We start from the raw sequence: 55768 nt of genomic DNA on the forward strand, positions 1-55768 counted from the left end.
CCGGACAGCGAGGCCGCCCACGCCTACCTGCAGCTGGCGCAGATGCTGCCGCAGTGGCACGCCCCCGACGACGACACTCCGCGCGGCAGTTATCTCGAACAACTTTTAATGACAAGCAAAGCGCTTGCAGATTTGACAGGTCATTAAATATGGCAGTAGCAAACAAGTGGCAGGCCTATCAGCTGCACAGCCAGCGCGACACCATCGACATCAACCAGCACGCGCCGCTGGTCAAGAAGCTGGCCAGCTTGATGATGGCGCGCCTGCCGGCCAGCGTGGACATCAACGACCTGATCCAGGTCGGCACCATCGGCCTGATCGAGGCCGCGCGCCAGTTCGACAGCGCACAGGGCGTGCAGTTTGAAACCTTCGCCAGCCAGCGCATCCGCGGCGCGATGCTGGACGAGCTGCGCCGCGAGGACTGGCTGCCGCGCCAGGCGCGACGCAATGTGCGCCAGATCGAAAGCGCCATCCACCAGCTGGAACAGCAACTGGGTCGCAGCCCGGCGGAAGGCGAGATCGCCGACAGCCTGTCCATGCCGCTGGCGGAATACCAGGCGATGCTGGCGGAGTGCAAGGGGCTGACCCTGGTGCACTTCGAAGACTTCCACGACGACGAAGGCAACGGCAGCAGGCAGATCGACAATATCGTCGACGGCGACGCCGCCACCCCGCTGGACAACCTCGCCGACGAGCACTTCCGCGGCGCGCTGATCGACGCCATCAAGCAGCTGCCGGAGCGCGACCAGCTGGTGATGAGCCTGTACTACGAGCAGGACCTCAACCTGAAAGAAATCGGCGCCGTGCTGGGCGTCTCCGAATCCCGCGTCTCGCAGCTGCACAGCCAGGCCATCGCCCGCCTGCGCACGCGCCTGCGCGACTGGACCTGAATACGGAAACCATAGCCTGTGGATAAAATCAGCCTCATTGCCATCATCGGCGGCCTGACCGCCATCCTGGCCGGACAAGCACTGGAAGGCGGCCACATCAGCTCGCTGCTGCAGGTCACCGCCTTCATGATCGTCATCGGCGGCACCTTCAGCGCGGTGATGCTGCAGTCGACGCCCAAGCAGTTCCTCACCGGCCTGCGCATGGCCGGCTGGGTGCTGCGCCCGCCGGTGCACGACCAGGAAAAACTGATCCGCGATATCGTCAGCTGGAGCCAGGCGGCACGACGCGGCGGCCTGCTGTCGCTGGAAGGCTATATCAACAACCAGAAGGACCCGTTCGTGCGCAAGGGGCTGCAGATGCTGGTTGACGGCGCCGAGCCGCAGATCATCCGCGACGTGCTGGAAACCGAGATCGGCATCTTCGAGCACGCGCGCAAGCAGGCGGCCAAGATCTGGGAATCCGCCGGCGGCTACGCGCCGACGATGGGCATTCTCGGCGCGGTGCTGGGCCTGATCCACGTGATGGAGAATCTGTCCGATCCGTCCAAGCTCGGCGGCGGCATCGCGGTCGCCTTTGTCGCCACCGTGTACGGCGTCGGCATCGCCAACCTGTTCCTGCTGCCGATCGCCAACAAGCTGAAAAACCTGATCAACCTGGAGGTCAACCTCAAGGAGCTGACGCTGGAAGGCCTGATCGCCATCGCCAACGGCGAGAATCCGCGCATCATCGAGGCGCGCCTGCGCAGCTTCCTCGGCCTCAACGACTGAGGCAGCCCGATCCACGACACTGCGGCCAACCTTGTCCCGCATGGCCGACAAAAACCCCCGCCAGCTTCCGCCGGCGGGGGTTTTGCCTTGCAAGGTTGGCCGAAATAGCGGCCAGTCCGGGGATGGCGCTCAGTAGCCCAGGCCCATCGCCTCGCGCACTTCCTTCATCGTCTCGCGCGCCACCAGTTCCGCCTTGTGGCAGCCCTCGAACACGATCTCCTTGACCAGGTTCGGGTTGGCCAGGTACTTCTCGGCGCGCTCGAACATCGGCTGCTGCTCGCGCACCACCGCCTCGATCACCGGCTGCTTGCACTCCAGACAGCCGATGCCGGCGCTGGTACAGCCAGCCTTCACCCACTGCTTGGTATCGTCGCCGCTGTACACCTCGTGCAGCTGCCACACCGGGCACTTGTCCGGATTACCGGCGTCGGTGCGGCGCACGCGGGCCGGGTCGGTCGGCATCGCGCGGATCTTCTTGCTGACCTCTTCCGGCGTCTCGCGCATGGTGATGGTGTTCTTGTACGACTTCGACATCTTGTTGCCGTCCAGCCCCGGCATCTTCGACGCCGCGGTCAGCAGGGCCTCGCTCTCCGGCAGGATGATCTTGCCCTTGTTTTCCAGATAGCCCTGCAGCCGCTCGCGGTCGCTGTTGCCCAGGTTCTGGCTGGCAGCCAGCAGCTCGCGCGCCGCCAGCAGCGCCTCGCCGTCGCCGTCCTGCAGGTAGCGGGTACGCAGCTGCTCGAACTGCTTGCCGGCCTTGCCGATCTTCTTCACCGCCGCTTTTGCCAGCTCCTCGAAGTTCGGCTCACGGCCGTACAGGTTGTTGAAGCGGCGCGCCACTTCGCGCGTCAGCTCGATGTGCGGCACCTGGTCTTCGCCGACCGGCACCAGCCCGGCCTTGTACACCAGGATGTCGGCGGCCTGCAGCAGCGGATAGCCGAGGAAGCCGTAGGTGGCCAGATCCTTGTGGTTCAGCTTGTCCATCTGGTCCTTGTAGGTCGGCACCCGCTCCAGCCAGCCCAGCGGCGTCACCATCGACAGCGCCAGGTGCAGCTCGGCGTGCTGCGGCACCTTGGACTGGATGAAGATGGTCGACTGCTCCGGATCGACGCCGGAGGCCAGCCAGTCGATCACCATTTCCCAGATCGACTTCTCGATGATGGCGACTTCGTCGTAGTTGGTGGTCAGCGCGTGCCAGTCGGCGACCATGAAGTAGCAGTCGTGGCGGGTTTGCAGCTCGACCCAGTTCTTGATCACGCCGTGGTAGTGGCCCAGGTGCAGGCTGCCCGTCGGGCGCATGCCGGAAAGAATGCGGTTGGCAAACATGGTGTGTCGGGTTCCGTGAGTGACAGGTTAAGGCTCAGAGCAAAAAGCCGAGCAGCTCGTAAACCATGGTGGTAAAGGGACGCAGGATCGGGGACAGCAGGCCGGTGAACACCAGCGCCAGCAGGATCCACATGCCGTACGGCTCCAGCCGCGAGAAGCGGTAGGCCAGCGGGCGCGGCAGCAGGCTCTCCACGATGCGGCCGCCGTCCAGCGGCAGGATGGGCATCAGGTTGAGCACCATCAGCACCACGTTGATGCCGATACCGGCCTGGCTCATCAGCGCCAGCGGCCGGCTGTAGTCGTTGTCCATCACCACGGCGAGCTTGAGCAGCAGCACCCACATGATGGCCATCACAAGGTTGGCCGCAGGGCCGGCGGCGGCCACCCAGCGCATGCCGACACGCGGATTGCGCAGCGCGCCGAAATTGACCGGCACTGGCTTGGCCCAGCCGAACAGGAAGCCGCCGATCACGACCGACAGCAGCGGCAACAGCACGGTGCCGACCGGGTCGATGTGTTTCAGCGGGTTGAGCGTCATGCGCCCCATCATGTAGGCGGTGGCGTCGCCGAAGCGCTTGGCGGCGTAGGCGTGGGCGGCTTCGTGCAGGGTGATCGCCAGCAGCACCGGCAGTGCGTAGATGGCGATCTTCTGGATCAGGTTCATTTCTTCCAAGAGGGTTTCCTTGTCGGGTTACAGGCCCAGCAGCGCCGGATCGCCCTTGCCGCGGCGGATCAGCTCGATGCCGTCGGTCATGTCGATCACGGTGGTCGGTTCGCTACCGCACCAGCCACCATCGATCACCAGATCGACCAGATGTTCCAGCCGCTCGCGGATTTCGTAGGGGTCGGTCAGCGCCTCTTCGTCGCCGGGCAGCAGCAGGGTGCAGGACAGGATGGGTTCGCCCAGCTCTTCCAGCAGCGCCAGCGTCACCGGATGATCCGGCACGCGCAGGCCAATGGTCGCGCGCTTGGGGTGCAGCGTGCGCTTGGGCACCTCGCGGCTGGCCTGCAGGATGAAGGTGAAACTGCCCGGCGTCGCCGCCTTCAGCAGACGGTACTGCGCGTTGTCCACCCGCGCGTAGTTGGCCAGCGCCGACAGGTCGGCGCAGACCAGGGTCAGGTGGTGCTTGAGGTCGAGCTGGCGGATCGCCAGCAGCCGCTCCATCGCCTTCTTGTCGCCCAGGTGACAGCCCAGCGCGTAACAGGAGTCGGTGGGATACACCACCACCCCGCCCTCGCGGATGATCTTGGCCGCCTCGCGGATCAGCCGCGCCTGTGGCGTTTCCGGGTGGATCATGAAAAATTGCGACATCGGCTACTCCTCAACGTTGGCCGCAGCACGGTGGATGCGTGGCGCCAGCGCCTGCCAGATCGGCTGGCAGATCGGCGGCAGGTCGGTGGTGCTGCCGACATCGCGGCCGCCCTCGCCCGGGGCGTGGAAATCGCTGCCGGCACTGGCGTACAGGCCGTGTTTCTGCGCCACCAGCGCGAAGCGCAGCATGTCGTCCAGGCTGTGGCTGCCGCTGACCACTTCCAGCGCCTCGCCACCGGCTGCCTTGAAATCGGTCACCAGCCGCTCGATCAGGGTGCGGCCCATATCGTAGCGGCCGGGATGGGCGATCACCGCCATGCCGCCGGCCGCGCGGATCCAGCCGACCGCGTCTTCCAGCGTCGCCCACTCGTGCGCGACGTAGCCGGGCTTGCCGGTGGTCAGGTACTTGCGGAACACGCTCTTGACGTCCTTCACCTCGCCGCTTTGCACCAGGTAGCGGGCAAAGTGGGTGCGGCCAACCATCTCCGGATTGGCCGCCAGCCGCATCGCGCCGTCGAACACGCCGGGAATGCCGATTTTGGCCAGCGATTCGCCCATCTGCCGTGCGCGCTCGACGCGGCCGTCGCGGATGGACTGCAGGCCGGTGCGCAGCACCGCGTTGTCCGGGTCGATGCCGAGGCCGACGATGTGCACGGTGTGGCGCGTGTTCCAGGTCACCGAGACTTCCACCCCGTCGACGAAATCGACGCCGGCGGCCAGCGCCGTGGCGCGCGCCTCGGCAAGGCCGGCGGTGCAGTCGTGGTCGGTCAGCGCCAGCAGGCTGGCCTCGCGCGCCGCGGCACGCAGGATCACCTCGGCCGGCGGCAGGCCGCCGTCGGAGGCGGTGGAATGAAAGTGCAGGTCGATGCTGGCCATGTCAGTTACCGGTGTTGGCCGCCTGGCGTGCCGCTTCGCGCGCCTGCCAGTCGGCGAGTTGCTGACGATAGACCTGCACCGCCGCATTGTAGGTGTCCCACACGCAGGGATCGCAACCGCTGCCGCAGCACATGTCGTCCGTCGGCGCTTCCGGCGCCTCCGGCATCGGGTCGAACACGTCGTCCGTCACGCTCACGCCGCGACCACCTTGATCTCGAAGCCGTCGCCGGACACCACCTGCCCGGCGCGGATCTTGTTGGTCTTGCGCAGCTCGACCTGGCCGTCGACCAATACATTGCCGTCGGCGATGAACTGCTTGGCGATGCCACCGGTCTCCATGATGCCGGTAGTCTTGAGCAGATCACACAACGCGATGTATTCACCGCGCAATTCGAAGATTTCGTTCATGTTTTTCACACTGTCTTTTGACAGCCTTGTGAGTGGCCTGTGCATAAGCGGCACAAGCCATTGATCAAATTAGTCATTTTCACGCTGCCCATTTTTTGTGCAGCGGCGCCGGACTTTCCACACCGCAACGGGACAGGGCTGTTGAGTGGCTGTGGACAAGCACCACAAGCCCCTGATCAGACAGGGAAAAGTCGCGACTGTTCAAAAATTGGGCAACTGCGGCAGCCACGACTGCAACGCACGCCACGCTGCGGCCAACCTTGCCTGCCGCGTCCCGGCCAGCAGCAGCGGCGTGACGCCGGCGTCGGCCAGCGCCTGCCGGTACAGGCCGAACAGCCAGTCGCGCTGCTGCGGATGGCTGCGCAGCGGGTCCGCCTGCCACGGGATGTCGGGACAGGCCAGCAGCGTCAGCGCGTAGTCCTGCGGCCGGTCCAGCGCCCGCAGCGCTGGCTCGGCCTTGCCGAACGCCACCTCGGCCCAGATGCGGCAGGTCAGCACCGTGCTATCGCACAGCAGCACTTGCGCGCCCGCCTCCGCAGCGGCGGCTTCGGCCGCCAGCTGGCCACGGGCAATCGCCAGGATGTCGGCGGGGCTGACGTGGTAGGCGCGCGCGGCGTAATACTCGCGCGCGTACTCCGGCACCCACGCGGCGGCGATGCCTTGCGCCCGCAAGGCATCGTGCAGCTCGGCGGCCAGGGTGCTCTTGCCGCAGCACTCCGGCCCGACAATGGCAAGCCGTAACGGCACGGGATAAGTCGGCAACATAAGCCGCCATTATACGCCGTGCACCGCCCGCACGGAAAACGCCCACACGCTGCGGGGACAGCAGTGTGGGCGGCATGTGTACGCGCTGTGGAAAACTGCGCTAACTGGCTGACGGCAAAGGGTAAACCGCGGACTGTTCAAAAAACAGGCAGCGGCGGCAATTTACCCACGGGTTGGCTGCATAGCGCTGTGGGCGGCCTGTGGACAAACAGCGCAAGCCATTGATATAAAATCCAGAAAAAGCCGTCGCTCGTTTTTTAGGCAGCCGGCGTCAGCTCGCCACGGCAATCCTCGGCCAGGCGTGCACGGACCTCGGCCGGGCTCAGTTGCTGCGACAACAGCCACAGCAGCTTGGCCTGCGCCGCTTCCGGCGTCATGTCGCCACCGGCCACCGCACCGGCCTGCGCCAGCGGCTGGCTGGCGGCGTAGGCGCCGACCGCCACCGCGCCGCGCACGCACTGCGTCAGGTTCAGTACCACGCAGCCACGGGTGCTGGCGGCCTGTACCCCGGCCAGCAGCTCAGCGTCGGCCGGCGTGTTGCCGTTGCCGTAGCTGAGCAGGATCGCCGCGTCGGGCGTGTCCTGCGCCAGCCAGCGGCCGAACGCCGCTGCCATCGCACCCGGCAGCAGCATGCCGCAGCGGATGTCGGGGCTGGCCGGCAGCTGCGGCCGGAACGGGCCGCTGGCCTGACGCCAGCCGGCGCGGTGCCACTGCGGCTGGATGCCGAACTGCGCCAGCGGCGGTGCGTTGGGGCTGTCGAAGCCGGCAAAGCTCGCGGCGTCCAGCTTGCGCGCGCGCACGCCACGCAACAGCAGACGGTTGAAGCTGATCGCCACCTCGTGCAGATCGCTCTGGCAGGCGGCCTCGATCGCGTCGGCGAGATTGCCCCAGCCGTCGCTGCGCGGGTGTACCAGCGGCAGCTGCGAGCCGGTGACCACCACCGGCTTGGCCAGCCCCTGCAGGCAGAACGCCAGCACGCTGGCGGTATAGGCCATGGTGTCGGTGCCGTGGATCACCACGAAGCCGTCGAAGGCGTCATGGTTGGCTGCAATGTCGGCCACCAGCCGCTGCCAGTCGGCCAGCGTGATCGCCGACGAGTCCAGCAATGGCGCGTACTCGCGCACCTCCCAGCTCACCCCGTCGCGCGCCAGCCGCGCCAGCTGTTGCGGCAGGAAACCGGGCACCGGTGCCAGCCCCTCGGGGGTGTGGTCCATGCCGATGGTTCCGCCGGTATAGAGAATGAGCAATCGCTTCATCACAGAGACTCCTGACAACAATGACTACATGATAGGCGTCGCCCGCAGCAGCGGGCCGACGGAAAAACGGCGTGGCTCCGTGCCGGAGACCACGCCGCGGGGGCTGTTTACAGATTGTGCACCAGGATGCCGGCAATCAGCGCCGGCGCCACGTAGCGGCAGAAGCCGCGCATCGCCTGCAGCCAGGCCGGCGCCCGTGCGCCGCCGGACAACTCGGCCTCGATCACCGGCCACACCTTCCAGCCGACGAAGATCGCCAGCAGCACCTCGCCCACCGGCATCAGTAGCTTGGAGGTGAGGAAGTCGAGCAGATCGAAGAAGCCGAGACCGAACACGGTGTACTCGCTCCAGATGCCCAGCGACAGCGACGCCGGGATGCCCAGCAGGAACACCAGCAACGACACGCCCAGCGCCGCCGCCTTGCGGCCAACCTTGAACTCGTCGATCACGAAGCTGACCACCACCTCCAGCAGCGACACCGACGAGGTCAGCGCCGCCACCAGCAACAGGAAGAAGAACAGCACCGCGAACAGCTGGCCGCCCACCATCTGCGCGAACACCGCCGGCATGGTGACGAAGGTCAGCCCCGGGCCGGTCGACGGATCGAAACCGAAGGCGAACACCGCCGGCAGCACCATCAGGCCGGCGAGGAAGCAGGTCAGCACCGTCAGCGCGATCACCCACAGCGAGGAGCTGAGCAGGTTGGCCTCTTTGTCGACGTAGGAGCCGTAGGTGATCATGATGCCCATGCCCAGAGACAGCGAGAAGAACGCCAGCCCCATGGCATCGATCAGCATCGCACCGCTGACCTTGGAGAAGTCCGGCGTCAGGAAATACAGCAGCCCGTCCGCCGCGCCCGGCAGGGTCAGCGCGCGCGCGATCAGCACCAGCATCAGCACGAACAGCGCCGGCATCAGGAATTTCGACAGGTTCTCGATGCCCTTCTGCACGCCGCCGATCACCACCGCCAGCGTCAGGCCGGCAAACAGCCCGTGATACACCAGCGGCATCACCGGATCGGTGATGAAGCTGTTGAAGATATTGCCCAGCTCCTTGGCGTCGGAAGTCAGGATCTCGCCGCCGAAGGACTTGCCGATATAGGCGATGGTCCAGCCGCCGACCACGCTATAGAAGGAGTAAATCAAAAAGCACACCAGCACGCCGACGAAGCCCACCAGTGGCCAGCGACCGCCGCGCAGGTCGCGGAAGGTGCCGACCGCACTGTTGCCGGCGGCTCGGCCGAGTGCCATCTCGCCCATCATCAGCGCCAGGCCGACGCTGAGACAAATCAGGAAATAAATCAGCAGGAACGCCCCGCCGCCGTTGGTCGCGGCCACGTAGGGGAATTTCCAGATTGCGCCCAGGCCGATGGCCGAGCCGGTTGCTGCCAGGATGAAACCGAGGCGCGAGCCCCATTGAGATCTAGCCATATACCACTTCTTTTCAAAAACGGAACGAAAACCGCCGGCGGGTAGCCGGCTGCGCAAGAAACCGCCGAGTCGGTGAACCGGGCGGCTCGTCTGGCGCTCGTTGCAGCCGCCGGCCGGCATGATTGCTGCCGGTTGGCGGATGACTGCAGCCGGGTAGGCTGTCCGTTGCGGGCCAGGCAGGCGCAGTACCGGTTGACTGCGCGCCGCCGCCCGCTCAGGAAAGAACGCATGGCCTTGAAAGCCACGACCGCCCGCGGCCATGTCGGCAGGGGCGGTCCTGTATACGGAATACAATCGGCGAAAATACCATGTCTGGCGGCGCAGGGGAACCGCCCGCATTGCAAGGCGCAGCGGCTATGCGTATACTCTGCGCTCGCCTTGTGCGGGTGTAGCTCAATGGTAGAGCAGAAGCTTCCCAAGCTTACGACGAGGGTTCGATTCCCTTCACCCGCTCCATGACCGCCCTCCCCTTTTTGACCGTCCCAGAACCGCACGCCCATGAACTGGAACTCCGGCCGGCTATGGCTCAAAACCGCCGTCTATACGCTGCTGACACTGGGCATCCTGTTCGTTGCCATCCTGACGCTGTTCTTTACCCGTTTTGACGCCGACAGCGCACGCCGCAATCTGGAACGTTCGCTGGCCGACAGCGGCCGCACGCTGAGCATCGCCGGCACCATTTCGCCGATGCTGCTGCCGTCTCCGGGCTTGGAGATCAGCGAGGTACGCGTCAGCGAGCAGGACGGCAAGACACCGTTCGCCCACGTCGCGCAGATCGAGGCGCGGCTGGCGTGGCTGCCGCTACTGTTCGGCCGCCTGGAAATCACCCATATCGCGCTGCACGACGCGCAGCTGACCGTAGTGCGCCAGACCGACGGCAGCCTCAACTTTGCCGACCTGCTGCGCAGCCGCCCGTCGAGCAAGTTCATGTTCAACCTCGATTCGCTGGCCATCAACGGCACCCGGCTGGAATACCAGGACCGCGTCAACGGCCAGCTGCTGAAGCTGGAGGACGCCAGCCTGCTGGCCGAAGAGCTGCGCGCCAATGCGCAGATGACCTTCGGCGGCCGCCTGCAAAGCGGGGGCCGGCTGGTGAACCTGTCGCTGACCGCGCCGTTCACCCGCAACGACGACCAGATCGACATCCCGCAGTTCAGCGCCAGCGCAATCAGCAGCAGCGAGGAGCTGGGCGAGATCCGCGTCAACGCCAGCGGCAAGCTGCAGCTGAACCTGGCCACGCTGCTGGCACAGGGCGAGGCGCTGAAGGTCGCCATCGACACCACCAAGCCGGGCAGCCACAGCGAGATCCTGATCCCCACCGTCAGCGCCAGCCTCGGCGAGCTGAGCACGCCGGCGGCCAGCATCAGCGGCAATATCCGCTACCAGCGCACGCAGTACCGTTTCAGCAGCCGGCTGGCGCAGCTACAGCTGAACCAGAACGGCCTGTTTGCCGCCAGCAGCAATAACGACTTCTCGTGGAGCGTCGGCCCGCACTCGCTGAACATGGTGGTGCAGGCACCGCTGAAGCTGGGCCAGTTCAGCCAGCTCAGCATGAGCCCGCTGACACTGTCGGCCCACCTGAAGACGCCGGAACTGCCGCGCGGCCAACTGCGCGCCACGCTACAAGGCGCACTGGAAGGCGACCTCGCCGACAGCCGCCTCAACCTGCGCGTCAGCGGCGATCTGGACGGCGCCAAGCTTGCCTCCACCATCACCCAGTACGGCTTTGTCGCGCCGCGCCACGAGGCGACGCTGTCGATCGGCAAGCTCGACCTCAACCGCTACCTGCCGGAACAGAAGGCGGAGCAGGCGGTGGCGCTGTTCCAGAACGACAAGCCGTTCCGCCTCGACTGGATGGACTTCATCAATGTGCAGGGCAAGCTGGCCATCGGCGAGCTGGCATTCGGCAATTTCCGCATCAACGGCATTAACGCCGACGTCGCCGGCACTCCGCAGCAGCTGCAGCTGGACAACCTCACCGCCGACATCTACGAAGGCCACCTCACCGGCCGCGCCACGCTGTTCCGCGAGCGCGTACCGCGCCTGACGCTGCAGCAGGAGCTGACCGGGATGCAGATCCGGCCGCTGATGCTGGACCTGTTCGCCTTCAGCCGCATCGAAGGCAGCGGCAACGGCTGGGTGCAGCTGGAGGCGAAGGGGCAGTCGCTGCAGGCGCTGCGCAACACCCTCAACGGCAAGGTCGCCGCACGACTGGAGCGCGGCGCGCTGACCGGTATCGACCTCGTTGCCGCGCTGCGCGACCTGCCCGGCGAGAGCGAACGCTGGAGTGGCCCGGTCAGCACCGCACCGGACCAGAAGACCACCTTCTCCGCCCTGTCGGCACAGTTTGAGCTGCAGGACGGCGTGGCACGCAACCAGGACATGAAGCTGGCGTCGTCGCTGGTCAATGTCCGCGGCAGCGGCAAGTTCGACCTGACGCAGAGCATCATCGACTACACGCTGGACGTGCAGGCCAACCCCAGCGCCTTCGCCAAGCTGGGCGGCATCAGCATCCCGCTAAAGATCACCGGCCCGCTGCAGCAGCCGGTGTACTCGCTGGACTTCAACGCCATGGTCAAGGGCAAGAAAACCGAAGGCGAGAAACAGCAGGTGCTGAAGCAGGAACTGGGCAAGCAGATCACCAGCATCCTGCCGGGCAAGCCGTAGCCTCCCCCGGTGCGAACAGCCAATTGCGGCCAACCCTGGTATCCAACCCCGGTATCAAGGTTGGCCGCAGTGCTTTATGCCGCCGGAAAACGAGGAAACCCGGCTCTCTGTGCTAACAGCATGCACTGCAGGCTGAATACCAGAGACAGTACGCTGCCGGTGGCAACACGCTGGAATGCTCTTGCGTCCCGCTCACACAGCCGTGCCACATCACACCCCGCGCCGCGCACTCCCCAAAAACATTGCGGCCAACCTTGACGCCAAGGTTGGCCGCAATCCGGCAACAAGTCCGCACACCACACTAGCCCTGCAGCAGCAGCGCCTCCGCCTGCGCCAGTGCCGCGGGCCGGCCGAGCAGCACCAGCACGTCGCCTTCCTGCAATTCCGAATCCGCCGCCACGTGGGCGAGACGGACGTTGCGACGGCGGATGCCGCGCACCCCGACGCCGAGACTGTCCAGCTTCACCCCGCCCAGCGGCATGCCGATGGCGTGAGCACCGGCCACCAGCTGCACGCTGAGCAGGCGCGGCTGGTCGCTGTCGTCGATGCCGTCCAGCTCGTCGCTGGCGCCGCGGAAGAAGCCGGTGAACAGGCTGTAGCGCTGTTCGCGCACGGTACGGATGCGGCGCAGCACACGGCTCATCGGCACCTCCATCACCATCAGCGCGTGCGAGGCCAGCATCAGGCTGCCCTCCATCACCTCGGCCACCACCTCGTCGGCGCCGGCCTCGCGCAGGCGGTTGATGTCGGTGTCGTCGATGGTGCGCACGATCACCGGCAGGTCGCGGCGCACCTCGTGCACCATGTGAATGATGCGCTCCGAGGCGTGGGTGTCGGCAAAGGTGATCACCACCGTCTTGGCGCGCATCGCGCCGGCCGCCATCAGCACCTCGCGCTTGGCAGCGTCGCCGAACACCACCGGGTCACCCGCCTCACCGGCCTCACGCACCCGCTCCGGGTCCATGTCCAGCGCGAAAAAGGAGATGCCCTCCGCCTCCAGCAGCCGCGCCAGCGACTGGCCGCTGCGGCCGTAACCGCAGATGATCACGTGTTCATCCTTGGTCATGCTCTGTACCAGTATCTGGTGCAGGTCGACCGCCTGCAGCGCCCAGTCCTGCCGGATCAGGCGGCTGCAGATGCGCTCGGCGTGCTGGATCAGGAACGGCGCCGCCAGCATCGACAGCACGATAGCCGCCAGTGCCGACTGCTCCACCGGCGACGAGATCAGGCCCAGGTTGCCGGACAGCGCCAGCAGCACGAAGCCGAACTCGCCGCCCTGCGCCAGCGCCAGCGCGCCCTTCAGGCTGTCCCGCGCGCGCTGGCCGAACAGCCGCGCCAGCAGGAACACCACCGCCAGCTTGACCGGCAGCAACAGCAGCAGCATCACGCCGATGTCGCCGGCACGGTCGAGCAGCACGCCGATGTCCAGCTTCATGCCGACGGTGACGAAGAAGAAGCCGAGCAGGATGTCGCGGAACGGCTTGATGTCCTCCTCCACCTGGAAGCGGTACTCCGTTTCCGAGATCAGCATGCCGGCAACGAAGGCGCCCAGCGCCAAGGACAAGCCGGCCAGCTGGGTGAGGAAGGCGATGCCCAGCGTCACCAGCAGTACGTTGATGGTGAACAGCTCGCCGGAGCGCTGGCGCGCCACCAAGTGGAACCACGGCCGCATCAGGCGCTGGCCGAACACCAGCAGCAGGCTCATCACCGCCACCACCTTGAGCAGCGCGAGGCCCAGATCCATCCACAAGCGGTCAGAGTTGGCCGCAAACGCCGGCAGCAGGATCAGCAGCGGCACCACCGCCAGGTCCTGGAACAGCAGCACGCCGATCGCCAGCTGGCCGTGCGGCTGCGCCATTTCCAGGCGCTCCGACAGCAGCTTGCTGACGATGGCCGTCGACGACAGCGCCAGCGCACCGCCGACGGCAAAGCCGGCCAGCGGGCTGCCGGTCAGCCACCACACGATGGCACCGATCAGGAACAGGGTCAGCACCACCTGCGCGAGGCCGATGCCGAACACCAGCTGCCTCATCGCCTTCAGCTTGGCCAGCGAGAACTCCAGCCCGATGGAGAACATCATGAACACGATGCCGATCTCGCCCAGGAACTCGGTCTCCTCACCCAGCGGGATCAGGTTCATCACGCCGGGGCCGGCCATGAAACCGACCACCAGGTAACCCAGCATGGGTGGTACGCGCAGACTGCGGCACGCGGTCACCGCCAGCACGGCGACCAGCAATACCAACACGATGGGAGACAGGGAGTGCATCGAAAAAACGGCTCCAGAGAAGAGAGTTGAATGGCGCTCAAGCAAAACTTGCACCCGCCAGGCGGTGCCCGGCGATTATAAGCTGATATAATTGCGCATTATGAAAAATGACCAAAAACAATCCTGCCTCGCGCTGGCGCGCGAAGTGCTCGCCATCGAAGCCGCCGCCATTACCCGGCTGGCGTCGCGGCTGGACGACAGCTTCAGCGCGGCGGTCGAACTGATCCTGGCCTGCGAAGGCCGGGTGGTGGTCAGCGGCATGGGCAAGTCCGGCCACATCGGCAACAAGATCGCCGCCACGCTAGCCAGCACCGGCACGCCGGCGTTTTTCATGCACCCGGCGGAAGCCGCCCACGGCGACCTCGGCATGCTGACCGAACGCGACATCCTGCTGGCGCTGTCCAACTCCGGCGAGAGCGACGAGCTGCTGGCGCTGTTGCCGGCGCTGAAGCGCAAGGGCGTGCCGATCATCGCGCTGACCGGGCGCCCGCAATCGACGCTGGCGACCGAGGCCAGCATCCACCTTGACGCCGGCGTGGAGAAGGAAGCCTGCCCGCTGGGGCTGGCGCCGACCGCCAGCACCACTGCGGCGCTGGCGCTCGGCGACGCGCTAGCAGTGGCACTGCTCGACGCACGCGACTTCAAGCCGGAAGACTTTGCGCTGTCGCACCCTGGTGGCAGCCTCGGCCGCAAGCTGCTGGTTCACATCAGCGACCTGATGCACGGAGGCGACGCGCTGCCGCGGGTCATCAGCGGCAGCAGCCTGAAGGACGCACTCTTGGAGATGACACGCAAGGGCCTCGGCATGACTGCAGTCTGCGCCAATGACGGCCAGCTGCTCGGCATCTTTACCGACGGCGACCTGCGCCGCACGCTGGACAAGACACTGGACCTGGCCGGCCTCTGCATCGACGACGTGATGGCGCGCCAGCCGCGTACCATCGAATCGCACCGTCTGGCCACCGAAGCGGCCAACGAAATGGAACACCACAAGATCAACGGCCTCTTGGTCACCGACCGCGCCGGCAATCTGGTGGGCGCCCTGAACATGCACGACCTGCTCAAGGCAGGCGTGGTCTGAGAGACACCATGCAAACCATCACCGAACTGGCCAAACGCACGCGACTGCTGATCATGGATGTAGACGGCGTGCTGACCGACGGCCGCATCTTCATCACCGCCAGCGGCGAAGAGCTGAAAGCGTTCAACACCCTGGACGGCCACGGCCTGCGCATGCTGCAGTCCACCGGCGTGCAGCTGGCGATCATCACCGGCCGCGACGCGCCCGGCGTCGCCCACCGCGCCCGCGGCCTCGGCATCGACCACTACTACGCCGGCGTGCACGACAAGCGCACCGCCTTTGCCGAGCTGCTGCAGAAGACCGGTATTGACGCCGCCGACTGCGCCTATATCGGTGACGACGTCATCGACCTGCCGGTGATGAGCCGCGTCGGCCTGGCGGTAGCGGTGCCCGACGCGCCCAGCTTCGTGCGCCAGCACGCCCACTTCGTCACCGGCTGCGGCGGCGGCCAGGGCGCGGTGCGCGAGCTGTGCGAGCTGATCCTGCAGGCACAGGGCAACTACGACCGCCTGATGGCCGGCTACCTGGCATGAACCGCGCCGCACGCCTGTTTCCGCTGGGGCTGATGCTGGGCATGGCCCTGCTCTCCTTCTGGCTCAACGTGCTGACCATGCAGCGCGGCGATGCGCCGGCCAAGCTCGACCTGAGCCGCCCGGAGTACACCATCAAGCAGCTGACGGCGAAGCGCTTCGACGCCCAGGGCCGGCCGCAGCAGTACATGCAGGCGGCCCAGATGTGGCAACTGCCGCGCAATCCGAATGTCTATCTCAGTCAGCCGCGCATCGAAGTGTTCCAGCTGGGCATCCCCGACTACACGGTGACGGCCGCGGCCGGGCGCTACCACAAGCAGCAGAAAACGGCGGACTTCAGCGATAATGTGCGCTGGGAGCGCAAGGCCACCGCTGCCGCCCCGGGCATCCTGCTGCAGACCTCGGTGCTGCATGTCGACACCGTGGCGCGCAGCGCCAGCAACCACGCTCCGCTGGTGGCCGACTACGGCACCTCGCGACTGAAAGCGACCGGCTTCATCTACAAGCAGGACAGCGGCCAGCTGAACCTGCTGTCCAACGTAAGGATTACCTATGCGCCATAGTGTGCTGATCGCGCTGACCGGCCTCGTGCTGAGCGCCCCTGTCATGGCCGAAAAGGCAGACAGCGAAAAACCGATCGAACTGTCCGCCGACCGCGGCTCGATGGATCAGAAAAAAGGCGTGACGGTCTGGGAGGGCAATGTAGTGTTGGTGCAGGGCACGCTGAACCTGAAGGCGCAGCGCGTGACCGTGACCCGCGACGCGCAGGGCAACCAGCAACTGCAGGCGCAGGGCAGCCCGGTCACCTTCCGCCAGAAGGTCGACGGCAGCAGTGAATACGTCGAAGGCAGCGCCAGCAATGTCAACTACAACACTGCGGCCAACCTTGCCACCCTAACCGGCAACGCCCGCGTCAAGCGCGGCCAGGACTCGGTCAGCGGCGCCGTCATCGTCTACAACACCGCCACCGAGACCTACCAGGCCAGCGGCGGCACCGCCGCCAGCGGCAACGGCGGCCGCGTGACGGTGATCCTGCAGCCCAAGACACAGGGCACGCCATGACGCCAAGCCAGCTCTCCATCCAGCACCTGAAGAAGACCTTCAAGAAGCGCACCGTGGTGCGCGACGTGTCGCTGGATATCGCCAGCGGCGAAGTGGTCGGCCTGCTCGGCCCCAACGGCGCCGGCAAGACCACCAGCTTCTACATGGTGGTCGGCCTGATTGCCGCCGATGCCGGTGAAATCCGCCTCGACGGCCAGACCATCACCCACCTGCCCATCCACCAGCGCGCACGGCTCGGTCTCGGCTATCTGCCGCAGGAAGCGTCGATCTTCCGCAAGATGACGGTGGACGAGAACATCCGCGCGGTGCTGGAAATCGCCGGCCTGAAGGACGAGGAGCTGGAAAACGAGCTGACCCTGCTGCTGGACGACCTCAACATCGGCCACCTGCGCGACACCAATGCGCTGGCGCTGTCCGGCGGCGAGCGCCGTCGCGTGGAAATCGCCCGCGTGCTGGCCACCCGCCCGCGCTTCATCCTGCTGGACGAGCCGTTTGCCGGCGTCGATCCGATCGCGGTGATCGACATCCAGAAAATCATCGCCTTCCTCAAGGAACGCGGCATCGGCGTGCTGATCACCGACCACAACGTGCGCGAAACGCTGCGCATCTGTGACCGTGCCTACATCATCTCCGAAGGCAGCGTGCTCGCCTCCGGCCTGCCGGAAGCGCTGGTACTGAACGAACAGGTTCGCCAGGTGTATCTGGGCGAACACTTCCATCTGTAAGCCATGAAACAGACCCTCCAGCTCAAGACCAGCCAGCAACTCACGCTCACCCCCCAGCTGCAGCAGTCGATCAAGCTCTTGCAGATGTCGACACTGGATCTCAGTGCCGAGCTGGAACGCTATCTGCTGGAAAACCCGCTGCTGGAGCGTGCAGACAGCAGCGACGGCCCCGAAGAGTCCGACAGCCCGTTGCCGGTGCTGGCACCCGCTAGCGACTCGCCGGTGACGGACAGCGGCAGCGAGCCGGAGCGGCCGGAAACGGACAGCAGCCGCGACGACGGCGAGCTACTCGGCGACTGGGGCAGCAGCGGGAGCGGCAGTAGCCGCAACGATGACGACGACGAGTTCGACCCCATCCTCAACACCCCGTGCCGGCCGTCGCTGCGCGAACACCTGACCGCACAGATGGGCGAGACCCAGCTCAGCCAGCGCGACAAGGCGCTGATGTCGCTGCTGATCGACGAGCTGGACGACGACGGCTACCTGCCGACCTCGCTGGACGACATCGCCGCCGAACTGCCGCTGGAGCTGGAAGTCGAAGCCGACGAGCTGGAATGCCTGCGCAAGCTGCTGACCCAGTTCGAGCCAACCGGCATCGGCAGCCGCAACCTCACCGAATTCCTCAGCCTGCAGCTGCAGCAACACCCGGCACCGGCTGCGGTGCGCCAGCTGGCGCTGGACATGGTGCAGCAGCACCTGCCGCTGTTGGGCAGCCGCGACTTCACCAAGCTCAAGAAGCTGCTGGCCATCGACGAGCAGCAGCTGAAAACCGCGCACGCGCTGCTCGCCAGCCTGCGGCCACGCCCCAGCAGCGGCTTCGACCAGGGCGAGACCCACTACGTCGCACCCGACATCCTGGTGGTGAAACGCCAGCAGCGCTGGGTGGCGCGTCTCAACCAGGGCACGCTGCCCAAGCTGCGCGTCAACCAGATGTATGCCGGCATGCTGCAGCAGAAGGGCAGCAGCCACAATCTCGGCGGCCAGCTGCAGGAGGCGCGCTGGCTGGTGAAAAACATTCAACAACGGTTTGACACCATCCTGAAAGTGGCAGAATCTATCGTTGACAGACAGCAAGCGTTCTTTGAACAAGGTGAAGTGGCCATGCGCCCGCTCATCCTGCGAGACATCGCGGAAGAACTCGGCCTGCATGAGTCAACCATCTCCCGTGTCACCACGCAGAAATACCTGTTGTGCAGCCGTGGCTTGTTCGAACTCAAGTATTTCTTTGGCAGTTCGGTCGATACTGACAGTGGTGGCGAATGTTCCGCCACCGCCATCAAGGCACTGATCCGGCAGATCATCGATGCGGAAGACCACAACAAACCGCTGTCTGACAGCGCCATTGCCGACAGGCTGGTCGCACAAGGCATACAGGTTGCAAGAAGAACCGTAGCCAAGTATCGTGAAGCCATGCAGATACCGCCGGTCAGCCAGCGCAAGACTTTTTAGGTTGTTCATAACAAGATCGCCATGCCCAGTCCGGATATGGCACCAACAGAAGGAGTTAGGGTATGAACCTCAAGATTACCGGCCTCCACCTCGAAGTTACCCCAGCGCTTCGTGACTACATCGAAAGCAAACTGGAACGCATCACCCGCCATGTCGATAACGTGATCGGTGTCAACGTGACACTGTCTGTCGACAAACTGGTACAGAAAGCCGAAGTCAATGTCCACCTGGCAGGCAAGGACATCCATGCCGAAGCCACCGAAGCGGACATGTACGCAGCCATCGACCTGCTGACTGACAAACTGGATCGTCAGGTACTGAAATTCAAGGAAAAACAGGTCGAACATCGCGCGCCGGTACCGCAAGAGCAAGAGCAAGCATCGCTCTGATCAGGGTTTTCTGAACAAAAAACGGATAATGCAAGCACTGCTTGCTTATCCGTTCTTTTTTTGGCCGCCGCTTTTTCTCCTGACGATCATCCTGCGCTTTCCGCTATGGTATTCCGTGGACTCAGCGTAGAATGGCCCTCGATTTTTTCGGGCAAATGGCATTATGGGCTTGATCAGTAAAATACTCTCCGTGGACAACGTCATTGCTGACATGGACGTTTCCAGCAAAAAGCGACTCTTCGAACAAGTCGGCCTGATGGTCGAAAACAGTCACGCCATCGCGCGCAGCGATGTCTTCGACAGCTTGTTTGCCCGTGAAAAACTCGGCTCCACCGGCCTCGGGCAAGGCGTCGCCATCCCGCACGGCCGCATCAAGAGCCTGAAGGAAGCCACCGGCATCTTCATCCGCCTGAAGTCGCCGATTCCGTTCGACGCCCCCGACGGCAAGCCGGTTTCGCTGCTGTTCGTGCTGCTGGTGCCGGAGCAGGCCACCGACATCCACCTGCAGGTACTGTCCGAGCTGGCACAACGCTTCTCCAGCAAGGCGCTGCGCGAGCAGATGAACAACCCGGCCTGCGACGCGCAGAAGCTGTTCGACCTGATTTCCGATACCCCAGACCATGCCTAATATCAGTGTTCGCCGCCTGTACCAGGACAATCAGCACAAGCTCAACCTGAGCTGGGTCGCCGGCCGCTCCGGCTCCGACAACCTGATTTCCAATGACGAACAGCGGCCAACCCAGGCACTGGTCGGTCACCTCAACTTCATCCACCCCAACCGGGTCCAGGTACTCGGCCTTGCGGAAGTGGAATACCTGGACAAGCTGGAACAGGCCGCGGCACGCACCGCACTGGACCAGCTGTTCCACCGCACCATGGCGGTGGTGATCGTCGCCAATGCGCAGCCGGTGCCCAATCTGCTGCGCGACTACTGCCAGAGCCACAATGTGCCGCTGATGAGCACGCCGCTGGAAAGCCCGTACCTGATGGACGTGCTGCGCATCTATCTGGCGCGCGCGCTGGCGGTCTCCACCGTAATGCACGGCGTGTTTCTCGACGTGCTGGAAATCGGCGTGCTGATCATGGGTGATTCGGCGATGGGCAAGAGCGAGCTGGCGCTGGAGTTGATCTCGCGCGGCCACGGCATGGTCGCCGACGACGCGGTCGACCTGTACCGCATCGGCCCGGAAACGCTGGAAGGGCGCTGCCCGGCCCTGCTGCGCGACTTCCTCGAAGTACGCGGCCTCGGCATCCTCAATATCCGCACCATTTTCGGCGAAACCGCGGTGCGCCCGAAAAAGGTGCTGAAGCTGATCATCCACCTGATGAAGGCCAACGACCAGGCGATGCAGACGCTGGACCGCCTTAACATCCAGTCCGAGACGCAGGACATCCTCGGCGTTACCGTGCGCAAGGTGATCCTGCCGGTTGCTGCCGGCCGCAACCTGGCGGTACTGGTCGAAGCCGCAGTTCGCAACTACATCCTGCAGCTGCGCGGCATCGACAGCACCCGCGAATTCATCGATCGTCACACCAACCTGCTACGGGACCAGGAACATGCAGCTGATTCTGATTAGCGGCCTGTCCGGCTCCGGCAAGTCTGTCGCCCTGCGCCTCCTGGAAGACAATGGCTATTACTGCGTCGACAACCTGCCGGCCACCATGCTCACCGATGTGGTCGCGCTGTACAGCGAACAAGGCTACCAGCAGGTCGCCATCAGCGTCGACACCCGTTCGGCGCCAACGTTGGCCGCATTGCCGGAGGTGATGGCCAACCTGAAAGCGATGCAGGTCGATGTCCGCCTGATCTATCTGGAAGCCAGCACCGAAGTGCTGGTACAGCGCTTCTCGGAGACGCGCCGCCGCCACCCGCTGTCCGGCAACGGCCTGACGGTGGAGGAATGCATCCGCCTCGAACGCGAGATGCTGGAGTACATCCCCGAGCTGGGGCACCGCATCGACACCAGCCATCTGTCTGCCAATGCGCTGCGCGCCTGGGTCAAACTACTGGTAGACGCAAACAGTGACAGCCTGACCCTGGTGTTCGAATCGTTCGGCTTCAAGCACGGCCTGCCGCTGGATGCCGACTTCGTGTTCGACGTGCGCTGCCTGCCCAACCCCTACTATGAAGTCGCGTTGCGGCCGCTGACCGGCCAGGACGAGGCCATCTGCCGCTTCTTCGAGGGCGAAGCCAGCGTGACACAGATGCTGGCCGACATCCGCCAGTTCCTGCAAAACTGGCTGCCGCGCTTCCGCCAGGACAACCGCAGCTACGTCACCATCGCCATCGGCTGCACCGGCGGCCAGCACCGCTCGGTCTACCTCGCCGAACAGCTGGCCAAGGCCTTTGCCGGCGAGCAGGTCCTGCTGCGCCACCGCCAGCTCCCGATCAAAAAATAAACCGGCAATGTTCAAGGCCGGGGACTATCTGGTGCTGCTGGCACTGTGCGCACTGCTAGTGGTCGCCTTCCTGCAGCTTGGCCGTCACGCCGGCGAGGCCAGCGAAGTCATCGTGCGCCAGAACGGTAGCGAAACCGTCCGCCTGCCGCTGCGCCTGAACCGCCTCCATGTCGCCCGCGGCCCGCTGGGACTGACCGAAATCGAAATCCGCGACGGCCAGGCCCGCATCCGCCGCGACCCTAGCCCGCGCCAGTACTGCGTGCAGCAGGGCTGGCTGCGCCACAGCGGCGACATCGCCGTGTGCCTGCCCAACCGCGTCAGCATCGAGCTGGCCGGCCCGCGCCTAGCCCATGACTCGCTCGCCTACTGAACGCACGCTGCAGGCCAGCGCCGACGATCACCGCATCGCCAGCCTGGCCGCACTGGCCATCGCACTTGGCATGGTCGATGCTGCCATCCCGTCGCCGCTGCCCGGCGTCAAGCCGGGGCTGGCCAACATCATGACCCTGTTCGCGCTGCACACCCTGGGCTGGCGCGCCGCGGTGTGGGTCACGCTGCTGCGCGTCGTCGGCGCCGGCCTGCTGCTGGGCAGCCTGTTCACCCCCGGTTTCTGGCTCAGCCTTGGCGGCGCACTGGCCAGCCTGCTGCTGCTGGGTGCCTGCCGTGTGCTGCCGTCCCGCCATTTCAGCCTGGTCAGCCACAGCCTGCTGGCGGCGCAGGCCCATCTGCTGGGACAATTGCTGCTGGTCAGGCTGTTTCTGATCCCCTACGACAATATACTGTTACTGTTTCCGCCACTGGCACTGACCGCCCTGCTCGGCGGCCTGGCCAACGGACTGATCGCAAGCCATCTGGTACAAGCGCATGACAAAGATTGACACCGTAACCGTCGCCCTCACCGGTGCCTCCGGCCTGCCCTACGGCCTGCGCCTGATCGAATGCCTGCTCCTCGCCGGCAAGCGGGTGTGGGTGATGTACTCGCAGGCAGCACAGGTGGTGGCGAAGCAGGAAATGAACCTGACGCTGCCGTCGCGACCAGAGGGCTTCCAGCAGTGGCTACAGGAGCGCTACCAGGCTGCCGACGGGCAGCTGGCGGTGTTCGGGCGCGAGGCCTGGTTTGCGCCGCCCGCTTCCGGCTCCAACCCGGCTGACGCGATGGTGATCTGCCCGTGCTCGATGGGCACCCTCGCCGCGGTCGCGCACGGCATGAGCGACAACCTGATCGAGCGCGCCGCCGACGTGATGCTGAAGGAACAGCGCAAGCTGGTGCTGGTGCCGCGCGAAGCGCCGTTGTCGGTGATCCACCTCGAAAACATGCTCAGGCTGGCCCGCCTCGGCGTCTGCATCCTGCCGCCGTCACCCGGTTTCTACACCCACCCGCAGACTATCGACGACATGGTCGACTTCGTGGTCGCGCGCATCCTCGACCAGCTGGCGGTACCGCACCAGCTGCTGCCGCGCTGGGGAGAGAGTCACCATGCCGGCGAATGAACGCGCGCTGATCGACGCCGCCGCGCTGCGGCAGTGGGAGCAGCAGGCGGCGCAGGCCGGTCTCGATCTGATGGCCCGCGCCGGTGCCGCCATCGCGCAGTGGCTGCGCCAGCACTACCCGCCGCCACGCCGGCTGCTGTTCGCCGCTGGTAGCGGCAACAATGGCGGTGATGCGCTGATTGCGGCACGGCTGCTGCTGACCGATTACACCGTCGGCGTATGGCAGCCGCAGCCGCCGGCCACCGCCGCCGCGCAGGCGGCAGAACAGCAGTACCTCGCTGCCGGCGGCCGGCTCGATACGGAGCTGGCGCAGCTACCGCCACCGGCACTGCTGATCGACGGCCTGTTCGGCGCCGGCCTGAACCGGCCGCTGGATGCCGGCTGGCTGGCGCACATCGCCGCACTGGACGCCCTGCCCTGCCCGCGGGTGGCGCTGGACGTGCCCAGCGGCCTTAACGCCTGGAGCGGCTGCGTACAGGGCGCCGCCCTCCCCGCCGAGCATACCCTGGCGCTGCTGTGCCACAAGCCGGGGCTGTTCACCGCCGACGGGCGCGACTACAGCGGCAACATCGAGCTGCTGCCCCTCGACTGCCCACCGGCACTGGTGCCGGCACCACAGGGCGAACTGCTGGCGGCCAACCTTGCGCCGCTGCGGCGCCGTCACAACAGCAACAAGGGCAGCTTCGGTTGCGTCAGCATCATCGGCGGCTGCGCCGGCATGGGCGGCGCAGCGCTGCTCGCCGGTCGTGCCGCGCTGGCACTGGGTGCCGGCAAGGTGCGCATCCACAGCCTGGATGCACGGCTGGCGCTGGACCCGCTGTGGCCGGAGCTGATGATCGCGCCGCTGGGCAGCAGTAGCCTGGCCGCCGACGAGGTGGTCGCCATCGGCCCCGGTCTCGGCCAGAGTCCGCAGGCACACCGCATTCTCGCCGGCGTGCTGGCCCATCCCGGTGCGCTGCTGCTCGACGCCGACGCCCTCAACCTGCTGGCCGGCGACCAGGCCTTGCAGCAACAGCTGCGCCAGCGCCCGCGCCCGGCTGTCATCACTCCGCATCCGGCCGAGGCGGCACGCCTGCTCGGCTGCAGCACCGCCACCGTGCAACAGGACCGCCTCGCTGCGGTGCGCCGCCTTGCGGCCAACCTTGGCGTGATCGCCGTACTCAAGGGCGCCGGTTCGCTGCTCTGCGGCCCCGATGGCTATTACCGGCTATGCACTGGCGGCAACGCGGCGCTGGCCAGTGCCGGCCAGGGCGACATCCTCAGCGGCAGCATCGCCGCGCTGCTGGCACAGGGTCAGGACGAAACCAGCGCCGCCGGCAACGCGGTGTGGCTGCACGCCAGCGCCGGCGACCGCTATCTGGCCGACGCCGGCGGCCCGATCGGCCTGCGCGCCAGCAGCACGTTGCCGCTGATGCAAGAGCTGCTCAACCAGCAACTCGCCGCCACTGACCACGACCACCCCCACAGAAAGCCCCCGTTTTGACCTCGCAACAAAAAGCCTATCTCTACGGCCTTGGTGCCGTGCTCGCCTGGTCCACCGTGGCCACCGTCTTCAAGATCAGCCTGCAACATCTCAGCCCGGCGCAGCTGGTGCTGTACGCCAGCGCCTTTTCGCTGCTGTCGCTGCTGTCCATCCTCGCCTGGCAGGGCCGCCTCGGCGAACTGCTGCCGGCGCTGCGCCAGCACTGGCGGCGCTCGCTGCTGCTGGGCGCGGTCAACCCCTTCGTCTACTACCTGATCCTGTTCCAGGCCTACGACCTGCTGCCGGCACAGGAAGCGCAGGCGATCAACTACACCTGGGCGCTGACCATGACCCTGCTCGCCATCCCGGTGCTGAAGCAGAAACCGCGAGCGCAGGACGCGCTGGCGGCGCTGGTGTGCTACACCGGCGTGCTGGTGATCGCCACCCGCGGCCAACCTCTGGCACTGGAGTTCAGCAACATGGCCGGTGTCGGCTATGCGCTGGTCTCCACCGTGCTGTGGGCCGGCTACTGGCTGTGCAATACCCGCGACCGGCGCGAACCGGTGCTGGGGCTAACGCTGAACTTCCTGTTCGCGCTGCCGCTGGCCGGGCTGTGGTGCCTGTGGCGCGGCGAGCTGGGCGCGGTGGCGTGGCAAGGCATCGCCGGTGCCGCCTATGTCGGCGCACTGGAGATGGGCTTCACCTTCGTGCTGTGGCTGGCGGCGATGAAGCTGACCAGCAGCACCGCGCGCATCGCCAACCTGATCTTCCTGTCGCCATTGCTGTCACTCGTGCTGATCTACCTGCTGATCGGCGAACAGATCCTGCCCTCCACCCTCAACGGTCTGGCACTGATTCTGGGCGGCCTGATCCTGCAGAAGATCCCGCTACCGCGTCGCTCAGCAAGCGGTGGCTGAATCCCGTCACCGCGCCTCGACGGCAACAAAAAAGGCAGCCTGAGCTGCCTTTTTGCTTGCCTGCGATGCGACCGGACTCAGGCGCCCAGTGCCGTCAGCACGTTGTCACGTACGGTTTCCACCGCCTGGGTACCGTCGATCTTCACGTACTGCGGTGCCTTGGCATCGCCGGAAGCGGCCATCTTGGAGTAGAAGCCGACCAGCACTTCGGTCTGCTCGTGATAAACGTCGAGACGCTTCTTCACGGTTTCCGCCTTGTCGTCGTCACGCTGTACAAGTGCTTCGCCGGTCTCGTCGTCCACGCCTTCCACCTTCGGCGGGTTGTACTTGACGTGGTAGGTGCGGCCGGAAGCCACGTGTACACGGCGGCCGGACATGCGGTCGATGATGTTCTCGTCCGGCACGTCGATTTCGACCACGAAGTCGATGTCAACGCCGGCTTCCTTCATCGCTTCCGCCTGCGGAATGGTGCGCGGGAAACCGTCGAACAGGAAACCGTTGGCGCAATCCGCTTCGGCGATGCGCTCCTTGACCAGACCGATGATGATGTCGTCGCGCACCAGGCCGCCGGCATCCATGATCTTTTTCGCTTCCACACCCAGCGGGGTACCGGCCTTCACCGCCGCACGCAGCATGTCGCCGGTCGAGATTTGCGGAATGCCGAATTTCTCGCGGATGTAGTTGGCTTGGGTACCTTTACCGGCGCCAGGAGCGCCCAACAGAATCAATTTCATCTCTTTACTCCCATCGTTAACTTCGTTGTGTTATCCGGAAAGGTTGGCCGCAAAGTAGGCGCGCACCCGTGCCAGATCCTCCGGCGTGTCGACGCCGGCAGGTGGCGCCTCGGCCACGCACTCCACGACGATGTCGTATCCGTGCCACAGCATGCGCAGCTGCTCCAGCGCCTCGAACTGCTCCAGCGGCGCCGGGGCGAGGCTGCCGTAGGTGTGCAGCAGGCTGGCACGGTAGGCGTACATGCCGATGTGGCGATACACCGGCAGGCCGGGCGGCAGCTGTGTCTTGTCGGCGGCGAAGGCGTCGCGGGCGTAGGGGATCGGCGCACGGCTGAAATACAGCGCCTTGCCGTGCTGGTCGAGCACCACCTTCACCACATTCGGATTGAACATCTCGGCGGCGTCGTGAATCGCGTGCGCCACGGTGGCCATCGGCACCGCGCGCACCGCCATCAGCGCGGCCAGGCGGTCGATCAGCGCCGGGTCGATCAGCGGCTCGTCGCCCTGCACATTGACCACGATCGCGTCGTCCGGCAGCGCCAGCAGCGCGGCGACCTCGGCCAGACGATCGGTGCCGCTGGGATGGTCGGCGCGTGTCAGCAGCACCTCGACGCCATGCTGGCGGCAGACCGCCTCGATGCGGGCATCGTCGGTGGCCACGATCACGCGGCTGGCGGCCGATTGCGCGGCGCGCTCGGCGACGCGGACCACCATCGGCTTGCCGCCGATATCCGCCAGCGGTTTTTCCGGCAGGCGGCTGGAGGCCAGGCGCGCCGGAATCACCACTACGAAACCGTTCATTTCACTTCTTCCTCGGCGGCCAGCTCGCGGGCTTCGCCTTCCAGCATCATCGGGATGCCGTCACGGATCGGGTAGGCCAGGCGGTCACCCTTGCAGATCAGTTCCTGCGCGCCCTTGTTGTAGACCAGCGGGCCTTTGCACAGCGGGCAAACCAGGATTTCAAGAAATTTTGCGTCCATTTTTTCGTTCCAGTTGGGACAGAATCCACGCGGACAGGTCCGGCTCCAGCCGGGCCGAAACCGGCAGAACCCATAGTCTAGCATGATTGATGCACTGCAACTTAACCGCATCCTTGGCGGTGACGATCACCGCGTCGGCATCCTGCGGCAGATCGGCAGCGACGAACTGGTGGTGGTCGGGAAAGGCGTGCGTGGCCGCCAGTTCCACGCCCAGCTCGCGCAGGGTGCGGAAAAAGCGTTCCGGATGGCCGATGCCGGCCACCGCCACCACACGCTGGCCGGCAAAGTCGGCGGCACGGCGCGGCGATAGCTGGCCGGCGGCGTGAACAAAATCGCGGGCCTGCAGGTGCTGCCGGAACTGTGGCACCGACGCCGGCAGGCGCAGCGCGGTGCGCGATTCGCCATTGACCACCAGCGCATCGGCTGCGGCCAACCTTGACACCGGTTCGCGCAGCGGGCCGTTCGGCAGCAGGTGGCCGTTGCCGACCCCACGCGCACCGTCGAGCACGACGATCTCCAGCGTGCGCGCCAGCGCGTAGTGCTGCAGCCCGTCGTCGCTGAGGATGAAACGGGTCTGCGGATACAGGTCCAGCAGGTGGCGGCCGGCGGCGACGCGATCGCGCCCCACCACCACCGGCGCGCCGCTGGCGGCCAGCAGCAAGGGCTCGTCGCCGACCTCGGCGGCGCTGCTATGCGGTGTCACCAGCGTCGGCTGCCGGTGCGCGCCGCCGTAGCCGCGGCTGATCACGCCCACCGGCACGCCCAGTCGGGCAAAGTCCTGCAGCAGCGCCAGTGTCAGCGGCGTCTTGCCGACACCGCCGACATTGATGTTGCCGATCACCACCACCGGCACCGGCAATTGCCTGGCCTGGCACCAGCCCAGCCGATAGGCCGTGCGCCGCAAGGCCGCCAGCAGCGCAAAAAGCCCTTCCGGCAAGGCCAGAAGGGCTGTCATCCACCACGATGGCTGATACCAGTGCCGCTCAAGCCGGGTCACGGTGTCCCCTGCTGGGTAGCGAAGGTCAGCTGCAGCAGGCCGGCGAGGCGGGCCGCCTCCATCACCGTCACCACCGCCTGGTGGCTGGCCTTGGCGTCGGCATTGATCACCACCACCGGCGCCGGGTTCTTGCCGCTGGCCTCGCGCTTCAAGCGCTCGCCGAGCTGCGCCACGTCGCTGCCGGCCACGGCCTGGCCGTCCACCGCGTAGCTGCCGCTGGCGCTGACGTCGACGCGCAGGCGGCTATCCTTCTGCATTTCCGCCGGTCCGCTGGCCTGCGGCAGGTTGACTTCGAGTTCGGAAAAACGGGCGTAGGTGGTGGTCACCATCAGGAAGATGAGGATGACCAGCAGCAAGTCGATCAGCGGGATGAAGTTGATTTCCGGCTCTTCGCGATGACGGTGACGGCGAAAGTTCATGATCGTCCGCCTCAGTCGCCGCGACGCTCGCCGTGCACCGCTTCCAGCAGGTGCACCGCCTGCGCTTCCATCTCGACCAGCAGGCCGTCGATCTTGGCGCGGAAGTGGCGATAGAAGAACATGCTGGGGATGGCCACGATCAGGCCGAAGGCGGTGTTGTACAGCGCCGCGGAAATGCCGTGCGCCAATGCGCGCGGGTCGGTGCCGCCCGGCGCCTGGGAGCCGAAGATCTCGATCATGCCGATCACGGTGCCGAGCAGGCCCAGCAGCGGCGCCATCGCGGCGATGGTGCCCAGCGTGGTCAGGTAGCGCTCCAGCTGGTGCGCCACCACGCGGCCCTCGTCCTCGATCGCCTCTTTCATCACCTCGCGGCTGTTGCCGAACTGGCGCAGCCCGGCGGCGAACAGCCGGCCCAGCGGCGAATGGTCGCGCAGTTCGGCCACCATGCTCTGGCTCACCGCGGCACGGCGATACTCCTGCAGCGTCTGCGACAGCAGGTTTGGCGGTATGATCAGCGCCGCGCGCAGGCTGTAAAATCGTTCCAGGATGATGGTCGATGCCACCACCGACGAGAGAATGATGGTCCAGATCGGCCAGCCGGCCGCTTCAATGATTGACCACACGGGCAATTCCTCAGGCGTTATCCAAGGCCGAGACTTTATCGGCTCGGGCTGCCGCCTGCAACCGCCATGCATGGCCGCTGCCATGATGTTGCGCTTTAAACAAAAGCGCTAAGTCGCGAATTTACAAGGGAATTACCCGCTCGCCCACAACACCTGTGGATAACTTTGTGGACAAGCCTGCCGCCCGCGCCGCAAAGCCTTGTCCTTGCTGGCCCGGCCTTATGGCAACAATATTGCCACAAAACATACAAGACACTGATTAATAAAGATTTTTAGTTTATCTATTCATGTACCGGCCCCGTATTAAGATAAACAATCGACGCCAGCCGCTGCCCCAACCTGCCTGTGGATGACTTGACAAGCATGCTTTTCAGCCAACACCAAAACGACGTCATCAGCGTCACCTCGCTCAACCGCATGGCGCGGGATCTGCTTGAAAGCGGCCTGCCACCGATGTGGATTGCCGGCGAAATTTCCAACCTGACCCTGGCCGCATCCGGCCACGCCTACTTCTCGCTGAAGGACGAACGCGCGCAAATCCGCTGCGTGATGTTCCGTAACCGTCTGAGCGGGCTGGGATTCCGCCTGCAGGAAGGTATGCAGGTCGAGCTGCGCGGTACGGTGTCGCTGTACGAGGCACGCGGCGACTACCAGATCAACGTCGACACCATGCGCTCGGCCGGTCTGGGTCGCCTGTACGAGGCCTTCGAGCAGCTGAAGGCGAAACTGGCGGCGGAAGGATTGTTCGACAATCGCCACAAGAAAACGCTGCCCGCCCACCCCGCCGCCATCGGCATCGTCACTTCGCCGGCCGCCGCCGCGCTGCGCGACGTGGTCACCACCCTGCGCCGGCGCATGCCCAGCATCCCGCTGATCCTGTACCCGACACCGGTACAGGGCGACACCGCCGCGGCACAGATCGCCGCCGCCATCGATGCGGCCAACCTGCGCCAGGAAGTCGAGCTGCTGATCGTCTGCCGCGGCGGCGGCAGCATTGAGGACCTGTGGGCGTTCAACGAGGAAGTGGTCGCCCGCGCCATCGCCCGCTCCGCACTGCCGGTGATCAGCGGCGTCGGCCACGAGACCGACACCACCATCGCCGACTTCGTCGCCGACCACCGCGCGCCGACCCCGACCGCCGCCGCCGAGCTGGCCTCGCCCAGCCGCGAGGCGCTGCAGCAAGGTGTCGACTACGCGCAGCGCCGGCTGGAACGCGCGCTGGGGCGGCTGCTGACCGACAAGTCGCAACAGCTGGATTTCCTCGGCCGCCGACTGCAGCATCCCGGCGAGCGGCTACAGCGCCAGCGCCAGCTGTTGCAGGCGCAGCAACAACGTCTGGCCCGTGCCGGCAGCCAGCTGCTGCAGGCACGGCAGCGGCAGCTGGAGCAGTGCCAGCACCGGCTGCAGCGCACCCGCCCCGACCTCGCCCGCTGGCAGCAGGTGCTGGCGCGACGCGGCGACCAGCTGCGACAGCTGATACACCAGCACTGGCAGCAGCGGCAACTGGTGCTGGCGCGGCATCAGGCAACACTGGCCGCAATCAATCCGGAGGCGGTGCTGCAGCGCGGCTACGCCATCGTGCAGCAACAGGACGGCACCGTGGTGCGCTCCGCGGCGCAACTGCGCGCCGGCGAGCTGCTGCACATCCGGCTGGCCGAAGGCGAAACCACGGCCGTGGTCGGCCAGCAGCAGGGCCGGCAAAGCGAGCTACCGTTCTGAGAATAGGCATTCCGGAACGGGCTGGCGGATGGCTTGACTGCGGGCGCCGTTGCCGCGACGATAGCCTGATTCAAACAGCCGTTTCACCGTCGCCATGAACCATCGTCTCGCCAAGTTCGTCCTCAATCTGTGGCCACCCTTCCTCGGCGCCGGGGTCAGGGTGCGCCGCATCAGCCCGGACTGGAAGGAAGTCGACGTCCAGCTGCGGCTGGGGCTGACCAACCGCAACTATGTCGGCGTCCACTTCGGCGGCAGCCTGTACTCGATGACCGACCCGTTCTACATGCTGATGCTGCTGAAAAACCTCGGCAAGGACTACATCGTGTGGGACAAGGCCGGCAGCATCGACTATCTCAAACCCGGCCGTGGCGTGGTCTGCGCCCGCTTCCGCCTCGACGACGAGCTGCTGCAGCGCGTGCGCGACGCCACCGCCAGCGGCGACAAGCATCTGCCTGCGCTGAGCGTCAGCATCTACGACGCCGAGGGGGCTGAAGTGGCGCGCATCAGCAAGACCCTGTACATCCGCCGCAAGCCGCCGCGCAGTAGTCGCCAGGCTACAGCCTGAGGCACTGACAGCCAGCGTCCGATGCTTTACTATCTTGATTCCTCGCCGTGGCCGCCTGCTGCCACGGCCTCGGGTTTTCCTGCACTCACCACAAGATAATTGGACATCATGGCTACTGTTACGCCGGTTTTGCTTCTCATCCTTGACGGTTTCGGTCACCGCCTCGAAGGCGACGATAATGCCATTCTGGCGGCAAACACCCCGAACTGGGACGCGCTGAAAGCGCGCTACCCCTACAGTACGCTGGACGCCTCCGAGCACAATGTCGGCCTGCCCTCCGGCCAGTTCGGCAACTCCGAGGTCGGCCACCTCAATATCGGCGCCGGCCGCATCGTGCAGCAGGACATCAGCCGCATCGACTGCGACGTCGAGGCCGGCACGCTGGCCGCCAACCCGGTACTGGCGCAGGCGATCGCGACCGCCAAGCAGCAGGGCAGCACCCTGCACCTGATGGGTCTGCTGTCCGACGGCGGCGTGCACAGCCATGAAAACCACATCCACGCGCTGATCGAAGGCGCGCAGGCGGCCGGCGTTGGCCGCATCGCCCTGCACGCCTTCCTCGACGGCCGCGACACGCCGCCGCGCAGCGCCGAGACCTACCTCAGGCGCCTCGACGCGGTGCTGGCACGCTGCCCGAACGCACGCGTCGCCACCGTCTGCGGCCGCTACTGGGCAATGGACCGCGACAAGCGCTGGGAGCGCATGGCAGCACCGTACCAGGCACTGGTGGAAGGCGAAGCCGAATACCACGCCGCCAGCAGCCTTGACGCGCTGGCCGCCGCCTACGCCCGCGACGAGAACGACGAATTCGTCAAGGCCACCATCATCGGCGAGCCGCTGAAAATGCAGGACGGCGACGTGGTGGTGTTCATGAACTTCCGCGCCGACCGTGCGCGCCAGCTGACCTCCGCGCTGACCGATCCGGCCTTCGACGGCTTCAGCGCCCGCCAGCCGAAGTTCGCGCTGTTCACCAGCCTGACCTCCTACGGCGAGGCCTACAGCCACCCGGTCGCCTATGCACCGCAGAAGATCCGCAACGGCCTAGGCGAATACCTGTCCTCGCTCGGCCTGAAACAGCTGCGCATCGCCGAAACCGAGAAATACCCGCACGTCACCTACTTCTTCAACGGTGGCGAGGAACAGGTCTACCCCGGCGAGGACCGCATCCTGGTGCCGTCGCCGAAAGTGGCCACCTACGACCTGCAGCCGGAAATGAGCGCGCCGGAGGTGACTGACAAGATCGTCGAGGCCATCAACAGCCGCCAGTACGCGGCCATCATCTGCAACTACGCCAACTGCGACATGGTCGGCCACACCGGCATCTTCGACGCCGCGGTCAAGGCGGTGGAGACGCTGGACACCTGCATCAAGCGCTGTGTCGACGCGATGCAGGCCATCGGCGGCGAAGTGCTGATCTCCGCCGATCACGGCAACTGCGAGCAGATGAACGACGAAGTCCACCAGCAGGCGCACACCCAGCACACGCTGGAAAAGGTGCCGCTGCTGTACGTTGGCCGCAACGCCACGCTGCAGGATGGCGGCGCGCTGCGTGACCTCGCCCCGACCCTGCTGGCGATGATGGGGCTGCCGCAACCGGCCGAGATGACCGGCCACTCGCTGATCGAGTTCCAGTGAAAGCACGCCTGACGCTCAGCCTGCTCGCCGCGCTGTACGGCGTGGCGCAGGCCGCCCCGCCGGCGGCCGCGCCACAGCAGAACCTCAACAGCGTGCGCAAGGAAATCAGCACCCTGCAACAGGACATCGCGCGCAAGGAGGCCGAGCGGCAGCAGACCGCCGGCGAAATCGCCAAGTCCGAGCAGGCGCTGCAGGCTACGCATCAGGTACTGAACGAGCTGGAAAAGAAACAGGATGCCAGCAGCAGCCAGCTGGACAATCTGCAGGCCGAGCTGCAAACCATCCGCATCAAGGTGGCCGAGACGCGGCAGCGCGTCGGCCGCCTGCTGGCAGCCGAGTACAAGCGCGGCCAGCAGGACGCGATGGCCATCATGTTCAACACCCAGGACCCGAACCAGAGCGCGCGCGACCTCACCTACTACACCCACATCCACCGCGCGCAGCAAAGCCTGATCCAGACGCTGCGCGAGCAGGAAATCCAGTTGCAGGCGATGAGCGAGCGCATCGAGGACGAACTGGTGCGCCTGGGACGGCTGTCCAGCGCCAAGGTGCAGGAAAAGCGCCAGTTGCAGCAGGCGCGCAACCAGCACAGCCAGCAGGTCAGCCAGCTGGACAGCTCCATCCGCAACCAGCAGCAGAAACTGCAGCAGCTGAAGGAAGACGAACGCGAGCTGAGCACACTGATCGCCCGCATCAACGCCGACATCCGCCGCCGCCAGCTTGCCGCCGCCGCCAAGGCCGAACAGGCGAAAAAGGCGCGCGAACAGGCGACAAGGTTGGCCGTAGAGAAACGTCGCCAGCAGGTCGCCGAGGCGAAGAAACAGGGCAAGCCGCTGCCGGCAGAACCGAAAGCCCCGGCCAGGGTCGAATCGGTGGATGAGGTGGCCGATGCCAGCCTGTCCGGCAATGCCTTCAAGAGCCTGCAGGGCCGGCTGAAACTGCCGGTCGCCGGCGAGATCGGCGGTCGCTTCGGCGCGCGCCGCGGCGAAGGCGCCAGCTGGAAGGGCATGTTCATCAAGGTCGCGCCCGGCAGCCCGGTACGCGTGGTCGCCGACGGTACCGTGGTCTATGCCGACTGGCTACGCGGCTTCGGTAATGCGATGATTGTCGAACACGGCGGCAACTACATGACGGTCTACACCGGTTTTGCCACCATGGTGCGCGGCAACGGCGCCACGGTCCGCGGCGGCGACGTACTTGGCGCCAGCGGCAGCCTGGAAAGTGGCGAAACCGGGCTTTACTTCGAGCTGCGCTATATGGGCCGGCCGATCAATCCACAGTCCTGGGCACGATAGCCCGTACGAACGGAACACACACCATGAGCTCTCCCCGCTTACGCAAACTTGCCTTGCTGACCACCGGTGCCCTGGTGGGCGGTGCGCTCACCATCAGCATCCAGGCCTTCGCCGACAAGAATAACGGCATCCTGCCGCTGAACGAGCTGCGCACCTTTGCCGAGGTATTCGGCCGCATCAAGCAGGACTATGTCGAGCCGGTCGAAGACAAGAAGCTGATCAACGAGGCGATCAAGGGCATGCTGTCCGGCCTTGACCCGCACTCCGACTACTACGATCCGGAAGAATTCAAGGAATTCCGCGAGGGCACCCAGGGCGAGTTTGGCGGCCTCGGCATCGAGATCGGCACCGAGGACGGCCTGGTCAAGGTGGTGGCGCCGATCGAGGACACCCCGGCACAGAAGGCCGGCATCAAGAGTGGCGACCTGATCGTCAAGATCGACGACACCCCGGTGCGCGGCCTGTCGATCAATGACGCGGTGAAAAAGATGCGCGGCGCGCCGGGCAGCAAGGTGACGCTGACCATCGCACGCAAGACCGAATCCAAGCCGCTGGTCTTCACCCTCACCCGCGCGGTGATCAAGACCAAGAGCGTGAAGTCGCGCCTGCTGGAGCCGGGCTTCGGCTACGTCCGTGTCGCCCAGTTCCAGGAACACACCGTCGAGAACTTCGCGCAGGCCCTGACCCAGCTGTACAAGGACAACAAGGCGCCGCTGCAGGGCATGGTGCTGGACCTGCGTGACGATCCGGGCGGTGTGCTGCACGGTGCCGTCGGCGTATCCGCCGCCTTCCTGCCGCAGGATGCGCTGGTGGTGTACACCGAGGGCCGCGCCAGCGACTCCAAGATGCGCCTGTACGCCAACCCGCGCGACTACCAGCGTGGCAAGGCGACCAGCGAATACGCCAAGGTGCCGCCGGCGATCAAGAACGTGCCGCTGGTGGTGCTGGTCAACGCCGGCTCCGCCTCGGCCTCGGAAATCGTCGCCGGTGCGCTGCAGGATCACAAGCGGGCGCTGATCGTCGGCACCCAGACCTTCGGCAAGGGCTCGGTACAGTCGGTACTGCCGCTGGCCAATAACGGCGGCATCAAGATGACCACCGCGCGCTACTTCACCCCTAACGGCCGCTCGATCCAGGCCAAGGGCATCGTGCCGGACATCGTGGTCGAAGAAGGCAACGAGGCGCTGGCCTCGCTGCGCGTGCGCGAAGCCGATCTGGAACGCCACCTGCAGAACCCGAACGATCCGGCCGAAAGCGCCAAACCAGCGGCCAAGCCGGTCGCCAAGCCGGCCGGCAACGGTGACAAGCCGAAGAACGGCGACAGCAACGGCAATGGTAACGGCAATGGCGACACCGCCAGCGACGTGCAGCTGAACCAGGCGCTGAACATCCTCAAGGTACAGCAGATCATGCTGAAGAAGACCCCGTCCTGAGTCTGTCAGCGTGTCGGCGATGGCCGGGTGCCGCAAGGTGCCCGGCCTTTTTCATGGCCGTGCCGGATGCGCGTTGCGGCCAACCCTGGCCGGCCAGCCGCCGGCGCTGGCGGCGGCGGCACTGTCTATAAAGTCATCATTCCTGCTAATCTTGCGTTTTTGTGGCTGTCTACCTGTGGGGCCCATCATGCTGCACCCTGATTTTGTGCTCGCCTTTCGCGAGGCGGCGCCTTACATCAACGCCTTTCGTGGCAAAACCTTTGTCGTCGCCGTCAATGGCGAGAGCCTGGCACGCGGCAACCTGTACGGTCTGGCGCAGGACCTGAACCTGCTGGTCAGCCTCGGCGTGCGCATCGTGCTGGTGCACGGCGCGCGGCCGCAGATCGACGAACAGCTGCGCCTGCGCGGCATCGAGCGCCACTTCCACCAGGGTCGCCGCGTAACCGACGGCCCGACGCTGGAGGCGGTGAAGTCCGCGGTCGGCGGCCTGCGCCACGACCTGGAAGCCTTCCTGTCGATGGGGATGCCCAATTCGCCGATGCACGGCGCCCACCTGCGCGTCGCCGGCGGCAACTTCGTCACCGCGCAGCCATTGGGCGTGATCGACGGCGTCGACATGCAGTACAGCGGCCGCGTGCGCAAGATCGACACCGAGGCCATCAACGAGCGTCTCAATCGCGGCGAGCTGGTGCTCAGCTCGCTGATCGGCTACTCGCCGACCGGCGAGGCCTTCAACATGACCATGGAAGAAGTGGCCTGCCAGACCGCCATCGAGCTGAAGGCGGAGAAACTGATCTTCCTGGTGCAGGGCCACGGCCTGGTCGATGCCGACGGCGTGCTGCACAACGCCATCTCCGCCGACCAAGCGGAGGCGATCTACCAGCGCGGCATCGACAGCGAGGAATGCCGCCTCAGCCTGCCCTACGCCATCCGCGCCACCCGCGAGGGCGTGGTGCGCTCGCACCTGGTCAGCCACGACGACGACGGCGCGCTGCTGGTGGAGCTGTTCACCGACTTTGGCACCGGCACCATGATCGCGCGCGATTCGCTGGTGAAGATCCGCGAGGCCAGCATCGAGGACGTCGGCGACATCCTGGCGCTGATCCGCCCACTGCAGGAACAGGGCATCCTGATCAAGCGCAGCCGCGAACACCTGGAAATGCAGATCCGCAACTACTCGGTGCTGGAACACGACGACCGCATCGCCGCCTGCGTCGCGATGCTGCCGTTCCCGGAGGACGGCATGGCCGAGCTGGCCTGCCTCGCGGTCAGCGCCGACCGACGCAACAGCGGCTTCGGCGACCTGCTGGTACAGCACGTGGAGCAACGCGCGCGGCTGTACGGCTACAAGGCGCTGTTCATCCTCACCACCCAGACCGCGCACTGGTTCGCCGAGCGCGGCTTCGTTGCGGCCAACATCGAACAGCTGCCGCAGTCACGCCGCGAGCTGTACAACCACAACCGCCGTTCCAAGGTGCTGATCAAGGCCTTGTAAACGGCGGTGGTGGCACAAAGGTTGGTGACCTGTCATCTCTGTGACACAATTAGTCTCTATCGTTTCGACACTTCTCAAGGAATTCACCATGGCACAAATGGTCAACTGCGTTAAGCTCGGTCGCGAAGCAGAAGGCATGGACTTCCCGCCGCTGCCCGGCGCACTGGGTCAGCGCATTCTGGAAAACGTCTCCAAGGAGGCGTGGCAGGGCTGGCTGAAGTACCAGACCATGCTGATCAACGAAAACCGCCTCAGCCTGGCCGACGCCCGCGCCCGCCAGTATCTGGCCGCGCAGCTGGAAGCCTACTTCTTCGGCCAGGGGGCCGACCAGGTCGCCGGCTTCACGCCGCAGCAGTAAGCAACGACCGCGCCCTCCCCGTGAGGGCTTTTTTTTACTCCCGCACCAGTACCAATGCATAAAATGCCGACAACACACGAAAACCTGCTTAACCGCGAACTGGCCCTGATCGAGTTCAACCGCCGCGTGATGGCGCAGGCCGAAGAGGAACGCCTGCCACTGCTGGAGCGCCTGAAATTCCTCTGCATCGTGTCGTCGAACATGGACGAGTTTGCCGAGGTGCGGGTGGCGTGGCTGAAGGAAGCGGCACAAGTCACTCCGGACCGCATCCTCGCCGACGGCAGCAAGCCGGCGGAGGTGCTGACCCGCCTGTCCGAGGCCGCCCATGCGCTGGTGCGCGAGCAGTACCGCCTGCTGCGCGAGGAGATCTTCCCGGCGCTGCGTGCCGAAGGCATCATCTTCATGCGCCGCAACGAGTGGGACAGCGAGCAGAAAGCCTGGATCAGCGACTACTTCTTCCGCGAACTGATGCCGATCCTGACCCCGATCGGGCTGGACCCGTCGCATCCGTTCCCGAAACTGCTCAACAAGAGCCTGAACTTCATCATCGAGCTGGAAGGCGCCGACGCCTTCGGCCGCGAATCCGGCATCGCCATCGTGCAGGCGCCGCGCATCCTGCCGCGCGTGATCAAGCTGCCGGCCGCGCTGTGCGGCGGCAACCAGCACAGCTTCGTGTTCCTGTCCTCCATCCTGCACTCGCACGTGCAGGAGCTGTTCCCCGGCATGACGGTGAAGGGCTGCTACCAGTTCCGCGTTACCCGCGACAGCGACCTCAACGTCGACGACGACGACGTGAAGAACCTGCGTACCGCGCTGCAGGGCGAACTGCGCCAGCGCCAGTACGGCGACGCGGTACGACTGGAAATCGCCGATACCTGCCCGACGCACATGGAAGAATTCCTGCTGCACACCTTCAACCTGAAGCAGCAGGACATCTACCGCGTCGACGGCCCGGTCAACCTGGTGCGCCTGATGCAGGTACCGGACAAGGTTGACCGCCCGGATCTGAAGTTCGCGCCGTTCGTGGCCACGCTGCCGCCGGTGCTGGCCAAGAAGACACCGCTGTTCGAGGCGATCCGCAAGAACGACATCCTGCTGCACCATCCATTCCAGTCGTTCCAGCCGGTGATCGACATGCTGGTCAACGCCGCCACCGATCCGGAGGTGGTGGCGATCAAGATGACGGTGTACCGCACCGGTACCGACTCGGTATTGATGGAATCGCTGATTGCCGCCGCCCGTGCCGGCAAGCAGGTGACGGTGGTGGTGGAGCTGATGGCGCGCTTCGACGAAGAGGCCAACATCAGCTGGGCGTCGCGACTGGAAGATGCCGGCGCCCACGTGGTGTACGGCGTGTTCGGCTACAAGGTGCACGCCAAGATGCTGCTGGTGGTACGCCGCGAGGAAGGCCAGCTCAAACGCTACGTGCACCTGGGTACCGGCAACTACCATCCGCGCACCGCGCGACTGTATACCGACTTCGGCCTGCTGACCTGCAACGAAGACATCGTCAGCGACGTCAATGACCTGTTCGTGCAGATCACCGGCCTCGGCCGCGCCGGCGAACTGAAGCACCTGTACCAGTCGCCGTTCACGCTGCACAACATGATCATCGGCGCCATCGACCGCGAGATCGCCCACGCGCAGGCCGGCAAGCCGGCACAGATCATCGCCAAGATGAACGCGCTGCTGGAGCCGCAGGTAATCCAGGCGCTGTACCGCGCCAGCCAGGCCGGGGTCAAGATCAGCCTCATCATCCGCGGCGTGTGCGCGTTGCGTCCCGGCGTGGAAGGGCTGTCGGAAAACATCACCGTGCGCTCCATCGTCGGCCGCTTCCTCGAGCACACCCGCGTGTTCTACTTCTACAACGACAAGGCCGAGGACCTGTACATCGCCAGCGCCGACTGGATGGGGCGCAACTTCTTCCGCCGCATCGAAACCTGCGTGCCTATCCTCGACGTCAAGCTGAAGCGCCGCATCATGAAGGAAGGCCTGCGCATCTACCTCGACGACAACACCAACGCCTGGGAGATGCAGGCCGACGGCAGCTACCGCCGGCGCATGGCGCGCGGCAAGGGCCGCTGCGCGCAGGAAACCCTGCTGCAGGAATACTGCAGCTGAGCGCCGGCCAGCCATCAAGGTTGGCCGCAGACACGGCGCGAGCGGAACTTCTGCCTCGCGCCGTTTTCTTTGTTGCACCCCCTTTGTCTTCGGAAACCCCATGGATCTGTCTCTGCTCTGGTACCTGCTGTCCATCCTGCTGGTGCTGATCGGCCTCGCCGGCACCATCTACCCCGCCCTGCCCGGCCTCGGCCTGCTGGCCGCCGGCTTCCTGCTGGCCGCCTGGAACGGCAATTTCGTGCACGTCGGCTTCTGGCCGCTGACCACCATCGTGGTACTCGCCGTGATCGGCATGGTGATCGAGAGCGTCGCCAGCCTGCTCGGCGCCCAGAAAAGCGGCGCCAGTCGCGAGGCACTGATCGGCTCCCTGCTCGGCGGCCTGATCGGGCTGTTCTTCGGCCTGTTCGGTGCCATTGCCGGGCCGGTGCTCGGTGCCGTCATCGGCGAGCTGATCGCGCGCCGCAACCTGCCACAGGCCAGTCGCGTCGGCGCCGCCACCTTCCTCGGCTTTCTGGCCGGCACCGTCGCCAAGATCGCCTGCGCCTTCGCCATGCTCGGCGTGTTCATCCTGGCGCTGCTGTTCTGAGCCAGTGTGCGGCCAACCTTGGCCGCACGCCGACGCCGAATTTGCTACACTTCTCCGGTTAATCTCCCTATCGCAATCCAGCAGGAATACAAGCACAAGCTATGGCTCAATATGTGATGTCCATGCTCCGCGTGAGCAAGATCGTTCCCCCGAAACGCCAGATCATCAAGGATATTTCGCTGTCCTTCTTCCCGGGTGCCAAGATCGGCCTGCTCGGTCTCAACGGCGCCGGCAAGTCCACCGTGCTGCGCATCATGGCCGGTGTCGACAAGGAATACGACGGCGAGGTACAGCATCTGGCCGGCGTCAAGATCGGCTACCTGGAGCAGGAGCCGAAGCTCGACCCTGACAAGACCGTGCGCGAGGAAGTGGAAAGCGGCATGGGCGACGTGATGGGCGCGCAGAAGCGCCTGGAAGAGGTGTACGCCGCCTACGCCGAGCCGGACGCCGACTTCGACGCGCTGGCCGAAGAACAGGCCAAGCTGGAAGCCATCATCTCCGCCGGCGCCGGCGACAACATCGAGCTGCAGCTGGAGCTGGCCGCCGACGCGCTGCGCCTGCCGCCGTGGGACGCCAAGATCGGCCCGTTGTCCGGCGGTGAAAAACGCCGCGTGGCGCTGTGCAAGCTGCTGCTGTCGCAGCCGGACATGCTGCTCTTGGACGAACCGACCAACCACCTCGATGCCGAATCGGTGGAGTGGCTGGAGCAGTTCCTGGTGCGCTTCCCCGGCACCGTGGTGGCGGTAACCCACGACCGCTACTTCCTCGACAACGCCGCCGAATGGATCCTGGAACTGGACCGCGGCGAGGGCATCCCGTGGAAGGGCAACTACTCCAGCTGGCTGGAACAGAAGGAGGCGCGCCTGGAGCTGGAAAGCAAGCAGGAAGGCGCGCGCATGAAGGCAATGAAGCAGGAACTGGAGTGGGTACGCCAGAATCCGAAAGGCCGCCAGGCGAAATCCAAGGCGCGTCTGGCCAAGTTCGAGGAGCTGTCCAGCTTCGAGCACCAGAAGCGCAACGAAACCCAGGAAATCTTCATCCCGGTGGCAGAGCGCCTGGGCAACGAAGTGATCGAATTCGACGGCGTGTCGAAAGGCTTCGGCGACCGCCTGCTGATCGACAACCTGTCGTTCAAGGCGCCACCGGGTGCCATCGTCGGCATCATCGGCCCCAACGGTGCCGGTAAATCGACGCTGTTCAAGATGATTGCCGGCAAGGAACAGCCGGATGCCGGCACGGTGAAGATCGGCCAGACCGTGCAGATGGCCTTCGTCGAGCAGAGCCGTGAAGGCCTGGAAGGCGACAAGACCGTGTTCGAGGATGTATCCGGCGGTGCAGACATCCTCACCGTTGGCCGCTTCGAGATGTCCAGCCGCGCGTACCTGGGCCGCTTCAACTTCAAGGGCGGCGACCAGCAGAAGAAGGTGGGCATGCTGTCCGGCGGCGAACGCGGCCGCCTGCACCTGGCCAAGACCCTGCTCAAGGGCGGCAACGTGCTGCTGCTGGATGAACCGTCCAACGACCTGGACGTGGAAACCCTGCGCGCGCTGGAAGACGCGCTGCTGGAATTCGCCGGCACCGTGTTCGTGATCTCCCACGACCGCTGGTTCCTGGACCGTATCGCCACCCACATCCTGGCGGCGGAAGGCGAATCGCAGTGGACCTTCTTCGACGGCAACTACCAGGAGTACGAGGCCGACAAGAAAAAGCGTCTGGGCGAGGAAGGCGCGAAGCCGAAGCGCATCCGCTACAAGCCTATCGTGCGCTAAGCACGATACCGGCTAGCAACAGTCGCAAAAAAGCCCCGCTTGCAACAAGCGGGGCTTTTTCTTGTCCTGGCTTAACCGACCATATAGGGCGCGTCACCACCCTCGCGACGGGCTACCATGTACGGGGCGTCACCACCTTCGCGACGGGCTACCATGTACGGGGCGTCACCACCTTCGCGACGGGCCACCATGTACGGGGCGTCACCACCTTCGCGACGGGCCACCATGTACGGGGCGTCACCACCTTCGCGACGGGCTACCATGTACGGGGCGTCACCACCTTCGCGACGGGCCACCATGTACGGGGCGTCACCACCTTCGCGACGGGCTACCATGTACGGGGCGTCACCACCTTCGCGGCGAGCCACCATGTACGGCGCGTCACCACCTTCGCGGCGAGCCACCATGTACGGGGCGTCACCACCTTCGCGGCGAGCAACCATGTACGGGGCGTCACCACCTTCGCGGCGAGCCACCATGTACGGGGCGTCACCACCTTCTCGGCCTGCAATCATGTATGGAGCATCGCCGCCATCACGTTTCGCAGTCATCTCTACATCTTGCTGCTGCACAGCAGCAGGGGCAGCGTAAACCGGAGCAACAACACTAGCCAGCACAACAGCGATAGAGGTAATTAGCAGCTTTTTCATGATCAATATCCTTTTATTTAAATTTGGTCGCTTTGATTATTTCGGCATCTGGTTCGAATAATTTGTATGCTTATTTTATGAGACTGGACACTACAGGCTTCCGGTCAGCCTGTAGCAGCAATGACCATAGAAGCAATGCTGCAACTATACGACTGGTCTAATTCAATTAATAGAGAAGTAATCTGAATGTCTTGTTCAGATTTTACGAACTACTTGCCAGATGCGGCATAAGCCTGCAAGGCTGGTGAGCAGGAAAGAAAACGGACACGCAACGCCCAAACGCCTCAGGCTGTGCCGCACGATGGCCAACGTTGGCCGCAACGCAAAAAGCCCGTGCACACCGGCACGGGCTTTTGACAGACAAAAAAAGGGGGTACGGCCCACCACCGTACCCCAAACACACACATCAAGAGGAAAAGCGTCGTTGGCCTAGCGGCACCAAACCATCCCTGATCCGGCTCCTCGCTTGCTCGCCGCAGGCAAACTCAGATCAACCGCACCGCTTGCCGGCACCGCTCATCTCATACCGAAAGCATAGCCGCTACCCGCAATCGTGCTTTGATGCACGTCAAGCGCGACTCAGTGTGCGCGTCCGCCTAACAAAAGGCAGAAACGAAAAAACCTCCCGTGCGGGAGGTTTCGTTCAAACAGGATGAAGCGTATCGATCAGGCAGAAGCGGACGGTGTCGCCTTGCGGGTACGGCTGACGGCGGCACTGGCTGCCTTGGCCGAACTCTCGGCCGCTTCGACGCTGGCTTCGGCGAACTCGGAACCGACTTTCTTCGCGGTCTTGGCAGCGCTTTCGAAAGCGGCGTTGCTGGAGGTCACGATGTTCTTCAGTGCCTGTACCGCAGCGTCGGAACCGGTCGGCGCGTTCTTCGCCAGACGATCGATCACGTCCAGTACGTTCTTGTTGGTTTCGGCAACCTGCTCTTCCACGAAGGACGTCAGCTCGGTCTGGGCTGCCAGCGTGACATCGTAGACTTCACGCGCGGCGGCGAAGGCCTTGTCCAGGCTAGGCTGGGTCAGGCTGCTCTGGAATTCGGCCAGCGCCTTCGGGTCCTTGATCGCCGACAGTTGCTTCAGCGTCTGGGCGTTCTCGGCCAGCAGCTTGCGCGACATTTCCAGCTGCAGGGTAGCCAGGCGCTCGGCGCTGGCCAGCAGGATGCCGGAAAAACGGACGGCTTTGTCGAACTGCGACTGACCGAAAGCGGAAAACTCTTGTGCAGTAGTAAACATGGTTAATCCTTTTCGAAAAATGAAACACTCAGCAGCAATATCGTCTTGAAACTCGTCGTTGCCGCATCGCAACAAGCTGCATTATTGTGTTGCGCCGCATCAATGTCAACGAATTTGTTGCGCCGCAACATCGCTAAGTCGCTATTTTTACAACAGCAAACACATTCATCATGGCGGCTGCGCATTGCAGCAGTGTGTCCGCCCGGTGACAGTCGTGCGCACCGGCGAGCATTGCCAGCCGGTACGGCTCCGACACCTCCGCCACAACGATCTTCGGGCACTGGCAATGACGCCAGCCTTTGATTGAAAGGCTCAGGACAAAGCGATACACTCCATCCATAAAATAAATCTATCTATCCGGCGATAAATCCAATGAGTTCTGCGGCCAACCTTTTCGACATCAAATCCGCCAGTCTTGACCTGCTGGCCATCGTACTGCGCAGCACCGACCTGTCCTCCCTGCAAGATGCCATCCAGCAACGTTTCAGCAGCCTCGAACCCGAGCCGTTCGTGCTGGACATTGAGCAGCTGCCGGCGCCGGATAGCGACACGCTGGCCCCGGTCTGCGCCATGCTGCAGCAGCACGGCCTGCGCATTGCCGCCGTCCGTCACCGCGATGCGCAGTATGCCGCCCTCGCCCACCGCCTCGGCTTGCCCTTCATCAGCGGCAGCGGTGGCGGCAAGAGCAGCGCGGAAAGCGTCAGCGCCCCGGTAGCGGCGGCACCCGTGGCGGACAGCAGCCTGCCGACGCCGACCATGATCGTCGATCGCCCGGTGCGCGCCGGTCAACAGATCTACGCCAAGGGCGGCGATCTGGTGGTGCTGGAGATGGTCAGTGCCGGCGCGGAACTCATCGCCGACGGCAGCATCCACGTCTACGCGCCGCTGCGCGGCCGGGCACTGGCCGGCGCCCGCGGCAATACCGCAGCCCGCATCTTCGTCAAGAGCATGGAGGCCGAGCTGGTTTCCATCGCCGGCGTGTACCGCACCATCGAACAGGACTTGCCGCAGAGCATCAAGGGCAAGCCGACCCAGATTTATCTCGAACAAGAGCGCGTGGTCATGATCCCGCTCGACAAGTAACCAGCATCGTTATTCCAAGGATCGATATCGTGGCAAAAATCATCGTTGTGACCTCCGGCAAGGGTGGTGTCGGCAAAACCACCACCAGCGCCAGCTTTGCATCCGGCCTCGCCCTGCGCGGCCACAAGACCGCCGTAATCGACTTCGACGTCGGCCTGCGCAACCTGGACCTGATCATGGGCTGCGAGCGTCGCGTGGTGTATGACCTGATCAACGTGATCAATGGCGAAGCCAGCCTCAACCAGGCGCTGATCAAGGACAAGCACTGCGACAACCTGTACGTGATGCCGGCGTCGCAGACCCGCGACAAGGACTCGCTCAGCCGCGAAGGCGTGGAAACGGTGCTGAAGAACCTGGACGAGATGGGCTTCGAGTTCATCGTCTGCGATTCGCCGGCCGGCATCGAAAAAGGCGCGCTGATGTCGCTGTACTTTGCCGACGAGGCCATCGTGGTCACCAACCCGGAAGTGTCATCGGTACGCGACTCCGACCGCATTCTCGGCATCCTGTCGTCGAAATCGCGCCGTGCCGAAGAAGGCCGCGAGCCGGTGAAGGAACACCTGCTGATCACCCGCTACTCGCCGGCCCGCGTCGACAAGGGCGAGATGCTGTCGGTGGACGACGTGAAGGAAATCCTGCGCATTCCGCTGATCGGCGTGATCCCGGAATCGCAGGCCATCCTGCAGGCGTCCAACTCCGGCACCCCCGCGATCCACATCAAGGGTTCCGACGCCGCCGAGGCTTACGGCGACGTGGTGGCCCGCTTCCTTGGCGAGGACCGTCCGATGCGCTTCCTAGAAGCGGAAAAAATCGGGTTCCTGAAACGACTGTTTGGAGGCTAGCCATGTCCCTGATCGATATGATTTTTGGCAAACGCCAGAAAACCGCCTCCATCGCCCGTGAACGCCTGCAGATCATCCTGGCGCACGAGCGCGACGGCAAGACCGGCGCACCGGACTACCTGCCGGCGCTGCAGCGTGAGCTGATGGAGGTGATCTCCAAGTACGTGGCGGTGAACCAGGACGACATCAAGGTGCACCTGGAGCGTCAGGACAACTTCGAGGTCCTGGAAGTGAACATCGTCCTGCCGGAACACCAGCGCTGACACCATGACTCTGACCGAACTGCGTTATATCGTCGCGGTGGCGCGCGAGCGCCACTTCGGGCGGGCGGCCCAGAGCTGCTTCGTCAGCCAGCCGACGCTGTCGATCGCGATCAAGAAACTGGAAGACGAGCTGGGGGTCACCCTGTTCGAGCGCGGAGGCCAGGAGGTGAGCGTCACCGAAATCGGCGAACGCATCATCGAGCAGTCGCAACGGGTGCTGGAAGAGGCGGAGACGGTGAAGCGCCTGGCCGGCGAGCACCAGAACGAGCTGGCGGGGCCGCTGAAGCTGGGGGTAATCTTCACAATCAGCCCCTACTTGCTGCCGAAGCTGATCCCGGCGCTGCGCATCCTGGCGCCCGAAATGCCGCTGATCCTGGAAGAGAACTACACCGCGCGGCTGGCCGAAATGCTCAAGCGCGGCGAAGTCGACGCCATCATCGTCGCCGACCCGTTCGACGAACCGGGCACGGTGGCGGTGCCGCTGTACGACGAGGAATTCGTCGTTGCCACGCCCAAGGGCCACCCGTGGGAGAAGCGCGACGCAGTGCGTTCGTGCGATCTGGCCAGCGAAAGCGTGCTGCTGCTGTCGCAGGGCAACTGCTTCCGCGACCACGTGCTGCAGGCCTGCAGCGAGGTCGCCAGCCGCCAGCACCAGAACAACGGCCTGGCCGCGTCGCTGCAGGGCAGCTCGCTCAACACCATCCGTCACATGGTGGCCAGCGGCATGGGCGTCACCGTGCTGCCGCAGACTTCGGTGTCGCCGGCGGACGAGGGCCTGCTGTCCATCATTCCGTTTGCCGCACCGGTGCCGCAGCGGCGCGTGCTGCTGGTCACCCGCAAGCAGTTTTTCCGCAAGCAGGCGATCCACACACTGCAGCAGGCGGTGTTCCGCTCCGGCCTGCCCGGCGTCACCATGCTGGAGCACGAGGCCTGAACCACAGCCCCGTGACGTGGTAATAGGCATGAAAAAAGGTTGGCCGCAATTGCGGCCAACCTTTTTTACGTGCGACAAGTCGCCGCAGCAGGTGGCTTACATTACAGCGTTAGGCCACCGGTCACTTCGATGGCGGCGCCGTTGATGTAGCTGGCCTCGTCGGAAGCCAGCCACGCGTACACGTTGGCGATCTCTTCCGGCTGTGCCATGCGCTTCATCGGCACCTTGTCTTCCATCGCCTGAATCACCTTTTCCGGCATCGACTTCAGGATCGGGGTGGCCACAAAGCCCGGGCACACCGCGTTGGCGCGAATGCCCTTCTTGCCCAGTTCCTTGGCCCAGGTCTTCACGAAACCGATGACGCCGAACTTGGAGGCGGCGTAGTTGGTCTGCCCAAAGTTGCCGTACACGCCCACCACGGACGACGCGTTCAGGATCACACCGGCACCCTGCTCGATCATGGTGTCGACCACAGCCTTGGTACAGTTGTAAACGCCCTTCAGGTTGATGTCGATCACCTTGTCGAACTGGTCTTCGCTCATCTTGATCAGCTGCGCGTCCATCACGATGCCGGCGTTGTTGACCAGCACGTCGATGCGGCCGAACTGGGCTTTCAGTGCGCCAACCATGTCGGCGATCTGCGCCTTGTTGGTCACGTCCACCTGATAGCCGACGGCTTCGCCACCCCGCGCTTTCAGCTCTTCCACCACGGCATTGACGGCATCCATATTGATGTCGCAAACCGCTACGATGGCACCTTCCTTGATGAATTTCTCTGCAGTAGCCTTACCGATACCACTGGCACCACCGGTGATGATGGAGACTTTCCCTTTCAAGCGCATGATTTTTCCTTTGCTAGGTTGCAGGCAACCCGATTGTCGAACGGATATTCCTCCACCACCGACCTTCGAGATTCAAGTCCCTGTCGTTCTCTGTCTTTTATGTATGTTATGGCTCGGACATTGCACTGCGGCATCCTGTTTTGCAACGCACAACACCTTGCGCTGCAATATAGCGCAAGGCTGTCGCCAACGTAAAGCAATCGCTCTAAGAAGCTGACGCGGGCGGCAAGGGCTGTTGCGGCCAACCTGCACACAAAAAAACAGGCAGCGTCAGCTGCCTGTTTTGTACGGGATTGTCGGGGATTACTCCAGGCCCTTGCTGGACAGGTATTCCTCGTAATCGCCGGTGTAGTAGTCGTAACCGCCCTCGCCATCCAGTTCCAGGATCTGGGTGGCCAGCGAGCTGACGAACTGGCGGTCGTGCGACACGAAGATCAGTGTGCCCTTGTACTTTTCCAGCGCCATGTTCAAGGCTTCGATCGACTCCATGTCCATGTGGTTGGTCGGTTCGTCCATGATCATCACGTTCGGCTTCTGCAGCAGCAGCTTGCCGTACAGCATGCGGCCCTTCTCGCCACCGGACAGTACACGCACCGCCTTTTCCACATCGTTGCCGCCGAACAGCAGGCGGCCGAGGGTGCCGCGGATTACCTGCTCGTCGTCACCGTCCTGGCCCCACTCGCGCATCCACTCCGTCAGCGTGCGGTCGCTGTCGAACTCGGCCTCGTGATCCTGGGCAAAGTAGCCGATCTGCGCCTTTTCCGCCCATTTCACCATGCCGTGATCCGGGGTCAGCCCTTCTGCCAGTACCGGATCGAAGGCCCCGGCCAGCATTTTCACCAGCGAGGTCTTACCGGCGCCGTTGGGGCCGATGATGGCGAGGCGGGCACCGGCCTCAAGGATGAAGCTCATGTCCTTGAACAGCACCTTGTTGTCGTAGGCCTTGCTCAGCGACTGCACTTCCACTGCCTGACGGTGCAGCTTGAAGCGTTCGTCCATCTCGAAGCGGATGAACGGACTCTGGCGGCTGGACGGCTTCACTTCCACCATTTCCGACTTCAGCTTGTCGACCTGCTTCAGGCGCGAAGTCGCCTGGCGTGCCTTGGACTTGTTGGCGGAGAAGCGGGCGGCAAATTCCTGCAGTTCCTGGATGCGCTCCTTGGCCTTGGCATTGGAGCTGAGCTGACGTTCACGCGCCTGGGTGGACGCCAGCATGTAGTCATCGTAGTTACCCGGGTAGATACGGATGGTGTTGTAGTCCAGATCCGCCATGTGGGTGCAGACCGAGTTCAGGAAGTGACGGTCGTGCGAGATGATGATCATGGTGGAGTTGCGCTCGTTCAGCACGTGCTCCAGCCAGCGGATGGTGTTGATGTCCAGGTTGTTGGTCGGTTCGTCCAGCAGCAGGATGTCCGGGTTGGAAAACAGCGCCTGCGCCAGCAGTACGCGCAGTTTCCAGCCCGGCGCCACTTCGCTCATCGGGCCGAAATGCTGCTCGACCGGAATGCCCACGCCCATCAGCAGTTCGCCGGCGCGTGCCTCGGCGGTGTAGCCGTCGTACTCGGCAAACTTGGCCTCCAGCTCGGCCGCGTGCATGTAGTCGTCTTCGGTGGCTTCCAGGTTGGCGTAGATGGCGTCGCGTTCGCTCATCGCCGCCCACATCTCGGTGTGGCCCATCATCACCACATCGATCACGCGCTGGTCTTCATAGCCGAACTGGTCCTGGCGCAATTTACCCAGGCGCAGGCCGTTCTCGATGGCGACTTCGCCACTGGTTTGCTCGAGGTCTCCCCCGAGAATTTTCATGAAAGTCGATTTGCCGGAACCGTTGGCACCGATCAGGCCATAACGGTTGCCTTCACCGAACTTGACGGAAACCTTCTCGAAAAGCGGCTTGGCGCCGAACTGCATGGTAATGTTGCTTGTCGTAATCACTCGATCATTCCTCAGCCAGTCACTGCATGTACCGGAAAACCCTGCATTTTACCACAAACCCCCTCTGCAATCAGGGCGTTGCGGCCGGTACATCTTTGCTTTCGCAGCTGCTCCGGAATTCCGCTACAATCGAACACCATTTAAACCCTTAACCAGAATAGGCAGATCTTATGCTTACCGGTAGCCTCGTTGCGCTGGTCACCCCGATGTTCGAGGACGGCCAGGTCGATTTTGAATCGCTGAAACGTCTCGTAGATTTCCACATCGATAACGGTACCGACGGCATCGTGGCCGTGGGTACCACTGGCGAATCCGCCACCCTGGGTGTGGAAGAACATATCAAGGTCGTGGCGGCCGTGGCACAACACGCCGCCGGCCGCATTACCGTCATCGCCGGCACGGGTGGCAACTCCACCAGTGAGGCCATCGAACTGGCCGCCCTCGCCAAGCAGGCCGGCGCCAGCCATTCGCTGTCGGTCGTGCCCTACTACAACAAACCGACCCAGGAAGGCATCTACCAGCACTTCAGCAAGATCGCCGAAGCGGTGGAACTGCCGGTCATCCTGTACAACGTGCCGGGCCGTACCGTCGCCGACATGGGCAACGACACCGTGCTGCGCCTGAGCGAAATCGACAACATCGTCGGTTTGAAGGACGCCACCGGCGACATCGGCCGCGCCTGCGATCTGATCAAGCGCGTGCCGCAAGGCTTCGGCCTCTACTCCGGCGACGATCCGACCGGCATGGCCTTCATGCTGTGCGGCGGCCATGGCGTGATCTCGGTCACCTCCAACGTCGCGCCCAAGCTGATGAGTGCCATGTGCCAGGCCGCCATTGCCGGCAACGCCGCCGAAGCGCGCCGCATCAATGACAAGCTGCAAGGCCTGCACAAGTTCCTGTTCGCCGAGCCAAACCCGATCCCGGCAAAATGGGCAATGCACCGTCTCGGCCTGATGCCGGCCGGTCTGCGCCTGCCGCTGACGCCGCTCACCGCAGCCAGCGCGCCACTCGTCGAACAAGCGATGCAACAAGCCGAGGTGCTGTAAGCCGTGAATGCCATGATGAAAAAAGCCCTGCTCACCGGTGTCGTCTCCTCGGCGCTGATCTCCGGCTGCGCCAGCAGCGGCCCGGATAGCGCCATTGCCTACAAGTCCGATGCCCCGGCAGCCAAGCGCTCGCTGGAAGTTCCGCCGGACCTGAGCGCACCACAACAGCAAGACCGTTATCCGCTGCCGGTGGTCAACAGCAACGGCAGCAGCACCGCTCCTGCGGAGATTGCCCTCAACAACAAGGTTGCGGCCAACGCGGTGGTCAGCGCCGACCAGAAAGCCAAGGCGCAGATCGAACGCGCCGGCAGCCAGCGCTGGATCAGCGTGGAAGGCAAGAACCCGGCACAACTCTGGCCGCTGCTGAAAGCCTTCTGGCAGGATAACGGCTTCGTGATCCAGACCGAGGAACCGGACGTCGGCCTGATGGAAACCGACTGGGCGGAAAACCGCGCCAAGCTGGGCCGCGACCCGGTGCGCAACCTGCTGGAAAACATCGGCTTGGGCTCGGTACTGTCCACTCCGGAGCGTGACCGCTTCCGTATCCGCGTCGAACAGTCCGCCACCGGCACCGACGTGTTCTTTACCCATCGCGGCATGTACGAGATCTACATCAACGAAGCGAAGGATGCCACCCGCTGGCAGCCGCGTCCGGCCGATCCGGAACTGGAAGCCGTGTTCCTGTCGCGCTTCCTGGTCCGCCTCGGCGTGGATGAGGCAACCGTCGCGCAAAATGCCCGCAAGCTGGAAGCCGCCGCCAATCCGGCTGCCAGCAGCAAGGTTCGCAGCGAAGGCGGCGACATCATTCTTGCCGACAGTTTCGAGCGCAGCTGGCGCCGCGTCGGCCTGGCGCTGGAACGCCAGGGCCTCGCCATCGTCGACCGCGACCGCTCAATGGGTGTCTACTTTGTCAGCCCGGTGCAGGATGAAGCCCTGAAGGCGACCGAGAAAAACAGCGGTGGCATCTGGTCTTCGCTGGCTTTCTGGCAGGACAAGGAAAAGGCGGCCGATTCCGTGCGCGAACAGTTGCGCATCGAGTTGAAGCCAACCGACCCGGAACAGACCCGGATCTCGATCCGCAACAGCCAGGGCACCCCGCTGTCGGCCAAGCAACTGCAGACACTACAGCAGAAACTGCTCAACGAACTGCAGTAAGCCTCACCCGGCAAGCAAAAAGCCCGCGATCGCGGGCTTTTTTCATGTTCACCAGCCATCAGGCAGTGGCGACAGACGTAAAAAAACCGGCGCTTGCGCCGGTTTTTCTTGCCAACTCAGGAATTACTGAGCAGCGGAAGCAGCTGGAGCGGAAGCGTCAGCAGCGGAAGCGTCAACTGCAGGAGCGGATGCCTCAACAGCTTCAGGAGCGGAAGCTTCAACAGCAGGAGCGGAAGCTTCAACCGGAGCTTCTTCTTTTTTGCCGCAAGCGGACAGAGCAACGGCCAGCAGAGCAGCAACGAGGAGCGACTGTTTCATTTGTAAATACCTTTGAAAGCGAGTGTTGAACAAGACGTTTAAACAACTACTTTCTCAAGCAAGAAAAGTGTGATGAGGAAGTAGTGCAAATTTAATCAGTGCGCGAATTGTAGCATGAAAAAATTTGCTGAAAAGGGGGTAAACAATAATTTATTGCGAATATCCGACATGGTTCTGCGGCAATGCAACAACAGAACAATTTAGAGTCAAAACAATATACGCACCAAGCCCCCCGTCCGCAACATTGTCGACAATGTCCTTTTTCACTCCGAACCGGCTGGCTGCCACCATCCGGCGAGATAACCCTCTAATAATAAAGGCATCATTGTCGGCGATAGCTGCGACGGAGATAAACGGCGACGGTTGGCCAACTGTTGCCAGGCCGCGACATCCCCCCCTGCGACCGACAGCGCTTCTCCGTTGCAGTACAGCATGTCATTTGCGTAAAGAATCAGTGTTTTCAGATCCAGCACCACCCCTGCCGTGGTCACCGCCGCAACAAACTCGTCCTCGTCCAGCTCCTCATCCCGCGCCTCGTAGAACACGTGTGGCTTCGGCTCCGTCAGGTAATGGCCGAGAAAATCGGTCACCGTGTGGCGATCCCAACTGATCTGCGACAGGATGCGGCCAACCTGGTTGACCATGCTGTCGTCCAGCCGCGCCGGCTCCTGCGGCGGACACAGGTCGGGGTCCGCATATCTGCCCTCGATACAAATTCTGTCCTGCAGATAAACCAGGAATTCGGTCGCCAGCTCCTGGGCAGACGGCGCCCTGAAGCCGATCGAATAAGTCATGCCCGGCTCCAGCGCCACACCGTAGTGGGCGTAGCGTGGTGGCAGGTACAGCATGTCGCCGTGCTCCAGCACGAACTCCTCTTCCATGCGGAAGTCCTTCAATACCTTGATCGGCGCATCCTCGACAAAGGCCTCGTCTTGCTGCGAGGAGATCTGCCAGCGCTTGCTGCCGCCGACCTGCAGCAGGAACACGTCGTAGGAATCGAAGTGCGGGCCGACGGTGCCACCTGGCGGGGCATAGCTGATCATCAGGTCATCCAGCCGCGCATAAGGCATGAAATCGAAACGCCACAGGATGTCGGCAATATGCGGCAGGTGATGGTTGACGTTCTGTACCAGGATGGTCCAGTCGCTTTCCGGCAGGCGGCGCAGGCGGCCGGGGCGGAACGGTCCGCGCTCCAGCGACCACTTGCCCTGCTTGAACTCGATCAGCCGCGACTCGACATCCTCGCTGCGCGACAGCTCGGTCAGCCACGCCAGATCGACCGGTGCGCCGACATCGGTCAGCGCGCCACGGATCAGCAGCGGCTTCTTGTGCCAGTAGTCCTGCAAAAAGGTTTCGGCGGTCATGCCGCCCAACAGATCAATCGCTTTCATGTCAGAATCTCGTTGTGCCATCTGGCAATGGTTTACAATAGGGGATGCCGATTATGACCCTTCATGCCGGCAGCGCCCGGTGCTGGGTCAAACATCGTTATCATTCTTTATCTTTACGGTACCGCCACATGCAAATCGTCAAAAACTCCGTTGTCACCATCCACTACGAAATGTACGACGCTGACAACAACCTGCTCGACAAGACGGAAGAGCCGATCGCCTACCTGCATGGCGGCTACGATGGCATTTTCCCGATGGTGGAAGAGGCGCTGCACGGCAAGAACGTGGGCGAATCCATCACCGTCACCATGACTCCTGACGACGCGTTTGGCGAACCGGAAGAAGAGCTGGTTCGTGTCGAGCCGCTGGACGTGCTGCCGGAAGAAGTCGAAGTCGGCATGATGTTCGAAGCCGACGATCCGGAAACCGGCGACGTGATCCTGTTCCGCGTCACCGACGTGGCCGACGGCAAGGCAGTCCTGGACGGCAACCACCCGCTGGCCGGCCTGACCATCCGCTTCGTGGCCACCGTGGCCGAAGTGCGCCCGGCTTCGGAAGAAGAAGTGACCCACGGTCACGCCCACGGCGAACACGGTCACCACCACTAAGCCGCTGCCGACCGGCACGACAAAACGGGGCTCAGGCCCCGTTTTTCTTTGGCCGCAACAGCTGCAACGCGGCCAGCAATGTCAGCAGGTTGAACAGTACATAGGCCTCGTTCGGCGGTGAGCGCCACAGTTTCCAGCCACTATACAGCAGCAGCACCAGCGCCAGCGCGCGCAACAGCCCCGGTGTCCACGCCGGCGGCCAGCCCGGCCACTGCCGACGCAAGCCCCCCCACGCGATAGCCCAGCCCAGTGCGGCGCCGACCAGCACATCCAGCGGCCAGTGCACACCGATGGCGATACGCGACCAGCACACCAGCAGCACCAGCCCCATCAATCCGGCCTGCCACCACCAGCGCCGCCCCTGTGCCAGCACCCCGGCCAGCAGCGCACCGGCAATGGCGTGGCCAGAGGGAAAGGCGCCGTTGGCCGGCAGCACATCCAGCAAGCGCACGCTGCCCGCCGGCAACACCAGAAACGGACGCGGCACCGCGAATGCCGCCTTGAGCAGGATGGCGCTGGCGATGCCAAGCAGCACCGCAGCGACCAGCGACGGGAATAGCGAAGGACGACGCTGCGCCAACAGCAGCAAGGCGGCGATCACCAGCGACCACTCGCCGAACATGCTGAGCAGGCGCCACATGACCGGCGGCAACACTGCGCCGGCGTGGTGCAACTGCAAGAACAGCGTCTGGTTGCCGCCACTCAGCAGCAGCAACAGCGCCAGCAGTGCGCACGCGGCGACAAAGCCACGACTCACGCGCGACAGCCCAGCGTCACCCGGTCATTGCCGGCCAGATCCTGCAGTGTGGCCACCTGCTGCAGCCCGGCCGCGCCAAACAGTGCGCGACAGGCCGCGCCCTGGTCGTAGCCATGCTCCACCAGCAGCCAGCCGCCGGCGGCCAACCTTGCCGGTGCCTGCGCCGCGATCTCGCGCAGGCAATCCAGGCCGTCGTTGCCGTCGGTCAGCGCCATGCGCGGCTCGAAGCGGACGTCGCCCTCGTCCAGATGGTGGTCCGTCGCGTCGATATACGGCGGATTGCTGACGATGGCATCGAATACCTCACCGGCCGGCAGCGGCGTGAACCAGCTGCCCAGATGAAAACCGACCGTGGCGCCAAGGTTGGCCGCATTCTGCTGCGCCACCGCCAGCGCCTCCGCGGACAGGTCCACGGCACTGACTTGCCACTGCGGTGCTTCCAGTGCCAGCGTCACCGCGATGGCACCACTGCCGGTACCGAGATCAACCACCCGCGCGCGACG

General features: G+C 64.4%; 60 protein-coding genes and 1 tRNA gene (2 of these 61 only partly in view). 38 read left to right on the forward strand and 23 right to left on the reverse strand.

What is annotated here, in order from left to right; genetic code table 11:
• The 3 genes in view from PQU96_RS09195 to PQU96_RS09205 are tightly spaced (at most 18 nt apart) and all read left to right on the forward strand, a layout consistent with a single transcriptional unit that may run on beyond the window.
• A protein-coding gene (locus PQU96_RS09195; RefSeq protein WP_272772023.1) for a MinD/ParA family ATP-binding protein crosses the window boundary here: on the forward strand, positions 1-147 show its end. It extends 717 nt beyond the left edge of the window; the window shows 147 of its 864 coding nt (coding positions 718-864); its start codon lies beyond the left edge, outside the window; the stop codon is at positions 145-147.
• Positions 148-149: 2 nt separating this feature from the next.
• Complete coding sequence (locus tag PQU96_RS09200) at positions 150-890, forward strand: RNA polymerase sigma factor FliA (protein ID WP_272772024.1); 741 nt, start codon at positions 150-152, stop codon at positions 888-890.
• Between the two features lie 18 nt (positions 891-908).
• On the forward strand, positions 909-1658 hold the full coding sequence (locus tag PQU96_RS09205; RefSeq protein ID WP_272772025.1) for a flagellar motor protein: 750 nt from the start codon (positions 909-911) through the stop codon (positions 1656-1658).
• 129 nt (positions 1659-1787) lie between these two features.
• Here the strand turns inward: PQU96_RS09205 and PQU96_RS09210 are convergent, their stop codons facing one another.
• From PQU96_RS09210 to PQU96_RS09250, 9 genes are all read right to left on the reverse strand, one after another.
• Positions 1788-2984, reverse strand: a complete 1197-nt coding sequence (locus PQU96_RS09210) for a tryptophan--tRNA ligase (RefSeq protein WP_272772026.1) — start codon at positions 2982-2984, stop codon at positions 1788-1790.
• Between the two features lie 34 nt (positions 2985-3018).
• A complete protein-coding gene (locus tag PQU96_RS09215) occupies positions 3019-3657 on the reverse strand; it encodes a site-2 protease family protein (protein ID WP_272772027.1) in 639 nt (212 codons plus the stop codon).
• Positions 3658-3675: 18 nt separating this feature from the next.
• Positions 3676-4296: an L-threonylcarbamoyladenylate synthase gene (locus PQU96_RS09220; protein WP_272772028.1), complete on the reverse strand. Its 621-nt coding sequence runs from the start codon at positions 4294-4296 to the stop codon at positions 3676-3678.
• A 3-nt stretch (positions 4297-4299) separates the two neighbouring features.
• Positions 4300-5172: a 3',5'-nucleoside bisphosphate phosphatase gene (locus PQU96_RS09225; RefSeq protein ID WP_272772029.1), complete on the reverse strand. Its 873-nt coding sequence runs from the start codon at positions 5170-5172 to the stop codon at positions 4300-4302.
• 1 nt (position 5173) lies between these two features.
• The gene (locus tag PQU96_RS09230; RefSeq protein WP_272772030.1) at positions 5174-5368 is read right to left on the reverse strand and encodes an oxidoreductase-like domain-containing protein; all 195 of its coding nucleotides are present in this window, start codon (positions 5366-5368) and stop codon (positions 5174-5176) included.
• Positions 5365-5580 (reverse strand): RNA-binding S4 domain-containing protein, encoded by a 216-nt coding sequence (locus tag PQU96_RS09235; RefSeq protein ID WP_189374321.1) that lies wholly within the window; start codon positions 5578-5580, stop codon positions 5365-5367. Before PQU96_RS09235 ends, PQU96_RS09230 begins: the two co-directional genes overlap by 4 nt.
• A 201-nt stretch (positions 5581-5781) precedes the next feature.
• Positions 5782-6327 (reverse strand): AAA family ATPase, encoded by a 546-nt coding sequence (locus PQU96_RS09240; protein WP_272772033.1) that lies wholly within the window; start codon positions 6325-6327, stop codon positions 5782-5784.
• 275 nt (positions 6328-6602) lie between these two features.
• The gene (locus PQU96_RS09245; RefSeq protein WP_272772034.1) at positions 6603-7601 is read right to left on the reverse strand and encodes an asparaginase; all 999 of its coding nucleotides are present in this window, start codon (positions 7599-7601) and stop codon (positions 6603-6605) included.
• Between the two features lie 107 nt (positions 7602-7708).
• A complete protein-coding gene (locus PQU96_RS09250; protein WP_272772035.1) occupies positions 7709-9031 on the reverse strand; it encodes a sodium-dependent transporter in 1323 nt (440 codons plus the stop codon).
• A 382-nt stretch (positions 9032-9413) separates the two neighbouring features.
• Between PQU96_RS09250 and PQU96_RS09255 the strand changes: the two genes are divergently transcribed.
• Together PQU96_RS09255 and PQU96_RS09260 are read left to right on the forward strand one after the other, a co-directional pair.
• Positions 9414-9487 (forward strand) — tRNA-Gly (locus tag PQU96_RS09255).
• A gap of 42 nt (positions 9488-9529) precedes the next feature.
• A complete protein-coding gene (locus PQU96_RS09260) occupies positions 9530-11698 on the forward strand; it encodes an AsmA family protein (RefSeq protein ID WP_272772036.1) in 2169 nt (722 codons plus the stop codon).
• A 301-nt stretch (positions 11699-11999) separates the two neighbouring features.
• On the opposite strand, the gene PQU96_RS09265 is transcribed toward PQU96_RS09260, so the two are convergent.
• The gene (locus PQU96_RS09265; RefSeq protein ID WP_272772037.1) at positions 12000-13967 is read right to left on the reverse strand and encodes a monovalent cation:proton antiporter family protein; all 1968 of its coding nucleotides are present in this window, start codon (positions 13965-13967) and stop codon (positions 12000-12002) included.
• Positions 13968-14067: 100 nt separating this feature from the next.
• Here PQU96_RS09265 and PQU96_RS09270 point away from each other — a divergent pair, with 100 nt between their 5' ends.
• From PQU96_RS09270 to PQU96_RS09340, 15 genes are all read left to right on the forward strand, one after another.
• Positions 14068-15048 (forward strand): KpsF/GutQ family sugar-phosphate isomerase, encoded by a 981-nt coding sequence (locus PQU96_RS09270; RefSeq protein ID WP_272772038.1) that lies wholly within the window; start codon positions 14068-14070, stop codon positions 15046-15048.
• Positions 15049-15056: 8 nt separating this feature from the next.
• The gene (gene kdsC, locus PQU96_RS09275) at positions 15057-15581 is read left to right on the forward strand and encodes a 3-deoxy-manno-octulosonate-8-phosphatase KdsC (RefSeq protein WP_272772039.1); all 525 of its coding nucleotides are present in this window, start codon (positions 15057-15059) and stop codon (positions 15579-15581) included.
• Positions 15578-16141 carry an LPS export ABC transporter periplasmic protein LptC gene (lptC, locus tag PQU96_RS09280; RefSeq protein ID WP_272772040.1) on the forward strand — a complete coding sequence of 188 codons (564 nt, stop codon included), beginning with the start codon at positions 15578-15580 and terminating at the stop codon, positions 16139-16141. The genes kdsC and lptC overlap by 4 nt, the downstream gene beginning before the upstream one ends.
• Entirely contained in the window at positions 16131-16640 is a 510-nt protein-coding gene (lptA, locus tag PQU96_RS09285) for a lipopolysaccharide transport periplasmic protein LptA (protein WP_272772042.1), read from the forward strand. Before lptC ends, lptA begins: the two co-directional genes overlap by 11 nt.
• On the forward strand, positions 16637-17365 hold the full coding sequence (gene lptB, locus PQU96_RS09290; protein ID WP_272772043.1) for an LPS export ABC transporter ATP-binding protein: 729 nt from the start codon (positions 16637-16639) through the stop codon (positions 17363-17365). Before lptA ends, lptB begins: the two co-directional genes overlap by 4 nt.
• A gap of 3 nt (positions 17366-17368) precedes the next feature.
• Positions 17369-18814: an RNA polymerase factor sigma-54 gene (locus PQU96_RS09295; protein WP_272772044.1), complete on the forward strand. Its 1446-nt coding sequence runs from the start codon at positions 17369-17371 to the stop codon at positions 18812-18814.
• Positions 18815-18876: 62 nt separating this feature from the next.
• On the forward strand, positions 18877-19203 hold the full coding sequence (hpf, locus tag PQU96_RS09300; RefSeq protein WP_272772045.1) for a ribosome hibernation-promoting factor, HPF/YfiA family: 327 nt from the start codon (positions 18877-18879) through the stop codon (positions 19201-19203).
• A 163-nt stretch (positions 19204-19366) separates the two neighbouring features.
• On the forward strand, positions 19367-19831 hold the full coding sequence (gene ptsN / locus PQU96_RS09305) for a PTS IIA-like nitrogen regulatory protein PtsN (RefSeq protein WP_272772048.1): 465 nt from the start codon (positions 19367-19369) through the stop codon (positions 19829-19831).
• Positions 19824-20780: an HPr(Ser) kinase/phosphatase gene (gene hprK / locus PQU96_RS09310; protein WP_272772049.1), complete on the forward strand. Its 957-nt coding sequence runs from the start codon at positions 19824-19826 to the stop codon at positions 20778-20780. Before ptsN ends, hprK begins: the two co-directional genes overlap by 8 nt.
• Positions 20761-21603 (forward strand): RNase adapter RapZ, encoded by an 843-nt coding sequence (gene rapZ, locus PQU96_RS09315; protein ID WP_272772051.1) that lies wholly within the window; start codon positions 20761-20763, stop codon positions 21601-21603. The genes hprK and rapZ overlap by 20 nt, the downstream gene beginning before the upstream one ends.
• A gap of 7 nt (positions 21604-21610) precedes the next feature.
• Positions 21611-21973, forward strand: coding sequence for a NusG domain II-containing protein (locus PQU96_RS09320; protein ID WP_272772052.1), 363 nt, complete (start codon positions 21611-21613; stop codon positions 21971-21973).
• Entirely contained in the window at positions 21954-22481 is a 528-nt protein-coding gene (locus tag PQU96_RS09325) for a Gx transporter family protein (protein ID WP_272772053.1), read from the forward strand. The genes PQU96_RS09320 and PQU96_RS09325 overlap by 20 nt, the downstream gene beginning before the upstream one ends.
• On the forward strand, positions 22468-23094 hold the full coding sequence (locus PQU96_RS09330; RefSeq protein WP_272772055.1) for a flavin prenyltransferase UbiX: 627 nt from the start codon (positions 22468-22470) through the stop codon (positions 23092-23094). The genes PQU96_RS09325 and PQU96_RS09330 overlap by 14 nt, the downstream gene beginning before the upstream one ends.
• Complete coding sequence (locus PQU96_RS09335; RefSeq protein WP_272772057.1) at positions 23081-24577, forward strand: NAD(P)H-hydrate dehydratase; 1497 nt, start codon at positions 23081-23083, stop codon at positions 24575-24577. The genes PQU96_RS09330 and PQU96_RS09335 overlap by 14 nt, the downstream gene beginning before the upstream one ends.
• Positions 24574-25473 carry a DMT family transporter gene (locus PQU96_RS09340; protein WP_272772058.1) on the forward strand — a complete coding sequence of 300 codons (900 nt, stop codon included), beginning with the start codon at positions 24574-24576 and terminating at the stop codon, positions 25471-25473. Before PQU96_RS09335 ends, PQU96_RS09340 begins: the two co-directional genes overlap by 4 nt.
• 77 nt (positions 25474-25550) lie before the next feature.
• Here PQU96_RS09340 and adk read toward each other — a convergent pair whose 3' ends face one another.
• The 6 genes from adk to PQU96_RS09370 are packed head-to-tail and all read right to left on the reverse strand — an operon-like array spanning position 25551 to position 29226.
• Complete coding sequence (gene adk, locus PQU96_RS09345) at positions 25551-26207, reverse strand: adenylate kinase (RefSeq protein WP_272772059.1); 657 nt, start codon at positions 26205-26207, stop codon at positions 25551-25553.
• A gap of 30 nt (positions 26208-26237) precedes the next feature.
• The gene (gene kdsB, locus PQU96_RS09350) at positions 26238-27008 is read right to left on the reverse strand and encodes a 3-deoxy-manno-octulosonate cytidylyltransferase (protein WP_272772061.1); all 771 of its coding nucleotides are present in this window, start codon (positions 27006-27008) and stop codon (positions 26238-26240) included.
• Positions 27005-27187, reverse strand: a complete 183-nt coding sequence (locus tag PQU96_RS09355) for a Trm112 family protein (RefSeq protein WP_047966211.1) — start codon at positions 27185-27187, stop codon at positions 27005-27007. Before PQU96_RS09355 ends, kdsB begins: the two co-directional genes overlap by 4 nt.
• Positions 27168-28142, reverse strand: a complete 975-nt coding sequence (lpxK, locus tag PQU96_RS09360) for a tetraacyldisaccharide 4'-kinase (RefSeq protein WP_308446623.1) — start codon at positions 28140-28142, stop codon at positions 27168-27170. The genes PQU96_RS09355 and lpxK overlap by 20 nt, the downstream gene beginning before the upstream one ends.
• A gap of 38 nt (positions 28143-28180) precedes the next feature.
• Positions 28181-28603, reverse strand: a complete 423-nt coding sequence (locus tag PQU96_RS09365; RefSeq protein ID WP_272772063.1) for an ExbD/TolR family protein — start codon at positions 28601-28603, stop codon at positions 28181-28183.
• Between the two features lie 11 nt (positions 28604-28614).
• A complete protein-coding gene (locus PQU96_RS09370; RefSeq protein WP_272772064.1) occupies positions 28615-29226 on the reverse strand; it encodes a MotA/TolQ/ExbB proton channel family protein in 612 nt (203 codons plus the stop codon).
• A 363-nt stretch (positions 29227-29589) separates the two neighbouring features.
• On the opposite strand from PQU96_RS09370, the gene xseA reads away from it, so the two are divergent.
• From xseA to ettA, 10 genes are all read left to right on the forward strand, one after another.
• Positions 29590-30945, forward strand: coding sequence for an exodeoxyribonuclease VII large subunit (gene xseA / locus PQU96_RS09375; RefSeq protein ID WP_272772066.1), 1356 nt, complete (start codon positions 29590-29592; stop codon positions 30943-30945).
• A gap of 94 nt (positions 30946-31039) precedes the next feature.
• The gene (locus tag PQU96_RS09380; protein WP_272772067.1) at positions 31040-31510 is read left to right on the forward strand and encodes a DUF4442 domain-containing protein; all 471 of its coding nucleotides are present in this window, start codon (positions 31040-31042) and stop codon (positions 31508-31510) included.
• 108 nt (positions 31511-31618) lie between these two features.
• Positions 31619-33145 (forward strand): 2,3-bisphosphoglycerate-independent phosphoglycerate mutase, encoded by a 1527-nt coding sequence (gpmI, locus tag PQU96_RS09385; protein ID WP_272772068.1) that lies wholly within the window; start codon positions 31619-31621, stop codon positions 33143-33145.
• Entirely contained in the window at positions 33142-34440 is a 1299-nt protein-coding gene (locus PQU96_RS09390; protein ID WP_272772070.1) for a murein hydrolase activator EnvC family protein, read from the forward strand. Before gpmI ends, PQU96_RS09390 begins: the two co-directional genes overlap by 4 nt.
• Before the next feature lie 23 nt (positions 34441-34463).
• The gene (locus PQU96_RS09395; RefSeq protein ID WP_272772072.1) at positions 34464-35873 is read left to right on the forward strand and encodes a S41 family peptidase; all 1410 of its coding nucleotides are present in this window, start codon (positions 34464-34466) and stop codon (positions 35871-35873) included.
• Positions 35874-36060: 187 nt separating this feature from the next.
• The gene (argA, locus tag PQU96_RS09400) at positions 36061-37368 is read left to right on the forward strand and encodes an amino-acid N-acetyltransferase (RefSeq protein WP_272772073.1); all 1308 of its coding nucleotides are present in this window, start codon (positions 36061-36063) and stop codon (positions 37366-37368) included.
• Positions 37369-37456: 88 nt separating this feature from the next.
• Positions 37457-37726, forward strand: a complete 270-nt coding sequence (locus PQU96_RS09405) for an oxidative damage protection protein (protein WP_272772074.1) — start codon at positions 37457-37459, stop codon at positions 37724-37726.
• Between the two features lie 63 nt (positions 37727-37789).
• Positions 37790-39847, forward strand: coding sequence for a polyphosphate kinase 1 (ppk1, locus tag PQU96_RS09410; protein ID WP_272772075.1), 2058 nt, complete (start codon positions 37790-37792; stop codon positions 39845-39847).
• 100 nt (positions 39848-39947) lie between these two features.
• Positions 39948-40433, forward strand: a complete 486-nt coding sequence (locus PQU96_RS09415; protein WP_272772076.1) for a DUF456 domain-containing protein — start codon at positions 39948-39950, stop codon at positions 40431-40433.
• A 101-nt stretch (positions 40434-40534) separates the two neighbouring features.
• Entirely contained in the window at positions 40535-42202 is a 1668-nt protein-coding gene (gene ettA, locus PQU96_RS09420) for an energy-dependent translational throttle protein EttA (protein WP_272772077.1), read from the forward strand.
• A 71-nt stretch (positions 42203-42273) separates the two neighbouring features.
• Here the strand turns inward: ettA and PQU96_RS09425 are convergent, their stop codons facing one another.
• Together PQU96_RS09425 and PQU96_RS09430 are read right to left on the reverse strand one after the other, a co-directional pair.
• Positions 42274-42753 carry a hypothetical protein gene (locus tag PQU96_RS09425; RefSeq protein ID WP_272772079.1) on the reverse strand — a complete coding sequence of 160 codons (480 nt, stop codon included), beginning with the start codon at positions 42751-42753 and terminating at the stop codon, positions 42274-42276.
• A gap of 765 nt (positions 42754-43518) precedes the next feature.
• Positions 43519-44091 (reverse strand): phasin family protein, encoded by a 573-nt coding sequence (locus PQU96_RS09430; RefSeq protein ID WP_272772080.1) that lies wholly within the window; start codon positions 44089-44091, stop codon positions 43519-43521.
• Between the two features lie 372 nt (positions 44092-44463).
• Here PQU96_RS09430 and minC point away from each other — a divergent pair, with 372 nt between their 5' ends.
• Genes minC through PQU96_RS09450 form a run of 4 tightly spaced genes read left to right on the forward strand, consistent with a single transcriptional unit; the run spans position 44464 to position 47213 of the window.
• Positions 44464-45174 carry a septum site-determining protein MinC gene (gene minC / locus PQU96_RS09435; RefSeq protein WP_272772081.1) on the forward strand — a complete coding sequence of 237 codons (711 nt, stop codon included), beginning with the start codon at positions 44464-44466 and terminating at the stop codon, positions 45172-45174.
• Positions 45175-45203: 29 nt separating this feature from the next.
• The gene (gene minD / locus PQU96_RS09440) at positions 45204-46016 is read left to right on the forward strand and encodes a septum site-determining protein MinD (RefSeq protein WP_272772082.1); all 813 of its coding nucleotides are present in this window, start codon (positions 45204-45206) and stop codon (positions 46014-46016) included.
• Positions 46017-46018: 2 nt separating this feature from the next.
• A complete protein-coding gene (gene minE / locus PQU96_RS09445; RefSeq protein WP_047966227.1) occupies positions 46019-46279 on the forward strand; it encodes a cell division topological specificity factor MinE in 261 nt (86 codons plus the stop codon).
• A 4-nt stretch (positions 46280-46283) separates the two neighbouring features.
• Positions 46284-47213, forward strand: coding sequence for a LysR substrate-binding domain-containing protein (locus tag PQU96_RS09450; RefSeq protein WP_272772084.1), 930 nt, complete (start codon positions 46284-46286; stop codon positions 47211-47213).
• 101 nt (positions 47214-47314) lie between these two features.
• Here the strand turns inward: PQU96_RS09450 and fabG are convergent, their stop codons facing one another.
• Together fabG and PQU96_RS09460 are read right to left on the reverse strand one after the other, a co-directional pair.
• The gene (fabG, locus tag PQU96_RS09455; RefSeq protein WP_272772085.1) at positions 47315-48055 is read right to left on the reverse strand and encodes a 3-oxoacyl-ACP reductase FabG; all 741 of its coding nucleotides are present in this window, start codon (positions 48053-48055) and stop codon (positions 47315-47317) included.
• Positions 48056-48358: 303 nt separating this feature from the next.
• On the reverse strand, positions 48359-49990 hold the full coding sequence (locus PQU96_RS09460) for an ABC-F family ATPase (protein ID WP_272772087.1): 1632 nt from the start codon (positions 49988-49990) through the stop codon (positions 48359-48361).
• A gap of 170 nt (positions 49991-50160) precedes the next feature.
• Here PQU96_RS09460 and dapA point away from each other — a divergent pair, with 170 nt between their 5' ends.
• Genes dapA through PQU96_RS09475 form a run of 3 tightly spaced genes read left to right on the forward strand, consistent with a single transcriptional unit; the run spans position 50161 to position 52538 of the window.
• On the forward strand, positions 50161-51036 hold the full coding sequence (gene dapA / locus PQU96_RS09465) for a 4-hydroxy-tetrahydrodipicolinate synthase (protein WP_272772088.1): 876 nt from the start codon (positions 50161-50163) through the stop codon (positions 51034-51036).
• A 12-nt stretch (positions 51037-51048) separates the two neighbouring features.
• The gene (gene bamC / locus PQU96_RS09470; RefSeq protein ID WP_272772089.1) at positions 51049-52191 is read left to right on the forward strand and encodes an NlpB/DapX family lipoprotein; all 1143 of its coding nucleotides are present in this window, start codon (positions 51049-51051) and stop codon (positions 52189-52191) included.
• A 44-nt stretch (positions 52192-52235) separates the two neighbouring features.
• On the forward strand, positions 52236-52538 hold the full coding sequence (locus tag PQU96_RS09475) for a hypothetical protein (protein WP_272772090.1): 303 nt from the start codon (positions 52236-52238) through the stop codon (positions 52536-52538).
• A gap of 234 nt (positions 52539-52772) precedes the next feature.
• Here PQU96_RS09475 and PQU96_RS09480 read toward each other — a convergent pair whose 3' ends face one another.
• A complete protein-coding gene (locus tag PQU96_RS09480) occupies positions 52773-53900 on the reverse strand; it encodes a ribosomal protein uL16 3-hydroxylase (RefSeq protein ID WP_272772092.1) in 1128 nt (375 codons plus the stop codon).
• Positions 53901-54028: 128 nt separating this feature from the next.
• On the opposite strand from PQU96_RS09480, the gene PQU96_RS09485 reads away from it, so the two are divergent.
• Positions 54029-54508 carry an FKBP-type peptidyl-prolyl cis-trans isomerase gene (locus PQU96_RS09485; RefSeq protein WP_272772093.1) on the forward strand — a complete coding sequence of 160 codons (480 nt, stop codon included), beginning with the start codon at positions 54029-54031 and terminating at the stop codon, positions 54506-54508.
• 31 nt (positions 54509-54539) lie between these two features.
• On the opposite strand, the gene PQU96_RS09490 is transcribed toward PQU96_RS09485, so the two are convergent.
• Both PQU96_RS09490 and prmC read right to left on the reverse strand, forming a co-directional pair.
• Positions 54540-55265: a phosphatase PAP2 family protein gene (locus tag PQU96_RS09490; protein ID WP_272772094.1), complete on the reverse strand. Its 726-nt coding sequence runs from the start codon at positions 55263-55265 to the stop codon at positions 54540-54542.
• Positions 55262-55768: the 3' portion of a peptide chain release factor N(5)-glutamine methyltransferase gene (gene prmC / locus PQU96_RS09495; protein ID WP_272772122.1), read on the reverse strand. The gene runs 306 nt beyond the window's last position; only the last 507 of its 813 coding nucleotides appear in the window; its start codon lies beyond the right edge, outside the window; its stop codon occupies positions 55262-55264. The genes PQU96_RS09490 and prmC overlap by 4 nt, the downstream gene beginning before the upstream one ends.

Origin of the sequence: Vogesella margarita (genome assembly GCF_028548475.1) — a bacterium.
GTDB lineage: Bacteria > Pseudomonadota > Gammaproteobacteria > Burkholderiales > Chromobacteriaceae > Vogesella > Vogesella margarita.

Coding starts and splice junctions, on each gene's coding strand:
- PQU96_RS09200 (WP_272772024.1), top strand. CDS start 150: ATGGCAGTAGCAAACAAGTGGCAGGCCTATCAGCTGCACAGCCAGCGC.
- PQU96_RS09210 (WP_272772026.1), bottom strand. CDS start 2,984: ATGTTTGCCAACCGCATTCTTTCCGGCATGCGCCCGACGGGCAGCCTG.
- PQU96_RS09220 (WP_272772028.1), bottom strand. CDS start 4,296: ATGTCGCAATTTTTCATGATCCACCCGGAAACGCCACAGGCGCGGCTG.
- PQU96_RS09225 (WP_272772029.1), bottom strand. CDS start 5,172: ATGGCCAGCATCGACCTGCACTTTCATTCCACCGCCTCCGACGGCGGC.
- PQU96_RS09235 (WP_189374321.1), bottom strand. CDS start 5,580: ATGAACGAAATCTTCGAATTGCGCGGTGAATACATCGCGTTGTGTGAT.
- PQU96_RS09245 (WP_272772034.1), bottom strand. CDS start 7,601: ATGAAGCGATTGCTCATTCTCTATACCGGCGGAACCATCGGCATGGAC.
- PQU96_RS09250 (WP_272772035.1), bottom strand. CDS start 9,031: ATGGCTAGATCTCAATGGGGCTCGCGCCTCGGTTTCATCCTGGCAGCA.
- PQU96_RS09260 (WP_272772036.1), top strand. CDS start 9,530: ATGAACTGGAACTCCGGCCGGCTATGGCTCAAAACCGCCGTCTATACG.
- PQU96_RS09265 (WP_272772037.1), bottom strand. CDS start 13,967: ATGCACTCCCTGTCTCCCATCGTGTTGGTATTGCTGGTCGCCGTGCTG.
- PQU96_RS09270 (WP_272772038.1), top strand. CDS start 14,068: ATGAAAAATGACCAAAAACAATCCTGCCTCGCGCTGGCGCGCGAAGTG.
- kdsC (WP_272772039.1), top strand. CDS start 15,057: ATGCAAACCATCACCGAACTGGCCAAACGCACGCGACTGCTGATCATG.
- lptC (WP_272772040.1), top strand. CDS start 15,578: ATGAACCGCGCCGCACGCCTGTTTCCGCTGGGGCTGATGCTGGGCATG.
- lptA (WP_272772042.1), top strand. CDS start 16,131: ATGCGCCATAGTGTGCTGATCGCGCTGACCGGCCTCGTGCTGAGCGCC.
- lptB (WP_272772043.1), top strand. CDS start 16,637: ATGACGCCAAGCCAGCTCTCCATCCAGCACCTGAAGAAGACCTTCAAG.
- PQU96_RS09295 (WP_272772044.1), top strand. CDS start 17,369: ATGAAACAGACCCTCCAGCTCAAGACCAGCCAGCAACTCACGCTCACC.
- hpf (WP_272772045.1), top strand. CDS start 18,877: ATGAACCTCAAGATTACCGGCCTCCACCTCGAAGTTACCCCAGCGCTT.
- ptsN (WP_272772048.1), top strand. CDS start 19,367: ATGGGCTTGATCAGTAAAATACTCTCCGTGGACAACGTCATTGCTGAC.
- hprK (WP_272772049.1), top strand. CDS start 19,824: ATGCCTAATATCAGTGTTCGCCGCCTGTACCAGGACAATCAGCACAAG.
- rapZ (WP_272772051.1), top strand. CDS start 20,761: ATGCAGCTGATTCTGATTAGCGGCCTGTCCGGCTCCGGCAAGTCTGTC.
- PQU96_RS09320 (WP_272772052.1), top strand. CDS start 21,611: ATGTTCAAGGCCGGGGACTATCTGGTGCTGCTGGCACTGTGCGCACTG.
- PQU96_RS09325 (WP_272772053.1), top strand. CDS start 21,954: ATGACTCGCTCGCCTACTGAACGCACGCTGCAGGCCAGCGCCGACGAT.
- PQU96_RS09330 (WP_272772055.1), top strand. CDS start 22,468: ATGACAAAGATTGACACCGTAACCGTCGCCCTCACCGGTGCCTCCGGC.
- PQU96_RS09335 (WP_272772057.1), top strand. CDS start 23,081: ATGCCGGCGAATGAACGCGCGCTGATCGACGCCGCCGCGCTGCGGCAG.
- adk (WP_272772059.1), bottom strand. CDS start 26,207: ATGAAATTGATTCTGTTGGGCGCTCCTGGCGCCGGTAAAGGTACCCAA.
- kdsB (WP_272772061.1), bottom strand. CDS start 27,008: ATGAACGGTTTCGTAGTGGTGATTCCGGCGCGCCTGGCCTCCAGCCGC.
- PQU96_RS09355 (WP_047966211.1), bottom strand. CDS start 27,187: ATGGACGCAAAATTTCTTGAAATCCTGGTTTGCCCGCTGTGCAAAGGC.
- lpxK (WP_308446623.1), bottom strand. CDS start 28,142: ATGACAGCCCTTCTGGCCTTGCCGGAAGGGCTTTTTGCGCTGCTGGCG.
- PQU96_RS09365 (WP_272772063.1), bottom strand. CDS start 28,603: ATGAACTTTCGCCGTCACCGTCATCGCGAAGAGCCGGAAATCAACTTC.
- xseA (WP_272772066.1), top strand. CDS start 29,590: ATGCTTTTCAGCCAACACCAAAACGACGTCATCAGCGTCACCTCGCTC.
- PQU96_RS09380 (WP_272772067.1), top strand. CDS start 31,040: ATGAACCATCGTCTCGCCAAGTTCGTCCTCAATCTGTGGCCACCCTTC.
- gpmI (WP_272772068.1), top strand. CDS start 31,619: ATGGCTACTGTTACGCCGGTTTTGCTTCTCATCCTTGACGGTTTCGGT.
- PQU96_RS09395 (WP_272772072.1), top strand. CDS start 34,464: ATGAGCTCTCCCCGCTTACGCAAACTTGCCTTGCTGACCACCGGTGCC.
- argA (WP_272772073.1), top strand. CDS start 36,061: ATGCTGCACCCTGATTTTGTGCTCGCCTTTCGCGAGGCGGCGCCTTAC.
- PQU96_RS09405 (WP_272772074.1), top strand. CDS start 37,457: ATGGCACAAATGGTCAACTGCGTTAAGCTCGGTCGCGAAGCAGAAGGC.
- ppk1 (WP_272772075.1), top strand. CDS start 37,790: ATGCCGACAACACACGAAAACCTGCTTAACCGCGAACTGGCCCTGATC.
- PQU96_RS09415 (WP_272772076.1), top strand. CDS start 39,948: ATGGATCTGTCTCTGCTCTGGTACCTGCTGTCCATCCTGCTGGTGCTG.
- ettA (WP_272772077.1), top strand. CDS start 40,535: ATGGCTCAATATGTGATGTCCATGCTCCGCGTGAGCAAGATCGTTCCC.
- PQU96_RS09425 (WP_272772079.1), bottom strand. CDS start 42,753: ATGACTGCGAAACGTGATGGCGGCGATGCTCCATACATGATTGCAGGC.
- PQU96_RS09430 (WP_272772080.1), bottom strand. CDS start 44,091: ATGTTTACTACTGCACAAGAGTTTTCCGCTTTCGGTCAGTCGCAGTTC.
- minC (WP_272772081.1), top strand. CDS start 44,464: ATGAGTTCTGCGGCCAACCTTTTCGACATCAAATCCGCCAGTCTTGAC.
- minE (WP_047966227.1), top strand. CDS start 46,019: ATGTCCCTGATCGATATGATTTTTGGCAAACGCCAGAAAACCGCCTCC.
- PQU96_RS09450 (WP_272772084.1), top strand. CDS start 46,284: ATGACTCTGACCGAACTGCGTTATATCGTCGCGGTGGCGCGCGAGCGC.
- fabG (WP_272772085.1), bottom strand. CDS start 48,055: ATGCGCTTGAAAGGGAAAGTCTCCATCATCACCGGTGGTGCCAGTGGT.
- dapA (WP_272772088.1), top strand. CDS start 50,161: ATGCTTACCGGTAGCCTCGTTGCGCTGGTCACCCCGATGTTCGAGGAC.
- bamC (WP_272772089.1), top strand. CDS start 51,049: ATGATGAAAAAAGCCCTGCTCACCGGTGTCGTCTCCTCGGCGCTGATC.
- PQU96_RS09475 (WP_272772090.1), top strand. CDS start 52,236: ATGTTCACCAGCCATCAGGCAGTGGCGACAGACGTAAAAAAACCGGCG.
- PQU96_RS09480 (WP_272772092.1), bottom strand. CDS start 53,900: ATGAAAGCGATTGATCTGTTGGGCGGCATGACCGCCGAAACCTTTTTG.
- PQU96_RS09485 (WP_272772093.1), top strand. CDS start 54,029: ATGCAAATCGTCAAAAACTCCGTTGTCACCATCCACTACGAAATGTAC.